General features: G+C 41.7%; 53 protein-coding genes and 1 tRNA gene (2 of these 54 cut by a window edge). 31 read left to right on the top strand and 23 right to left on the bottom strand.

Going from position 1 to position 57,671, the window contains the following annotated elements; genetic code table 11:
• From K1F36_RS07190 to K1F36_RS07155, 8 genes are all read right to left on the bottom strand, one after another.
• Nucleotides 1-809, bottom strand: the 5' portion of a protein-coding gene (locus tag K1F36_RS07190) for a fimbrial protein (RefSeq protein WP_220113211.1). Its footprint begins 133 nt before the window's first position; 809 of the gene's 942 nt are visible here — the first part of the coding sequence; its start codon is at nt 807-809; the stop codon falls past the left edge of the window.
• A gap of 21 nt (nt 810-830) precedes the next feature.
• Nucleotides 831-1,532, bottom strand: coding sequence for a hypothetical protein (locus tag K1F36_RS07185; RefSeq protein ID WP_220113210.1), 702 nt, complete (start codon nt 1,530-1,532; stop codon nt 831-833).
• 34 nt (nt 1,533-1,566) lie between these two features.
• The gene (locus K1F36_RS07180; protein ID WP_220113209.1) at nt 1,567-2,259 is read right to left on the bottom strand and encodes a hypothetical protein; all 693 of its coding nucleotides are present in this window, start codon (nt 2,257-2,259) and stop codon (nt 1,567-1,569) included.
• 195 nt (nt 2,260-2,454) lie between these two features.
• Nucleotides 2,455-4,203: a hypothetical protein gene (locus K1F36_RS07175; RefSeq protein ID WP_220113208.1), complete on the bottom strand. Its 1,749-nt coding sequence runs from the start codon at nt 4,201-4,203 to the stop codon at nt 2,455-2,457.
• A 10-nt stretch (nt 4,204-4,213) separates the two neighbouring features.
• Entirely contained in the window at nt 4,214-5,434 is a 1,221-nt protein-coding gene (locus K1F36_RS07170) for a DUF4249 domain-containing protein (protein ID WP_220113207.1), read from the bottom strand.
• A 26-nt stretch (nt 5,435-5,460) separates the two neighbouring features.
• Nucleotides 5,461-6,651: a DUF4249 domain-containing protein gene (locus K1F36_RS07165; protein ID WP_220113206.1), complete on the bottom strand. Its 1,191-nt coding sequence runs from the start codon at nt 6,649-6,651 to the stop codon at nt 5,461-5,463.
• 10 nt (nt 6,652-6,661) lie between these two features.
• Nucleotides 6,662-9,433, bottom strand: a complete 2,772-nt coding sequence (locus K1F36_RS07160; protein WP_220113205.1) for a carboxypeptidase-like regulatory domain-containing protein — start codon at nt 9,431-9,433, stop codon at nt 6,662-6,664.
• Nucleotides 9,430-10,095, bottom strand: a complete 666-nt coding sequence (locus K1F36_RS07155) for a hypothetical protein (protein ID WP_220113204.1) — start codon at nt 10,093-10,095, stop codon at nt 9,430-9,432. The genes K1F36_RS07160 and K1F36_RS07155 overlap by 4 nt, the downstream gene beginning before the upstream one ends.
• A gap of 665 nt (nt 10,096-10,760) precedes the next feature.
• Between K1F36_RS07155 and K1F36_RS07150 the strand changes: the two genes are divergently transcribed.
• Nucleotides 10,761-11,150, top strand: coding sequence for a response regulator (locus K1F36_RS07150; RefSeq protein WP_220113203.1), 390 nt, complete (start codon nt 10,761-10,763; stop codon nt 11,148-11,150).
• Between the two features lie 82 nt (nt 11,151-11,232).
• The gene (locus tag K1F36_RS07145; RefSeq protein ID WP_220113202.1) at nt 11,233-12,696 is read left to right on the top strand and encodes a sensor histidine kinase; all 1,464 of its coding nucleotides are present in this window, start codon (nt 11,233-11,235) and stop codon (nt 12,694-12,696) included.
• Here K1F36_RS07145 and K1F36_RS07140 read toward each other — a convergent pair.
• The 3 genes from K1F36_RS07140 to K1F36_RS07130 all read right to left on the bottom strand — a co-directional run bounded on the left by K1F36_RS07140 (nt 12,689) and on the right by K1F36_RS07130 (nt 15,352).
• On the bottom strand, nt 12,689-13,627 hold the full coding sequence (locus K1F36_RS07140) for a threonine/serine dehydratase (RefSeq protein WP_220113201.1): 939 nt from the start codon (nt 13,625-13,627) through the stop codon (nt 12,689-12,691). The two genes, K1F36_RS07145 and K1F36_RS07140, sit on opposite strands and share 8 nt — an antisense overlap.
• Nucleotides 13,628-13,675: 48 nt before the next feature.
• The gene (locus K1F36_RS07135; RefSeq protein WP_220113200.1) at nt 13,676-14,581 is read right to left on the bottom strand and encodes a universal stress protein; all 906 of its coding nucleotides are present in this window, start codon (nt 14,579-14,581) and stop codon (nt 13,676-13,678) included.
• A gap of 81 nt (nt 14,582-14,662) precedes the next feature.
• Nucleotides 14,663-15,352 carry a Crp/Fnr family transcriptional regulator gene (locus K1F36_RS07130; RefSeq protein ID WP_220113199.1) on the bottom strand — a complete coding sequence of 230 codons (690 nt, stop codon included), beginning with the start codon at nt 15,350-15,352 and terminating at the stop codon, nt 14,663-14,665.
• A 119-nt stretch (nt 15,353-15,471) separates the two neighbouring features.
• Between K1F36_RS07130 and K1F36_RS07125 the strand changes: the two genes are divergently transcribed.
• The 9 genes from K1F36_RS07125 (at nt 15,472) to K1F36_RS07085 (ending at nt 25,516) form a co-directional block, all read left to right on the top strand.
• Nucleotides 15,472-17,856, top strand: coding sequence for a heavy metal translocating P-type ATPase (locus K1F36_RS07125; protein ID WP_220113198.1), 2,385 nt, complete (start codon nt 15,472-15,474; stop codon nt 17,854-17,856).
• A 59-nt stretch (nt 17,857-17,915) separates the two neighbouring features.
• Nucleotides 17,916-18,125 carry a cbb3-type cytochrome oxidase assembly protein CcoS gene (ccoS, locus tag K1F36_RS07120; protein ID WP_220113197.1) on the top strand — a complete coding sequence of 70 codons (210 nt, stop codon included), beginning with the start codon at nt 17,916-17,918 and terminating at the stop codon, nt 18,123-18,125.
• A 2-nt stretch (nt 18,126-18,127) separates the two neighbouring features.
• Entirely contained in the window at nt 18,128-20,314 is a 2,187-nt protein-coding gene (gene ccoN / locus K1F36_RS07115) for a cytochrome-c oxidase, cbb3-type subunit I (protein WP_220113196.1), read from the top strand.
• A 118-nt stretch (nt 20,315-20,432) separates the two neighbouring features.
• A complete protein-coding gene (locus K1F36_RS07110; protein WP_220113195.1) occupies nt 20,433-20,621 on the top strand; it encodes a CcoQ/FixQ family Cbb3-type cytochrome c oxidase assembly chaperone in 189 nt (62 codons plus the stop codon).
• 4 nt (nt 20,622-20,625) lie between these two features.
• Complete coding sequence (locus K1F36_RS07105) at nt 20,626-21,600, top strand: cbb3-type cytochrome c oxidase N-terminal domain-containing protein (protein ID WP_220113194.1); 975 nt, start codon at nt 20,626-20,628, stop codon at nt 21,598-21,600.
• Between the two features lie 52 nt (nt 21,601-21,652).
• Nucleotides 21,653-23,062 carry a cytochrome c oxidase accessory protein CcoG gene (ccoG, locus tag K1F36_RS07100; RefSeq protein ID WP_220113193.1) on the top strand — a complete coding sequence of 470 codons (1,410 nt, stop codon included), beginning with the start codon at nt 21,653-21,655 and terminating at the stop codon, nt 23,060-23,062.
• Between the two features lie 11 nt (nt 23,063-23,073).
• Entirely contained in the window at nt 23,074-23,520 is a 447-nt protein-coding gene (locus K1F36_RS07095; RefSeq protein WP_220113192.1) for a FixH family protein, read from the top strand.
• Nucleotides 23,521-23,522: 2 nt separating this feature from the next.
• A complete protein-coding gene (locus K1F36_RS07090; RefSeq protein ID WP_220113191.1) occupies nt 23,523-24,233 on the top strand; it encodes a sulfite exporter TauE/SafE family protein in 711 nt (236 codons plus the stop codon).
• Between the two features lie 14 nt (nt 24,234-24,247).
• Nucleotides 24,248-25,516, top strand: coding sequence for an acetyl-CoA hydrolase/transferase family protein (locus K1F36_RS07085; RefSeq protein WP_220113190.1), 1,269 nt, complete (start codon nt 24,248-24,250; stop codon nt 25,514-25,516).
• A gap of 91 nt (nt 25,517-25,607) precedes the next feature.
• Here K1F36_RS07085 and K1F36_RS07080 read toward each other — a convergent pair whose 3' ends face one another.
• The 5 genes from K1F36_RS07080 to K1F36_RS07060 form a co-directional block, all read right to left on the bottom strand.
• Entirely contained in the window at nt 25,608-26,432 is an 825-nt protein-coding gene (locus tag K1F36_RS07080; protein ID WP_220113189.1) for a universal stress protein, read from the bottom strand.
• A gap of 18 nt (nt 26,433-26,450) precedes the next feature.
• Nucleotides 26,451-27,809, bottom strand: a complete 1,359-nt coding sequence (gene hemN, locus K1F36_RS07075; RefSeq protein WP_220113188.1) for an oxygen-independent coproporphyrinogen III oxidase — start codon at nt 27,807-27,809, stop codon at nt 26,451-26,453.
• Nucleotides 27,810-28,018: 209 nt separating this feature from the next.
• Complete coding sequence (locus K1F36_RS07070) at nt 28,019-28,747, bottom strand: energy transducer TonB (protein WP_220113187.1); 729 nt, start codon at nt 28,745-28,747, stop codon at nt 28,019-28,021.
• Nucleotides 28,748-28,856: 109 nt separating this feature from the next.
• The gene (locus K1F36_RS07065; protein ID WP_220113186.1) at nt 28,857-29,573 is read right to left on the bottom strand and encodes a DUF2490 domain-containing protein; all 717 of its coding nucleotides are present in this window, start codon (nt 29,571-29,573) and stop codon (nt 28,857-28,859) included.
• A 102-nt stretch (nt 29,574-29,675) separates the two neighbouring features.
• Nucleotides 29,676-30,644 (bottom strand): ROK family protein, encoded by a 969-nt coding sequence (locus K1F36_RS07060; RefSeq protein ID WP_220113185.1) that lies wholly within the window; start codon nt 30,642-30,644, stop codon nt 29,676-29,678.
• Between the two features lie 197 nt (nt 30,645-30,841).
• On the opposite strand from K1F36_RS07060, the gene K1F36_RS07055 reads away from it, so the two are divergent.
• The 6 genes from K1F36_RS07055 to K1F36_RS07030 all read left to right on the top strand — a co-directional run bounded on the left by K1F36_RS07055 (nt 30,842) and on the right by K1F36_RS07030 (nt 37,507).
• On the top strand, nt 30,842-31,633 hold the full coding sequence (locus K1F36_RS07055; RefSeq protein ID WP_220113184.1) for a universal stress protein: 792 nt from the start codon (nt 30,842-30,844) through the stop codon (nt 31,631-31,633).
• 18 nt (nt 31,634-31,651) lie between these two features.
• Nucleotides 31,652-33,487, top strand: coding sequence for an SLC13 family permease (locus tag K1F36_RS07050; RefSeq protein WP_220113183.1), 1,836 nt, complete (start codon nt 31,652-31,654; stop codon nt 33,485-33,487).
• A 19-nt stretch (nt 33,488-33,506) separates the two neighbouring features.
• Nucleotides 33,507-35,123 carry a phosphoenolpyruvate carboxykinase (ATP) gene (gene pckA / locus K1F36_RS07045; RefSeq protein ID WP_220113182.1) on the top strand — a complete coding sequence of 539 codons (1,617 nt, stop codon included), beginning with the start codon at nt 33,507-33,509 and terminating at the stop codon, nt 35,121-35,123.
• 11 nt (nt 35,124-35,134) lie between these two features.
• On the top strand, nt 35,135-36,454 hold the full coding sequence (locus K1F36_RS07040; protein ID WP_220113181.1) for an ATP-dependent 6-phosphofructokinase: 1,320 nt from the start codon (nt 35,135-35,137) through the stop codon (nt 36,452-36,454).
• Between the two features lie 79 nt (nt 36,455-36,533).
• A complete protein-coding gene (locus K1F36_RS07035; RefSeq protein ID WP_108246369.1) occupies nt 36,534-36,833 on the top strand; it encodes an HPF/RaiA family ribosome-associated protein in 300 nt (99 codons plus the stop codon).
• A 44-nt stretch (nt 36,834-36,877) separates the two neighbouring features.
• The gene (locus K1F36_RS07030; RefSeq protein ID WP_220113180.1) at nt 36,878-37,507 is read left to right on the top strand and encodes a hypothetical protein; all 630 of its coding nucleotides are present in this window, start codon (nt 36,878-36,880) and stop codon (nt 37,505-37,507) included.
• Nucleotides 37,508-37,754: 247 nt separating this feature from the next.
• On the opposite strand, the gene K1F36_RS07025 is transcribed toward K1F36_RS07030, so the two are convergent.
• Nucleotides 37,755-39,146, bottom strand: a complete 1,392-nt coding sequence (locus K1F36_RS07025) for a sugar porter family MFS transporter (protein WP_220113179.1) — start codon at nt 39,144-39,146, stop codon at nt 37,755-37,757.
• Nucleotides 39,147-39,178: 32 nt separating this feature from the next.
• On the bottom strand, nt 39,179-40,414 hold the full coding sequence (locus tag K1F36_RS07020; protein ID WP_258538968.1) for a 3-deoxy-D-manno-octulosonic acid transferase: 1,236 nt from the start codon (nt 40,412-40,414) through the stop codon (nt 39,179-39,181).
• A gap of 88 nt (nt 40,415-40,502) precedes the next feature.
• Here K1F36_RS07020 and K1F36_RS07015 point away from each other — a divergent pair, with 88 nt between their 5' ends.
• Genes K1F36_RS07015 through K1F36_RS07005 form a run of 3 tightly spaced genes read left to right on the top strand, consistent with a single transcriptional unit; the run spans nt 40,503 to nt 43,074 of the window.
• The gene (locus K1F36_RS07015; protein WP_220113178.1) at nt 40,503-41,657 is read left to right on the top strand and encodes a DegT/DnrJ/EryC1/StrS family aminotransferase; all 1,155 of its coding nucleotides are present in this window, start codon (nt 40,503-40,505) and stop codon (nt 41,655-41,657) included.
• 2 nt (nt 41,658-41,659) lie between these two features.
• Complete coding sequence (gene galE / locus K1F36_RS07010) at nt 41,660-42,676, top strand: UDP-glucose 4-epimerase GalE (protein ID WP_220113177.1); 1,017 nt, start codon at nt 41,660-41,662, stop codon at nt 42,674-42,676.
• A gap of 41 nt (nt 42,677-42,717) precedes the next feature.
• Nucleotides 42,718-43,074: a hypothetical protein gene (locus K1F36_RS07005; RefSeq protein WP_220113176.1), complete on the top strand. Its 357-nt coding sequence runs from the start codon at nt 42,718-42,720 to the stop codon at nt 43,072-43,074.
• Nucleotides 43,075-43,081: 7 nt separating this feature from the next.
• Here K1F36_RS07005 and K1F36_RS07000 read toward each other — a convergent pair whose 3' ends face one another.
• A complete protein-coding gene (locus K1F36_RS07000; RefSeq protein ID WP_258538967.1) occupies nt 43,082-44,182 on the bottom strand; it encodes an acyltransferase family protein in 1,101 nt (366 codons plus the stop codon).
• A gap of 209 nt (nt 44,183-44,391) precedes the next feature.
• On the opposite strand from K1F36_RS07000, the gene K1F36_RS06995 reads away from it, so the two are divergent.
• On the top strand, nt 44,392-47,196 hold the full coding sequence (locus tag K1F36_RS06995; RefSeq protein ID WP_220113174.1) for a 2-oxoglutarate dehydrogenase E1 component: 2,805 nt from the start codon (nt 44,392-44,394) through the stop codon (nt 47,194-47,196).
• Nucleotides 47,197-47,218: 22 nt separating this feature from the next.
• Nucleotides 47,219-48,454 (top strand): 2-oxoglutarate dehydrogenase complex dihydrolipoyllysine-residue succinyltransferase, encoded by a 1,236-nt coding sequence (odhB, locus tag K1F36_RS06990; RefSeq protein WP_220113173.1) that lies wholly within the window; start codon nt 47,219-47,221, stop codon nt 48,452-48,454.
• A gap of 70 nt (nt 48,455-48,524) precedes the next feature.
• Here odhB and K1F36_RS06985 read toward each other — a convergent pair whose 3' ends face one another.
• Nucleotides 48,525-48,965: a retropepsin-like aspartic protease family protein gene (locus K1F36_RS06985; RefSeq protein ID WP_220113172.1), complete on the bottom strand. Its 441-nt coding sequence runs from the start codon at nt 48,963-48,965 to the stop codon at nt 48,525-48,527.
• A 75-nt stretch (nt 48,966-49,040) separates the two neighbouring features.
• Here K1F36_RS06985 and K1F36_RS06980 point away from each other — a divergent pair, with 75 nt between their 5' ends.
• The 9 genes from K1F36_RS06980 to K1F36_RS06940 all read left to right on the top strand — a co-directional run bounded on the left by K1F36_RS06980 (nt 49,041) and on the right by K1F36_RS06940 (nt 54,764).
• Complete coding sequence (locus tag K1F36_RS06980; protein WP_220113171.1) at nt 49,041-49,640, top strand: hypothetical protein; 600 nt, start codon at nt 49,041-49,043, stop codon at nt 49,638-49,640.
• A gap of 4 nt (nt 49,641-49,644) precedes the next feature.
• The gene (locus K1F36_RS06975) at nt 49,645-50,412 is read left to right on the top strand and encodes a TatD family hydrolase (RefSeq protein WP_220113170.1); all 768 of its coding nucleotides are present in this window, start codon (nt 49,645-49,647) and stop codon (nt 50,410-50,412) included.
• Nucleotides 50,413-50,415: 3 nt separating this feature from the next.
• Nucleotides 50,416-51,447 carry an asparaginase gene (locus tag K1F36_RS06970; protein WP_220113169.1) on the top strand — a complete coding sequence of 344 codons (1,032 nt, stop codon included), beginning with the start codon at nt 50,416-50,418 and terminating at the stop codon, nt 51,445-51,447.
• Between the two features lie 66 nt (nt 51,448-51,513).
• Nucleotides 51,514-51,601, top strand: a tRNA-Ser gene (locus K1F36_RS06965).
• A 77-nt stretch (nt 51,602-51,678) separates the two neighbouring features.
• Nucleotides 51,679-52,407, top strand: a complete 729-nt coding sequence (locus K1F36_RS06960; RefSeq protein WP_108246355.1) for a MotA/TolQ/ExbB proton channel family protein — start codon at nt 51,679-51,681, stop codon at nt 52,405-52,407.
• Between the two features lie 26 nt (nt 52,408-52,433).
• Nucleotides 52,434-52,871 (top strand): hypothetical protein, encoded by a 438-nt coding sequence (locus tag K1F36_RS06955; RefSeq protein WP_220113168.1) that lies wholly within the window; start codon nt 52,434-52,436, stop codon nt 52,869-52,871.
• 11 nt (nt 52,872-52,882) lie between these two features.
• A complete protein-coding gene (locus K1F36_RS06950) occupies nt 52,883-53,488 on the top strand; it encodes an ExbD/TolR family protein (RefSeq protein WP_220113167.1) in 606 nt (201 codons plus the stop codon).
• A gap of 14 nt (nt 53,489-53,502) precedes the next feature.
• Nucleotides 53,503-53,985 (top strand): ExbD/TolR family protein, encoded by a 483-nt coding sequence (locus K1F36_RS06945; protein WP_108246352.1) that lies wholly within the window; start codon nt 53,503-53,505, stop codon nt 53,983-53,985.
• Between the two features lie 71 nt (nt 53,986-54,056).
• Nucleotides 54,057-54,764, top strand: coding sequence for a porin family protein (locus K1F36_RS06940; RefSeq protein ID WP_220113166.1), 708 nt, complete (start codon nt 54,057-54,059; stop codon nt 54,762-54,764).
• On the opposite strand, the gene K1F36_RS06935 is transcribed toward K1F36_RS06940, so the two are convergent.
• The 3 genes in view from K1F36_RS06935 to asnS are tightly spaced (at most 48 nt apart) and all read right to left on the bottom strand, a layout consistent with a single transcriptional unit that may run on beyond the window.
• The gene (locus K1F36_RS06935; protein WP_207034673.1) at nt 54,759-55,361 is read right to left on the bottom strand and encodes a hypothetical protein; all 603 of its coding nucleotides are present in this window, start codon (nt 55,359-55,361) and stop codon (nt 54,759-54,761) included. The genes K1F36_RS06940 and K1F36_RS06935 overlap by 6 nt on opposite strands.
• Nucleotides 55,361-56,818 (bottom strand): RNA polymerase factor sigma-54, encoded by a 1,458-nt coding sequence (gene rpoN / locus K1F36_RS06930; protein ID WP_220113165.1) that lies wholly within the window; start codon nt 56,816-56,818, stop codon nt 55,361-55,363. The genes K1F36_RS06935 and rpoN overlap by 1 nt, the downstream gene beginning before the upstream one ends.
• Before the next feature lie 48 nt (nt 56,819-56,866).
• Nucleotides 56,867-57,671: the 3' portion of an asparagine--tRNA ligase gene (asnS, locus tag K1F36_RS06925; protein WP_220113164.1), read on the bottom strand. Its footprint extends 629 nt past the window's final position; the window shows 805 of its 1,434 coding nt (coding positions 630-1,434); its start codon lies beyond the right edge, outside the window; it ends in the stop codon at nt 56,867-56,869.

Below are 57,671 nucleotides of genomic sequence, written 5' to 3'. Positions count from 1 at the left end.
ACGCTAGAGTGGTTGTGGCCATTAACAAATCTAATAATTCCCGATGCACCCCATGATCCAACGGCTGTACCATTAATGGCAATCCTAATATTGACGTTGGTATCAAATTCATTGGAGTTTAGGATACTATCGTCTATTCCTATCATTGCAATATTGGCTCGAATATCATATCGCCCAGCTTCTTTTACAATCAAGGTGTTTCCACTTACCTCGTATAAACTGGTGCCATCGTCTACGTAATCAGCCGTTCCAAAAATTGGCACTTGCGTGTCGTTTACGTTTAGGTTGGTTGAGGTGTTGGTATTGGTCCATCTTCCTCCATAATTCACCTTGGAAGAGTGCAACACTCCATTGAAATCAGCTTTTAAGAGAAGATCATTGTTAGCTGCCTGATCTAAAGTGCGGACCCTCAAGCGTCCGTTTACATCTATGGATTCTGTAGGCGATGCTGTTCCAACACCCAGCCTATTATTGGTTTCGTCCCAGAAAAATTGGTCGTTTTCCTGTTCCGGAGTGCCATCGGAGGCTGCAAAGAAGATTGACCCTGGTGTGCCTGTGAAGGTTATTTCCTGCCAACTTGAACCGTTCCAAATGTTTACTGTTTGATGCTCGCTCTCTGAGGTATTGAACCAAATATCGTTCAATATCGTAGACGTTGGCGCCACTGTTCCTGAAGTAACGGAAGTGTTCCGAACAATTGTAGTGGTCCCCTTGTTGTCCACCACTCGTATTTCTTGTGATGAGATGAAATGCCCCAATCCCATGAGGAGTATCGATAAAATAATGGATTTTAAGCGGTACGGAAGCATTCGCGGTGTTTAGAAGTTAATCTACCTCACATACTGAACTTCAATTACATCACCGGCATATACGGCCCAGTCATTTGGAGCTATGGCACTCGGTACCAAGGTTACTGTTGATGATGCAATGGTATAATCTACATTGGCAATTAGCTTGACTCCGTTTCTATATACCCAAACTTGGCTATAGGCGGGTAATTCTGGGCTTCCAGTGAGCGGATAAGCTGTTTGACCTGCTGTTGCGGTAAAACTTTCCTGTCCACTTTGAATTAAGCTAAGGTCGGATGTCAAGAGTTTTTTTACGGCACCTGTTGCTTCATCCCGTACAAGAATGGTGTATCCGGTGCCAGTTCCATGATCGGACGCTGTGGTGGCATCGGTGGAGGCTGTTTCCGTTGAGATTAATTCAATGCCATCCAAGCCGAACACGTTTCCGTCTACATCAATAAAAGTATCGTTGGTCAAGGTTCCTCCCAGTTGAAGGGTTGTGGTTGTCACATCGTCTGTAGTATTGGATAACATAGTAATACCATTCTGTGTTTGGATGTACTTAATGGTACCTCTGTTGTCGATTACCCGGATGGCCCCGCCCGTAGTTGTAGTTCCAGGAACAATATCAGATGCTTTGGTGACATCGCCAGTAGTTTGTTGGGCCCTCATTGTCCCAAAGGATAGCATTCCTATTACAAGGAAAGCAAAGTTCATAGTTTTAAAAAGGATTGAAGTTTTCATGTAAAAAGTGTTTAGTTAATGCGATTTATGTTGATCATTGAATTTGTACGATTCGGATTTCATCGTTGTCAAAGCAGATAATATCCGATTGAAGCTCTATCAAGTTAGGTCCGACAGCAGAAAAACTGATTTTTACACCGTTTCGGTATACGTCAATATTATTGATGTTGGTTATGGTTTGAGGAGTCGTAAATTGGTTTTGGCCGTTTGTGGCAGTGATAATTGTTTCTTCTTTTTGAACCATGTCTGCTATTGGAGCGTGGGTAAGTACTCCTTGATTGTCCAAGAGTATCATCATTGCATCTGAGATATCATTGTTAAGTTCAAGTCCTGCAATCGAAAGGGTGTTGGTCGCATCGGTTTGTATAATGGTGGGTTGTACAAGTGGGCCGCCCAATTGAATGGTATTCCCATTTAGCAAGGAAAGTCCGTTGTCGGCTAGTGGGTTTCCATTATTGGAGTCGCAAAGGCTCCTCCATGTTTGTCCTGTATAAGTAAAAACACAATCAACATCCATATTGTAGACCAAAGCACCATTTAGGGGGGTTATGGCGTTCATTTGGTTTTGTGTAACCCGGGTAAGTACTAGTGTACGTGTGCTGCTTTCCAATTCTAAAAGGGAAGAAGGGTCTATCAATTGCAGGTTATTCCCGACTTTTACTTGGGAGTTTCCAAAATATATGCCCACAAAAAGCATAATCAAGATATGTCGGGATAAGACTTTCATTTTGCAAAAAAGTAAGTAAAAGATTACTTTTTATGAAAGTATAAAAAGTCAGACTATTTGACTTTTTTTTGTTGTGTATTAAGTTAAATGGAGTGTAAAACCTTAAAATTTAAGGATTTATGATTTTTTTAAGTGCCTTTTAAGGCTTTAAAAGATTCAAAAGAAAAATCTAGATGTTGTGAGGTAGAATAGCTTTTATTGTACTATAAAGCGTTCTTTTAGAGAAATCGGAACACCATTTTTTGTAAATCCCTCCAAGGATACCTCGAAAGTTCCTTTAATGTCGGAGCTGTAAAAGGATACGTTTTCCTCTATACCCTTGAATTCGAATTTTGGCAACCAAAGTAGTTGATATCTAAAATCAGGGAGTCGTTGATATTTTTCTTTTAGGTCGCCTTCGTATGATTGTTGGTAATATTGTTTACCTCCGTTGGGTTTAAAAAGCTTATGTGTTTTTATGTATGGAGAATAATAGTAAGTGTAATAGTCTGATTTAAAGGTGGACACATCCACCACACCTTGGAAGGTTTTGTTGCCATAAAAATGTTGGTTCCGGGAAATGGAGATGGATTCCACCCTTGCTGCTGGTAGGTCCAACAGTCTTTGAGCATCCTGCACTAATATTCCATCAATAAAAATCAAAGGCAGTTCTCCAGAATCCAAGTTTGGGGGCAAAGGTCTCACATGGAACTCTTGCTCATCATTCGAATTTTTTTGTATCCAGACATGTTCCACTACTTCCACGAAAGTTTCTTTAATGGTGGAAAACCTAGTATAGTCATCCAAAGGATAAGTCATCGTGGCCGGACCATAAAAGCTGGCATTTCTATTTTCAATGAGGATGGTGTCCGGTTTACTGCTGTAATAAGCATTTTCGATTTGATTGTAGATACTTCGTTCTTTTATGATAGCTTCCATCTCCTTGTCCAGTTCAAAACTTTTGAATTGTAATGGGTTCAAATCAATGTTTTCCTCGTTCTCTATGACAATGCCATAATCTGCATTATTTTTCGAAATGACCTGAAGAAATAAATCATCCGAACTATAATCTTCATCCACATTGATGTAGAAAACACCATTGTTATCTGGAGTTGCAGTTTTAAAAAGGTAGTTTTCTCCCGGAAAAGAAGCTCCTATAATCGTTGGGCCGTTGCCCAAATCAACGCTATCGGGTACCGAGAGTTTTCCTTTTAACAATTCACCCCTAAGTTCTGGCAATATCTGCTGTTTAAGGGATTGCTTTTTTGGATAGGATTTACGAAAATCCAAAGCAGTTTTATTCACCTTTTCCTCCAACTCATCTACTTTTTTAACGGAGATGGAATAGTTTCCTGAACTTTCTTGTCCAGGATAAGGCGTAATGTTCAAAGAAACCTGCTCGCGAGTTCCAAATTGGTGACGGTTTAAGGATATGGACAAAGATGGTCGGACGGAAGGTTCATTGAGATCTTGTCGCACTATTTCGGGGACCGTGTCTGTTGTCTGTGAGCGAAAAACAGCTTGATCACTGGTATAAGGATTAAGTATGGTTATATCTTTGGAGTAAAAGTAGTTTCTTCCGTTGTTCAACATCCATTGCGTGTATGCCAACAATTTATAGTTCCCCGAAGGTATGCTCGAAGGAATAAAAAAATTACTGTCGCCTATGCCGTTTTCCAGTTTGATTTTAAAGTTGAGGACCACTTCTTTATCCTGGTTGATCAATTTTACATAGGCTACTTTGCTAACATTGCTCAATTGCCCCGTGTTTTCTTTTAAACAATACAGCGTGTAGTACATATATTCTCCCACAAACACCATGGTCGCATTTGTATGCAGATATACTTGTTCCTGATGCGGAACTAGTATATTATTAATTGTTAAGTCTTCAGCGCTGTTCTGTGCGTTCATTGTAAAAATCCATACATGAATGAAGATGAAGAGGTATGGTGCTATAGTTTTCATGCCGTATTTTTTAGTCTTCTACCCAAAAATCTGGTACTTTGTTATCTCCCAGTGCTGTACAATCGCCACATACCCTGTATACCATATAGTAAGGACCGTGTGGATCTGTTTGAATAAGTCCATTGTCGGGTGGGGAATAATCTTCGTAATAGGTTATAAGGTCTTGTTCCACTGCATCCAATAAAGGTGAAACCCCTCCTTCAAGCAAAACTGGGGGCGATAATAATGGACAGTCGCTTACAAAGTCCGGTAATCTTTCGCCAGGGAAAAAATCGTCATAATTAAAGAAAATCCTTTCTTCTGATACCGTACTTACTTGAAAAAAGCCGATGACCTTTTCGTCTCTGTTGGTTTCGGCATAGATATTCCCTTCCACAAATCCGGTCTGTAATTGTGAAAACAGACTTTCCGAGCCTGATAATTTTTCCAATGTTTCATAATAGGCAAACGCTGCCCTGTTCTGCACGTACTGTTTGACCAAAATACTGTACCGGTGGGTTAGAATATAATTGTCCCTGTTTATAAATCGAACCGGAAATTTACTAATGCGGTCTTCGCTAAAGTTGGTGGTGTTTTCTTGAATAATGGTGTTGGATTTGATTGTATTGTAACAAATTTGTTCCTCTTGGCTCCGTGGCACAATGGAAAATTGGGGATTGGGATATCCCGATACAATGTTCACGTCACCTGCATTCCAGAAGGGAGCAATGATCTTGTAGGTTTCTTCATATTCAAAACGATAGTACTTGGATTCTCCGGAGGGGTCGTAGCTATCCACATAGATGAACATACCTTCCTCTACATCGTCCTTAAAATCCCTTTCGGCATATATATTTTCTATGGAGGATGTTGAGGGAACAGGGGTTTCCTCTGAAATATAGGTTCTTCCATCCGAGGTTTCTACGCGTAGGGTGTAGAACAACCCGGCTTCTGCTGCAAATGGTGAAGTTGAGGTGTATTCGCCCACGTTTGCCTCGGTAAAGGAATACACGGAACCGTTGCTGTCCGATACGGATACCTGGGCGTTGCTGAGACCCGACATTAAAACCGTATCCAACGGAAAGGTTTGCGAAATCAATATTTTCTGGGTTTCATTTTGATCGGTAATGGTGCCTTCGATCACTACGGACCTTTCAAATTCATCCGTTTGTATTTCGAATGGGTCCACGCAGTTGAACAGACATAGCGTAGCCAGTAGGATAATTACCGATCTGCCCATTACTTTTTCCATTTGTATCTCAATTTAATCTTTAAAATTTATTCTACCCAAAACTCTGGAACTACATTGCTGCCTAATTCCCTACAATCTCCACAAGCAGGAGGAACCCATAAAGGGGTTCCTTGGCTTACTATATCAAGTTGGCCTTCATTAGGCCCAAAATATTTGGCTAGCCCATAAAATACTTGCTCATTTGGCTTAGTAACTATAAAATAATAACACCGTGTCGAGTAAGGTGGTAAAGGTTCTCCAGCAAAAAAGTCGGTATAATTGAAAAATAGTCTTTTTGAAGCTGTCGAACTAACTTCAAAAAAACCCAATACCTTTTCCAAACGATTCTCCACAGCAGCTATATTACCCCCAAAAAAACCAGTTTGGATCTGGGAAAAGGGATTTTCTGTACTGGAAAATTTTTCCAACATTTGGTAGTAGGTATAGGCATTGTAAGATTGTACATATTGCCTTACCAATATGGTGTAACGATGTGATAAAATATAATTGTCACGGTCTATAAACCTGACAGGGAATTTAGATATAAGCTCTTCATCCAAATTGTTAGAGGCCACTTGAATCACTGTTCTGGATGTATCCGATGCATAACAGACACGGTCCTCATAGTCTTTTGCTAGAATTTCAGAATCCCACAGATTAACGTCAAGATTCCCATTGTCATAAATGACCCATTCCTCGTTGTTCCATAATGGTGCAATGATCTTGTAAGTCTCCTCATATTCATAGCGATAATATTTGTTTTCCCCAGAAGCATCAAAAGCATCCACATAAATGAACATACCCTCGTTGGCATCACCGTCCTTAAAATCCCTTTCTGCATATAGGCTGTCTATCTGAGTGGGTGCCGGGGCCATTTCTTCTTCTGAGATATATTCCTTGCCATCCGTAGTGATAATTTTTAACTGATACCCAATACCGTTCCTTGCCGCAAAAGAGGCATTGGAAACGTACCTGCCATCACCTTGATGTGTAAAATCGAAAGTGGTACCTTCCGAATCCGTGATCTGTACAACGGCTCCGCTTTCCGCATAGATACCTGTGGTGTCCAAAGGGAAGGTGCGGGAAAGTAGAACTTCCTGTAGTTTGTTCTCGTCCGTTATGGTTGCTTCTACCACCAATGCGCTTTCAAAATTTATTATTTCAGGTTCAAAAGGTTCCACGCAACTGCCGATAGACAGCGGCAATAAAATCAACCATATGTGTTGTTGAACTTGCATGGGCTTAAGATCAGAATTTAAAATTATACGTTATGGTTGGCACGGGTATCGAAAAAATTGAACTTTGGTAAGCTTTCAACTCTCCATTTTCGGTCGCAAAGAATACAGAGTAAGGATTGTTTCTTCCTAATACGTTGTAGATGGAGATGTTCCAAAAGCTATGGGCGAATTTTTTCAATTTGTGATTGCCTTCTATATTGAAGCCTATGTCCAACCGATAATAATCCGGAATCCTGAACTCATTTCGGTTACTGTAGACGACATATTCGGAGTTGTTGAAATTGTAACGGGCCACCGGATAGGTCACGGGCCTTCCTGTTTGATAGGCCAAGTTTGCAGATAAACTGAATCTTTTGGTCAATTTATAGTTTAGGACTACGCTAAAATCGTGCGGCTTGTCGTAATTGGTGGGGAAAAACTCGCCATTGTTCACGCGTTCCTCGGCAAATTCACTGTCCAGTTTTAAAAAAGACCGTGCATAGGTATAGCCCAGCCATCCATTGAGCTTTCCATAGTTTTTTCGTATCAAAAACTCGAGACCATAGGCTTGCCCATCGCCTTGTAACGTTTCGGTTTCAATGGTTTCGTTGAGCAAAAGGTCGGAACCCACTTTAAAATCCAATAGATTATCGGATTCTTTATAATATCCTTCCAAGCTAAGCTCGTAAAGGTTGCCCTCTAAATTCTTATAAAATCCAAGTCCTACCTGTCTTCCCATTTGGGGCTTTATATTGTTGTCCGACAGTTTCCAAGTATCAATAGGACTAATTGTGGTGGTGTTGGACAATCTATGAATGTATTGATAGGTGCTGTTAAAACTCGCTTTTACCGAAAAGTCAGGCCCAAGAAAGTACCTTGCTGACAAGCGAATTTCGGGCCCGCCATAGGTTTCCACAATTTCGTTGTTATCGTAGGAAACGGTCTCTACCAAGGTTTCCTCGTTCTTTGGCATATTTTCCTCGTAAATTCTGGCTTCGGTACTGCCCAAGGCGGCAAATACGGAGTATCTAATACCGGCATCGATCAAAAGTTTGTCGTTTACCGTAAAATTATCGGATAGATAAACCGCGCCCTCGAGTGCCTTTTCCTTTGGTATATTTATGGGGGTAACTATAGAGTTGCTCCCTTTGGGCTCAAAATTTCCGGGCTGGACGTTGTACAATTTTGCGGATAGCCCATAATCAAATTTGTGTGCTTTGCTATAAAGGTAGGTGAACTTGAATTTGGCTTCGGTTTCATCCACCACAAAGCCCAGGTCAAAATTATTGTCCGAATTGCCTTCGTACGCGATGTTGAATTTATAATTGCTGTTCGCAAGTACAAGGCTACCGGTATTTTTTTCATTGAATTGATGGTCCCATTGCAACGAAAACAGCCTGTTGTTGTATCCATAAATAGAATCTGAGGTAATGCTAAAGGCGTCGTTGCTGTAATAGCCCATAGCCTTTACGGTATTTTTTTCGTTGAACTTGTGGGTGTATTTGGCTATGGCATCGTAAAAGGAAGCTTCACTGTTCTGCAATGATTCTTCCTCCAACGACCGGAGAATCCAACCGGAATAGGTGCCCCTGCCGCCAATTAGCAGTCCTGACTCGCCTTTTACCACCGGAATTTCCAAGGCAACATTACTGGTTACAGGGCCAATGGAAGCTTCACCCGCAATTTTTTCCGTATTGGCATCCTTGGAGGTTATATCGAACACGGAAGATAGTCGACCTCCATATTCAGCAGGAATACCGCCTTTAAGAATCTTTACATCTTTCGTGGTAAAAGGGTTCAATGCCTGAAAAATGCCAAAAAAGTGGGAGGGATTATAAATTACGGCATTGTCCAACAACATAAGGTTTTGGTCCGTACTGCCGCCCCGTACATTAAAACCTGCCGCTCCTTCACCAGCGGTGGATATTCCGGGTAGCGTAGCGGCAACTTTCAGGACATCTCTTTCACCGAGTACCAGAGGAATGTTTTTGGTCTCTTCCACTACAAGCTCTGTACTTCCAGATATAGCTTCCTCGACATTTTTGGATGCATCTGCCTCTACAATGACTTCATCCAGAAATTCTACACTTTCATTAAGTTGAAAGTTGAGTTCGCCATCGTTGAATACGATTACTCTAGTGGTGCTGGGCTCTATGCCCAATGAGCTGGTTTTGATAATGCTGGTGCCTGCCGGCACTTCCAGTTCATAATAGCCTTCGGTATTTGTTGCGGTACCTGTACTCTTGCCATTGAGTACAATGGAAAGGTCGGGAATTGGCTGGTTTTGCTCTACCGTGGTCGCATAACCGCTAATTTTGAAGGTGGTTCTATTGTCCGATACGTTTTCCTTGCCTATTCTTACAGTTCGTGTTACTGTATTTGCCTTTGTTGCCTCGATATTTGAAAAAACAGGATTGCTGTACACTTTAATATCGGTTCTTTCTTCTATCGAATCCGTTTGTTCTTTTCCGAAAAAACCTTCGGGCAAACTATCATATACAATACTGTTTTGGGTCAAAATGATTTTATCATCGCTTAACCTAAAAAAGTTGATGCTGGTTTCTTCCAAAATAGAGGTGAGGATATCCGACAAAGGTTTGTTGACAAATGAGCCCGAAATGGTTGCTCCTGAAAGCCAATTCTCATCATAATAGAAAAGAACATTGGCATCGGATTCAATGGTGTTCAGAGCTTCGGTCAAACTTACATTATCAAAATCAAAACTAAATTTTGGATTTTTTTCTTGGGCGATTAGAATGGTTCCGAAGAGCAGAACCAATAAGATTAGAGGTTTTTTGATCATTCTTTCCCGATGTTTTGTGTATTAAAAGAATCGGATAACTTAGAAAAGAAGCTTGTCCAAAAATCATCCTCATTGATTTTCCTTAACGCCGGGTTATAATTCTCATTAATAAAGTCCCTTTTGTTGGGCCATATTCTAATGACATCCTTTTTTTTGGCGATGTTGTAATAGGAATCACCGTAGTCGATTACATAATTGTTTTCCGGTAAAAATTCGTAGTAAATAGTACTTCCCTTAATCCTCTTGAACCTCTTTTTACTATTCTTCTTAAGAAGTCTTATAGAATCATTGGCTACCAAGACTTGATAAAAACCTTCCATATCGGTTTCATCTGATTTGGTTTCAATATGAACAAAATGGCTCTCTCCAATTCTAAAACCTTCTACCTTGGTTTTGAGAAGAATCAATGTTGGAAATTTATAATTGTATCCAATGTTAAGAAGTAATTGGTCGGTGTCCAGATCATATTTTAGGGGAGTTTGGTCGTAAAATTGGCCATTGTATATGACTGATCCCAACTGAAATTCACTTTTCTCAAAAAACTTATGCTTTTCGTTAATGGTCCTATATTGTTCTGTGTATTGGATGCCATTAAAAAGTCCTGTATTGTAGCGTTGTACTTTACTGTCGAACCAATTGTAATAGGAAGGTTCGTTGGGCATGTTTTGACTAATTAAAGAGCCAGAACAAATAATAGTTGCCCATAAGGAAAGAACTATTGTTTTGGTTTTCATGAGGTTGGTATTCCCACTAAAAATAGAAAAAAGAGTTGAAAATGAAATTATTTATACCATAAGAAGCAAAATTTTGTGGATTGAATAGAATTTTATGGGTAGAATTATGCATCAAGTTAATTCTAAACTACAATGTTGACATTTTATAAGTAGGATGGGTGCTTGCAAATAAAAATGTATGGACATTAAAGGCACTTATTCTATTCACTGCTATTTTGAAATAGCATAAAACTACTTTGTAATTCATCTATTAAGTGAGCCATGTCGGTCTTCAAAATTGGTTGATACCTTCTAAGCAACATAAGGGGGAAGAATATAAAGGCTTGGATAAATCAAGGGATTTAAAATTCTAGGTGAGTTTTTGTTAAAATACGAGAATAATTGTAAATTTAAGACAATCAGGTGTTTGGAATAGTATTGCATCCAATGGGATTAATAAGAATCTTTTAATTTCTTGATTCAATGCACGAGGGGGATATTTTTATTTGTAATAAAACATTATTATTGGAGTTCTATTAGATGGAAATTATTGATATTTGTCAATTTTTTTCAAAATAAAACCAAACAGAAACCAACTAAATAGGCCAAAAGCTATGTACAAGGAAATATACTTGGTCGATGACGAAGACCTGGTGAATACTGTAAATGCTATTCACTTTAGAAGAATGGGAATGGAAGATAGGGTGAAGAGTTTCACTAATCCCGAATTGGCCCTAGACGATTTGAGGTATAGAGATAATCCCGGGGTAAAAACACTTATTTTATTGGATATAAATATGCCGGAAATGAGCGGGTTTGAATTTTTGGAATTCATGATGCTCGAAGACTTTCCAGAAACCAATGAAGTGCTTCTGGTAACCTCTTCTGAGGCTGAGGCAGATAAAGCCGAGGCCGAGAAGTACGGTAAATTTGTAAAGAAGTTTATCACTAAACCATTGCGTATAGAGCATTTGGAAGATTATTTGCAAGGAGCTAATAAATAATAGTTCATATATTTAGAAGTAAAACCATTGATCGTTCCCCCCTATAGGTGACATTGTTTTATTCTTAAATTAAATTTTAACCGTGAAGCATAAACATATCTTAATTGATAACAAGGTTGAAATCGTTGAGGATAGGGATGACGCCGTATGGGCTATGGATGTAAATTATAAGTTGACTGCTTTTAATGCATCTTTTGGGGACCAACTAAGCAAAGCAGGTTGGGGAAAGCCCGAACGAGGTATGGATTTACAGCCCGTTTATCAGTCTGCATACTTCTTTAATCCCTGTAGTAAGGGTTGTGCGCAGGCACTTGATCGTTATCCAACAACATCCAAACATACCTTTGAGAAAAATGGGGAATTGACGGTGCACGAGTTCTCTTTTCAACCTTTCATGGACAACTCCGGTGAAGTGATAGGATGCTGTGTTTGGCAAAAAGACATTTCCCAAGTTGTAAAAAATACACATAGGCTACAAGAAAGTGAACGAAGGTATAGAGAAGCCCAAGAAATAACTGTCTTTGGGCATTGGAACTGGGATATACGTGAGGATAAAATTAGTTGGTCCAACCAATTGTTCAGAATTTTTGAGCAAGAGCCCGGAAAATTTGAGGCAACCTTTGATGCCTTGATGGAGATTATTCACCCTGAAGATAGGGATGGATTCGTTGAGGACGTTCAAGATAGCATCAAAAAAAACAGGATGCACGATGTGATACATAGGATTGTTTTGGAAAACGGAAAGACACGATATGTGCATCAAAAAGGGAGGCCGTTCTATGACGAGAACGGAAAGCCGTACCGAATGGCCGGTACCACCCAAGATGTTACCAAAGATGTGCTGGCCAATCAACAAATCGTAGAACAGAACCATGAACTTCAGAACTTTGTTCGGATCATATCACATAATCTACGCGGACCTATTTCCAATGTTTTAATGTTGTCCAAAATATATGAATGGGGAAAGGATCCCATGAACGACGATATTTTAAAGAAAATAGAGCACACAACCGAGGCCTTAGATCAAACAATAAAGGATCTTCACCTTTCCTTATCACTAAAATCCGCGGACAGGGAGAAATTCAGAGAAGTTTACCTAAAGGATGTCATGAAGGATGTAGATGGCCTTTTATCTGAAGAGATTACAAAACATAAGGCTACGATTCATACAGATTTCACAAAGGTGGATTTGGTTTTTGGAGCCAAGAGCTATGTGGTTAACATCTTTTATAATCTTATTTTGAATGCAATCAATTATGCCAAAGAGGGTATACCCGCCATCATTTCCATAAACACCGAGGAACTGGTCGATTCAATTTTGATAAGGTTCACAGATAACGGAATTGGTATGGAGCTGACACCCGAAAAAGAACGTAAGATTTTTGATATGTACGGCAGGTTGAGTGGTGCCACGGAAGGCAAGGGATTTGGACTCTATTTGGTAAAAACTCAAGTTGAGGCCATGGACGGAAAAATAGAAGTACAAAGTGAAAAGGATGTAGGAACCACCTTTACTCTGATTTTTCCCAAAAATCATATTACTTAAAGGGTAGGTTATTAATATCAACGTTTCCCCCAGAAACTATAACCCCTATTTTTTTTCCGTTCAAATCGTTCTTTTTCTTAAATACAGCTGCCAAAGCTACAGCACTGGATGGTTCGCACACAATTTTAAGACGCTCCCAAATTAGGCGCATGGCCACAACTATATCTGCTTCGGTCACCCTCACAATTTCTTCTACATGTTTTTGAATAATAGGAAAGTTCCTGTCACCCAATTGGGTTTTTAGTCCATCGGCAATGGTGTTTGTAGTAGTGTTGGTCTCTATTTTCCCACTCTTCAGGGACCTATAAGCGTCATCAGTTTCAAAAGGTTCCCCTCCAACGGTTTTACAATTAGATCCAAAATAATGGGTAGAGAGAGCTGTGCCGGCAATTAAACCACCGCCACCAACTGGAGTAAAGACGTATTCAAGGTTTGGTTGTTCCTCCAACAGCTCCTTGCAGGCGGTGCCCTGTCCTAAAATCACATGGTCATCATTTGATGGATGTATAAAAGTGGCGCCATATTTTTTCACAATTTCTTGGGATGCAAATTCTCTGGCGGCTAGATCGGGTTCACATTCTACCAAAATCCCTCCATATCCCTTAACGGCATCCTTTTTTACCTGAGGGGCCGAACTAGGCATCACAATAAATGCCTTTACACCCAAACTTTTGGCAGAAAGAGACAGTGCTTGAGCAAAATTTCCGGAAGAATGCGTAACCACGCCATTCTGTTTTTGCTCATCGGTAAGTTGCATAATGGCATTGGCAGCCCCACGCATTTTAAAGGCGCCCATTCGCTGAAAGTTTTCACATTTAAAATACAACTGAGAACCTACCACCTTGTCTATAAGGCGGGAAGTAAGAACGGGGGTGTTGTGGATAAACGGTTTTATCCGATTGTGACAATCGATAAGGCTTTGCTTGTCCATGAATCTTTGTACCAATTTTATATATAGTATAAAGATAATACGGGATTATCAACCTTCAGCTTCTACCTTTTGTTCTTCTTTAGATTTTATGGAAACACCCTCCATGCCCAATTCTGGAATCACCAATAAAGGTATTTGCGTGTGAAACGCGGTTCGCTTTATTATCGGTTCGCGGGTCATTTTTTCCATATAGCTGTGCTGATAGTTCAGCATGGCCAATAAGTGGATGCCTAGTTCTTTGGAGAAAGTTTCCAGGGTGTGGGAAACTGAATTGAGTTCCGAAACCGTATGCACATAATGCTCCACATCGTTCAGATAGCGGCGTAGCATGTTCAGGTTGAACTGCTGAAGCTCTGTGAGGGCTTTAATGCCATATTGTACGTGTACAATACGAATGGTCGCTTTGAACATTTTGGCCAGATCCAAGAGAGGTTCCAATTCAGAAGTGGTATAAAAACGGTTGAAATCGGTGGCAAAGGCAATTTCAGTTGGTGTAACGTATTCAAAATGGTAAGGAATGGCCAAAATAGGGCATTTTCTCACACTTTTGATTATGCGTACGGTATTGCTTCCCATAAATACTTCATCCACACCAGAAGCCCCTTTAGTACCGGTTACCACCAGGTTAATGCCGAAAGTTTCAACAATATCTTTTACTTCCTCTACCAAAAGATTAAAGGAAGAAATGGTCTCAAAGCTGTGATTGGGATTGCCGTATTTGGTCTGGATACGCCTGACGGTCGTGTTCAGCCCCTGTTCAGAATTCTCTCTAACCGCATCTACAATGCGTACTCCATCAATCATTTTGGCCATAAATCGGCTGCTCGGTATAACCGGGGTATAGGTGTTGAGCAAGTAAAATGTGCAACGCCTGTTGCGGAACAATTGCATGGCATAATCAATGGCATTCCATGCGTTTTCCGAAAAATCCGTAGGTATTAATATCTTTTGCATCGGACTAAGATTTACGATGCGATAAAATTAGAACCAAGGGGTAGGGGATACTATGACAATTGTCAGGTTTTGGAAAATAGACTAAAAGCCTTCCACCATTTCAAGGAGTTTGCGCTCGTCCTTAATGCCGATTTTCTTGCCCGAAGTTTGGATCAACCCCTTCTTTTTAAATTCGGAAATAATTCGAATAGCGGATTCCGTAGCGGTTCCCACCACATTGGAAATATCTTCTCTGGATAGGGTAAGTGCCAAGTAACCTTCAGCATCCTCTCCGAAATTGTTTTGAAGATATAAGAAGGCTTCGGCCATTCTTTGCTTTACGGTCTTTTGGGAAATATTTACGATTACATCATCGGCCTCCTTTAGATCATGGGCCATATGGCGCAGGACTTCCAAAGTAAAGTTTGGGTTTTTTTGAAGCGTATTGTTGATGCTTTCCTTGGGAATAAAGCACACCTCCATATCGTTCACCGCTATGGCGGAAAGGTTGGTGCTTTCTTGGGATATTACAGAACGTTGTCCTAAAACTTCGCCCTTGCTGGCCAATTTTACGATTTGGTCTTTGCCATTGGCACTAAGCTTGGAAAGCTTGGATACTCCGTTTCGTACACAGTAGACGCCGTTGAGTTTATCCCCTTCTTCAAAAATGGGCTCACCTTTTTTAATGGTGCGTGTGGTTTTGGAGTCGGAAACCTGTTTTAATTCCTCCTTGCTCATCGCGCGAAGAGAGTTAAACTGCCTGATGATACAATTTTCACACCTGCTTTCCATAATGATTAGTTTACCTGAGAGAACAAATTTAAGGGACAAGGAATTATTGGTAACTGATAAATATCATGTTTTTAGCAAGAAGAGTATTACAAATTTGCACTAGGTAAAGCAAATGTGAAATGGCAGATTCAACCTGTTATCATTGTGGAGACGAATGCGGTAACCGCAGCGTTCAATTTGATGATAAGGATTTTTGTTGCAACGGTTGTAAGACCGTGTACGAGATTTTTACATCGAACGGCCTGTCCACTTATTATGAGATAGAAGGCAAGGCCGGGACCACGCCGAACGAAATTCGTCAGAAATACGATTTTTTGGAGAACCAGGAAATCGCGCAACAACTCTTGGAATTTAATGAAGATGGTGTACAAGTGGTCAGTTTGAGCATTCCTACCATTCATTGCAGTTCCTGTATCTGGGTTTTGGAAAACTTGAACAAACTGCATTCGGCCATTAAAGTTTCTCAGGTCGATTTTCCCAAAAAGACCATCAGGGTCACTTATAAAACAGAGGATTTTTCCCTAAAAGCCTTGGTGCTCTTATTGGGAAGTATCGGGTACGAGCCCTATATCTCTTTGGAGGAATACAACAAAAAAGGGAAAAAGGTCGACCGTTCCTTAATATACAAATTGGGCGTAGCAGGATTTGCCTTTGGTAATGTGATGCTGTTTTCGTTCCCGGAGTATTTTGAGGTTGAAGAATTTTGGTTGGATCAGTACAAGCACGTTTTTCGGTGGTTGATGTTCGCCTTTTCCCTGCCCGTTGTGTTTTATGCATCGCAAGATTATTTTATTTCTGCTTACAAAGGCATTCGCTCCAAATTATTGAATATTGATGTGCCCATCGCCTTGGGAATTTTGGTGCTCTTTTTAAGAAGTAGTGTCGATATCATATTTAATCTGGGCTCTGGATTTTTTGACAGCCTCACCGGATTGGTGTTCTTTTTGTTGTTGGGGAAATTTTTTCAACAGAAAACATACGCCTATCTATCCTTTGAACGTGATTACAAGTCATATTTTCCCATAGCCGTAACCCGTCTGAAGAAAAACGGGGAAGAGGAAAACATCCAAATTTATAACATTGAAGTAGGGGACAGGGTCCTGATCCGTAGCCACGAAATCATTCCTGTGGACTGTATCCTTATCAAAGGAACTGCTGAAATCGATTACAGTTTTGTGACTGGCGAGTCCGATGCCGTGTTCAAGGAATCGGGAGAAAAACTGTTTGCAGGTGGAAAGCAACTTTCAGGAGTCTTGGAAGTTGAGGTGCTAAAGTCCGTTTCCCAAAGTTACTTGACCCAACTCTGGGGCAATTCCATATTTTCCAAAGACAAGGCGAGCCAATTCCAAACCCTTACCGATAGCATAGGCAAACGATTTACCATCGCGGTCTTGAGCATCGCTACTCTGGCCACTATTTTTTGGCTGATTTTTGACCGTAGCTTGGCCCTTAATGTGTTCACTTCTGTACTCATTATAGCCTGTCCCTGTGCCATTGCTTTGGCAGCTCCGTTTACCTTGGGCAATATGCTCCGCATTTTCGGGAAGTATAAATTTTATCTCAAAAACACCAACGTAATCGAACGTTTGGCAAAAATCGATACAGCCATTTTTGATAAAACGGGAACGCTCACCACCAATCAAAAGGATACCATCCACTATGAGGGCATGGAACTTTCGGAAGAAGAAACAGCACTCTTAAAAACGACCTTGAGGGCTTCCAACCACCCCTTGAGCCGCTCACTTTACGATATTTTACAATCCAATTCCATAATGACCTTGGAAGAGTTCAAGGAACATACAGGAAAGGGTATCGAAGGAAAATATAACCATCACTCCATAAAAGTGGGGTCGGCATCCTACGTAGGGGAAAGCAAATCCAATTCAATTGCAAACACGGCGGTTTATGTAAGTGCCGATGAAGATGTGAAAGGACGGTTCGTGTTCAAGAACACCTATAGGGACGGGATGAACCAAATTTTTGATGAACTCTCGAATGATTTGGAACTCGGCATTCTTTCGGGCGATAACGATGGGGAAAAAGCCCAATTGCAAAAAGTCCTTCCGGAAAAGACAAAGATGCTATTCGACCAAAAGCCCGAGGATAAGTTGGAATACATCAAAAGGTTACAGGAAAAACACAAGGTTTTGATGGTGGGCGACGGATTGAACGATGCGGGCGCTCTGGCCCAAAGCGATGTGGGATTGGCAGTTTCGGAGAACATCAATGTGTTTTCGCCCGCTTGTGATGGAATTTTGGATGCCAGCAAGATGAAAATGCTGCCAAAGTTCATAAAACTGTCCAAACGGTCCATGCGCATCATAAAAATGAGCTTTTTGTTGTCGCTCTGCTACAATGTTGCGGGACTGTATTTTGCCGTAACAGGCCAGTTGCAGCCCGTGATTGCGGCTATTTTGATGCCTCTGAGTTCCATCAGTATAGTAGTGTTTACCACCTTGGCAACAAATTATTTGGGAAAAGAATTAAAAACTTTAGAAAGCTGATATATGTCATTTTTTGAGGAAAACCATCAGAGTAGTTTTACACCTAAATTCAGGCAGGTATGAGTGTTATTTATGTGTTGTTGGCCATAAGCATAACGGTGGCCATAGTCTTTTTTATAGCCTTTGTTTTTTCGGTAAAAAGCGGACAATACGATGATACCTATACCCCATCGGTAAGAATGTTGTTTGAAGATGAGGTGGTCAAGGACAAGGATACATTAAACTCAAATAAAAGGAAAATCGAACAAACTAAAAGTACAAACCAATAAATATGGAAATACAACAGTTCCGTTACGATAACAAAATCGTACAAAAGTTCTTATACGCGACCATCTTATGGGGCGTAGTGGGTATGGCAGTAGGTCTCTTGTTGGCCTTTATGTTTTTATTCCCCAATCTTACAGAAGGTATCTCTTGGTTGAGTTTTGGACGCTTGCGCCCATTGCACACCAATGCGGTGATCTTCGCATTTGTGGGGAACGCCATTTTTGCAGGGGTGTATTACTCACTGCAACGTTTGCTCAAGGCCAGGATGTTCAGTGATGTCCTTAGCAACATCAACTTCTGGGGCTGGCAATTGATCATTGTGGCCGCAGCTTTGACCTTGCCTTTGGGATACACAACATCCAAAGAATACGCCGAATTGGAGTGGCCGATAGATTTGGCCATTGCAGCGGTATGGGTGGTTTTTGGTTGGAATATGATCGGTACCATCTTAAAAAGAAGGCAAAGGCACCTGTACGTGGCCATTTGGTTCTACCTCGCCACATTTGTAACCGTAGCCGTGCTGCACATTTTCAATAGCTTGGAATTGCCGGTAAGTGCATTAAAAAGCTATTCGGTTTATGCCGGTGTGCAGGATGCCTTGGTACAATGGTGGTATGGTCACAATGCGGTGGCATTTTTCTTGACCACGCCTTTCTTGGGGTTGATGTACTACTTTGTTCCCAAAGCGGCCAACCGTCCCATTTATTCCTATAGATTGTCCATCGTCCACTTCTGGTCGTTGATATTCATTTATATCTGGGCTGGTCCTCACCACTTGTTATATTCTGCTTTGCCAGATTGGGCACAGAACCTCGGGGTTGTATTCTCAGTGATGTTGATAGCTCCATCTTGGGGTGGTATGATCAACGGATTGTTGACACTCCGTGGGGTGTGGGACAAAGTGCGTACCGATGCAACATTAAAGTTTATGGTGGTTGCCATCACCGGTTATGGTATGGCAACATTCGAAGGTCCAATGCTCTCCTTGAAAAACGTAAATGCCATTGCGCACTTTAGTGACTGGATTATTGCGCACGTACACGTGGGAGCTTTGGCTTGGAACGGGTTCTTGACCTTTGGTATGATCTATTGGTTGGTACCACGAATGTTCAAAACAAATTTGCACTCCAAAGGATTGGCGAACTTCCATTTCTGGATTGGAACGTTGGGTATCATATTGTACGCACTGCCCATGTATGTAGCCGGATTTACCCAAGCGTTGATGTGGAAAGAATTCAACCCAGATGGTACTTTGGTATACGGTAACTTCTTGGAAACCGTGACCCAAATTATCCCGATGTACTGGATGAGGGCCATTGGAGGTTCTTTGTACATTCTCGGTATGTTCGTATTGCTCTATAATGTGGTAATGACCATTAGGTCGGGCAGCAAAGTAGAGGACGAAGCTGCTGAAGCACCAGCATTGGAGCGCGTAGCCAAAAGAAGAGTGGCCGGGGAAACCTTTCACAATTGGTTGGAAAGAAAACCCGTCCAGTTGACCATCTTGGCCACTATCGCCATCTTGATCGGTGGTATCATTCAGATTGTACCGACCATCTTGGTAAAGTCCAACATTCCTACCATCACCAGTGTTAAACCATATACACCTTTGGAATTGGAAGGGCGGGACCTATATATCAGAGAAGGTTGTGTAAGCTGTCACTCGCAAATGATCCGGCCATTCCGTAGTGAGGTGGAACGTTACGGCGAATATGCCAAGGCAGGGGAATTTGTTTACGACCACCCATTCCTATGGGGTAGTAAACGTACAGGTCCCGATTTGCTCCGTATAGGGGGTAAATATTCGGATAGCTGGCACTTAAACCATATGTACGATCCACAAAGTACTTCGGCAGGTTCCATTATGCCATCATATGAATGGTTGGTTACCGATGAGCATGACCGCAGTGATGTTCAGGCAAAAATGGAGACCATGGTGAAACTTGGTGTTCCCTATACCGAAGAGGATATTGCCACTGCTCCGCAATCCATGGCCGAGCAAGCGGAAAAAATCGAAAAGAGTTTGTACGCAGACCCGGAATTCGTAAAAACGTATGAGGCGGATAAAAAATACGCCGAGGAAAACGGTTTGGATTTTGTGGAAATGCGAGATCGTGAAATTGTATCCTTGATTGCTTATTTGCAGCGATTGGGTACCGATATTAAGATTACCGATACAGCTGAAAAATAGAAAAAGAAATCATGAATCAAGAGTCAAGAACCAGGACCCAACTAAAACAGACCTCAAAGTCTAGCCTGCCTGCCGCAGGCAGGTGTCTTGATTCTTGTATCTAAAATCTAACATAACCATGTTGAAATTTGTAAAAGAACATATGGAAACCATCGACGGGATAGCCAACTATCCCATGGTTTCATTGCTCATCTTCTTTGTGTTTTTTGTGCTACTGTTCTGGTGGGTGTTTACCGCTACCAAAGAGCACATAAAGGAGATGTCCGAACTGCCACTGGATAACGATGATCAACAAATCAAACTATAATATTATGAGTACAAAAACACCTTGGTGGATACGAGTCCCGGTTTTATTCTTTTTGATCTTCGGATTGATGGAGTTCTTTATAGACTCCGGGGACAAGCCCGCAATAATCGAATACCCTATCACACAGTTTTTCCTATTGTTGGTGCTGATGATCCTTATTGCCATAGAATTGATTTTGGCCTCCATAGAGAACATCATGTTCCAAACCCTTTCAGAAGAAGGAAAGGAACGCTACTTGGAGGCAAAAAGCAAGAAGTTTGAATGGACATGGGCCAAAAACCTAATGAAACGACTTACCAAGAGCCGCTCTATTGAGCGCGAAGGTGAAATTATCTTGGACCATAATTATGACGGTATCCGCGAACTGGACAACGTATTGCCTCCTTGGTGGGTATATCTGTTCTATGGAACCATTGTTTTTGCCGTTGTTTATTTGGTGCGGTTCCATGTTATTGGGGATTATGACCAAGAACTGGAGTACGAACAAGAAGTTGCCGCTGCCCAAATGGCCATAGAAGAATACAAAAGAACTGCCAAAGATTTGGTGGATGCAAGTACCGTGGAGTTTCTTTCAGATGAATCCGATTTGGCAGCCGGGGAGAAAATTTTCCAGACCAATTGCGTTGCTTGTCACACACAAGATGGAGGTGGATCCATTGGGCCTAACCTAACCGATAAGTATTGGATATTGGGTGGAGGCATCAAAAATGTCTTCACCACAATTTCCGAAGGTGGACGTGACGGTAAAGGGATGATTGCATGGAAGCAAAGCTTAAAACCTGCGGAGATAGCACAGGTGGCCAGTTATGTCATCACTTTGGGAGGAACCACACCTGCAAATCCAAAGGAACCGGAAGGAGAGATTTGGGTAGATCCCAATGCCCCTGAAGACGCCAATGGAACAGAATCTGAAACGGAAGAAACCGCACCGGAAGAAATGGAGCAGACCGTGGATTCAACAGAAGTTGCCATGAATTAGTCCCGATAGGGCATTTGGCAGCAATATATTTACCTATAAACCACACAATGCGATGGAAGAGAACTTTAGGGATTCCATAGGCACAATCACAGAAGAAGGGAAACGGAATTTTATTTTTCCAAAGAAACCCAGCGGACGGTATTACGACTACCGGAAGTATGTAAGTTATTTTCTGCTGATTTTCTTGATAGCGGCTCCCTTTGTCAAAATCAATGGGCACCAGTTTCTGTTGTTCAATGTACTGGACCGTAGGTTCAATATTTTTGGACTTCCGTTTTGGCCCCAAGATTTTCATTTGGTCGTGATTTCCATGATCATTGGAGTGATTTTCATCGCGCTCTTTACGGTGGCTTACGGCCGTATTTTTTGCGGTTGGATGTGCCCCCAGACCATATTTTTGGAAATGGTCTTCCGCCGTATCGAATATTGGATAGATGGCGACAGGGGTGCACAAATGAGATTGGCCAAAGCACCTTGGACGGGTAAAAAGATCAGGAAAAGAGTATTGAAGTGGACCATATTCTTCATTATTTCTTTTTTTATCGCCAATGTATTTTTGGCTTACTTGATCGGTAGCGATCAGCTCCTATCAGATATTGCCGATGGTCCCATGGAGCACTTGAGCACTATGATTCCATTGTTGATTTTCACAGGGGTGTTCTATTTCATCTTTGCGTGGTTCAGGGAGCAGGTATGCATCATTGCATGCCCTTATGGTAGATTGCAAGGGGTGCTATTGGATGATAAATCCATTGTGGTGGCCTATGACCACAAGCGCGGAGAAGGTGAGAATGGACGTAAAAAGTTCAGAAAAAATGAAGATAGGGAGGCGCTTGGACATGGTGACTGTATTGATTGCCTCCAATGCGTGAATGTTTGCCCCACAGGTATAGATATACGAAACGGAACTCAATTGGAATGTGTGAACTGCACCGCTTGTATTGATGAATGTGATCACATTATGGAGAGCATCGATAAGCCCAAAGGGTTGATTAGATACGCCAGTGAGGACGAGATTACCCATAAGAACAAGTTCAAGTTTACACCTCGGATGAAGGGGTACACCGCGGTACTTGTTGTTTTGATAGGGGTTTTGATCGGAATGTTGTTTATGCGGAACGAGGTCGAAGCAAATATTTTGCGTTTGCCAGGGCAACTGTACGAGCGAAAAGAGAACAATATCATCAGTAACGTTTACACCTATAAATTGATGAACAAGACCACCAAGGATATCGAAAATGTATCTTTTGAACTGATGTCGCACAATGGAGAAATCAAAATGGTTTCACAAGATAAGTTTACCGTTCCTGCAGAGGAGCTTACAGAAGGAACGTTGTTCATCGAAATAAATGCTTCAGCATTGAACGGTGATAAAGATAAATTAAAGATAGGGGTTTACAGCGGAGATAAACTTATAGAAACCACGGTGACGCAGTTTTTGGCACCAAGGAGTTATAATTAAAAAAGACAGCAATGAAAATTAATTGGGGAACAGGAATCGTATTGGCATTTATAGGCTTTATCAGCTTTATCCTATATTTTGTGGTAAGGATGAGTACCGATGATAGCGCCAACCACGATTTGGTGACAGAGGAGTATTATAAAAAAGAACTGTCCTATCAACAAGAGATAGATGCATCAAAAACCGCTACGGAAATGAATGCCAACCTTAAGGTTGAAAAAACGGCAGAGGGTTTGGTGATTGCGTTTCCGGAACGTTTCGACCCCAAAAAAATAAGTGGAATAGTGTCCCTATATAGACCGTCTAACAAGCATTTGGATACAAACTTTCCTATAAGTTTATCCAAAACACATTTGCTCATACCTGACAATCGCTTGGTGGACGGTCGCTGGGACATTTCCATTAACTGGGAATACGAAGGTAATTCCTTTTTACACAAACAAAAATTAGTATACTGATCATGTTGACCTCTGCTTTGGTTCTGGGATTGTTGGGAAGTTTGCACTGCTTGGGCATGTGCGGGCCAATCGCCTTTATGTTGCCATTGGAGCAGAACAACAATGTAAAGAAGACGGTACAACTTTCCATTTACCACTTCGGGAGATTATTGGCCTACGGAATCATTGGAGTGCTTTTTGGACTTTTGGGCAAGGGATTGTCCCTGTTCGGTATCCAACAGAAGCTTTCCATCGGTATTGGTACCTTAATGATTATTTTGGTTCTTATTCCCGGAAAATATTTTAACGGGCATAAACTTTTATCACCCGTTTACTCAATTATTGGCAAGGTAAAATCCAAACTTGGGGCCGAACTCAAAAAAAAGACGCCGGATACCTTTTTGACCATAGGATTTTTGAACGGCTTTTTACCCTGTGGTCTGGTATATATGGCCCTTTTGGGGGCCATTGCCATGGGAAACCCTTTGGAAGGTGGGCTCTACATGATGATTTTTGGTTTGGGCACCGTACCTTTAATGTCCTTGGTGGTCTATTCCAAAGGAATGTTCAGTACCTCCATAAAATCTAGAATACAGAAATTGATACCGGTATTTGTGGTCATCATTGGTGTTTTGTTTATTGTGCGCGGGCTTGGATTGGGAATACCCTATGTTTCCCCAAGGGCAGCCCCGGCCGACACCGTATCGGCGACCATAGAATGCCATCAACCCTAAAAATCGAATCGAAAATGAAAATAACATCAGCGGAAGAAGCGGTAGGAATTGTAAAATCAGGTGACCGAGTCTTTTTCCAAGGAGCGGCAATGACCCCCAACGAATTGATAGATGCACTCTGTGAGCGTCACAATGAGCTGAAGGATGTTGAGATAATTTCTATCCACACCGAAGGAGATGCAAAGTATACCAGGGCTCCTTATTGCGAAGCGTTTACCTTAAACGCCTGTTTTGTGGGCGGTAATGTTAGGACTTTTGTAAATACCTATATGGGGGACTATATCCCTGTTTTTTTAAGTGAGATACCTTGGTTGTTTGCCGACGAATATTTGCCTTTGGATGTGGCCTTTGTGCAGGTTTCACCTCCGGACAAACATGGTTATTGTTCTTTGGGAGTTTCAGTCGATGTGGCTTTGCCCGCGGTAAGGACTGCAAAAAAGATAGTGGCACAGATAAATCCCAAAGTGCCACGTACCCATGGTACGGGGATTGTCCATATTGACGAAATAGAGTTTGCTATAGAGATTGATCGTCCCATTCACCAGCATGACCCAACTCAGCCATCAGAAGAGGAACAAGAGATTGGTAGGCATGTAGCATCTTTGATTGATGACGGGGCTACTTTGCAAATGGGAATCGGGAACATACCCAATGCGGTGTTGTCCAATCTGGGAAGCCATAAAAATTTGGGAATCCATACCGAAATGTTTTCTGATGGGGTTTTGCCCCTATTGGAAAGCGGCGTGATCAATGGGAAAGAAAAGACCGTAAAACAAGGCAAAATTGTGAGTTGCTTTGCCGTGGGTTCGCAAAAACTTTATGATTTTATAGACGACAACCCTATATGTGATTTTAGAGATTCAGGGTATACCAACGATACGGCCAGAATCCGAAGAAATCCCAAAGCGACGGCCATAAACAGTGCGATAGAAATTGACTTAACGGGCCAAGTTTGCGCGGATACCATTGGTGGATATCAGTTTTCCGGCGTAGGTGGGCAAATGGACTTTATGCGCGGGGCATCCCTTTCAAAAGGAGGTAAGCCTATTATTGCTATGTCCGCCACTACCAAAAAAGGAGTTTCCAAGATAACACCATTTTTAAAGCAAGGTGCAGGGGTTACCACAACTCGCGCCCATATGCATTATGTGGCTACTGAGTTCGGTGTCGTAAACTTATTTGGAAAGAATCTACAACAACGTGCCAAAGCACTTATTTCCATTGCACACCCCGATCATAGGGAAGGTTTGGAAAAGGCGGCATACGATAGGTTCCATGGTTAGTCCGAGCAACATACAAACATAAAAAAGGGGGCAACCTCAAGATTGCCCCCTTTTATTTGAATTACATGAAACCAATCAAAAATGTAATCCGTTAGATTTTAAAGGTGATTACCGGAGCTTCTGAATGGTTGGCGATATCCTCACCTATACTTCCCATAAAGAAGTGGGATAGCCCCCTTCTACCATGGGTTGGAATGCCTATAAGGTCGGCTCCAATCTTTTTGCTAAAGTTTATCACTCCTTTTTCCACCGTGTAGTCGTTAAAGATTTCAACCTCCATGCCTACATTGGCCTCGTTCAAAAATTTGGAAATTTTGGAATAAGCATCGTTGGTGCTCATAAACTCGTCTCCTGGCGTATTAATGTACACCAAATGCAGTTTTGACCCCAAAAGCTCGGCCATTTCTTTTGCCTTTTTAAGGGCGGGCACACTTTCTTCCTCAAAATCACTGGCGAAGACGAAGTTTTTTGGGTTAAAATTGTCCACTTCGTTCCCTTTAATGACCAATACAGGTACATCTGAGGTTCTTACTACTCTTTCTGTGTTGGAACCGATGAAGATTTCCTGTAGGCCATCTGCTCCATTGGAACCCATTACAATAAGGTCTGCTTTGTGTTTTTCGGCGACTTCGGCGACTTCACTGAACACTTTATAGTGTTTGATAACCGGGGTAACCGTGATATCTTTTAGATAAGGCTTGTCCAAAAAATCGGAAAAACGTTTCTCACCAAGCTTGATTAGGTGTACCACCTGTTCTTGGGAAATATATCCAGATTCACCCATAATGGCTGGCGAAAGCTCCAACATATGGAGGACAAATAGCTCTGCATTTTGTTCCTTGGCCAATGAGGCGGCCACTTTTAGGGCCTTTTCTGATTGATTTGAAAAATCAACGGGTACGATTATACTTTTCATTTTTTTTGCTTTTTTAGGTTAAACGGTCATGGAAAATATTCGGGTATTCGGTTTTTTACGGTGCATTTTAAGGTCAAAGGCCATACTGATGTTTCTGACAAAAGGCCTGCCTTTGTCCGTCACCTTTATGGTTTTGTCCTCTATTTTAACAAGGCCATCTGCTTCCAGTTCGGATAGGTTGGCCAGAATGTTTTCAAAATCAACGACTTCTTTTTCTTCAGGTTTCCAATTTGTCTCAAATCGACACATAATATTGAGGATATGTCTTCTCAAAATTTGGTCTTCCTCATTTAAAATGTGTCCTCTAAAAATAGGGATAACCCCATGTGAAACCAAATTCTGGTATTCTTCCACATTCTTTACATTTTGGGCAAATCCATACCAGCTATCACTGATGCTGGAGGCTCCCAAACCAATCATCAGTTTAGTTTTGGAGGGGGTGTAGCCCATAAAATTTCGGTGTAGGGTTCCATTTTCCAAGGCTTGGTACAGACTGTCCGTGGGAAGGGCAAAATGGTCCATGCCAACATCTTTATAGCCAAACTCGGCAAGCATTCTTTTGCCCATTTCGTACTGTGCTTTTTTCTCTATGGAAGAGGGAAGGTCCTCTTCTTTATACCCGCGCTGACCATTTCCTTTTAGCCAAGGCACGTGGGCATAGCTGTAAAATGCTATTCTGTCCGGTTTTATGGCATTTGTCTTTACAATAGTGGTCTCCACATCGGAACAATCCTGGAACGGTAGGCCGTAGATTATATCGTGTCCCACTGAGGTATATCCTACTTCCCTGGCCCATTCCGTAACGTTTTTTACATTTTCAAAGGGCTGAATCCTGTTTATGGCCCGTTGTACGGTAAGGTTGTAATCTTGTACGCCAAAACATACTCTCCTAAATCCTACATCGTAAAGGGCCTGTAAATGTTCTTTGGTGGTGGTGTTGGGGTGCCCTTCAAAACTAAATTCAATGGTATCCGTCTTTTTACTGAGTCTTGTAATACCGTTGATCAATATTTTTAAGTTCTCAGGCGAAAAGAAGGTCGGTGTTCCACCGCCAAGATGAAGTTCTTTGATTACAGGTCTAGACCCCATCAATTCCACATAAAGTTCCCATTCCTTTAAAACAGCTGTGATATAAGGAGATTCCACTTCGTGCCTTTTAGTGATGCGCTTATGGCAACCACAAAAGGTGCACATGCTCTCGCAAAAGGGTAGATGTATATAAATGCTGATTCCTTCCTCGGGGTTTTCCTCGAAAGCTTGGATCACGCTTGACTTCCATTTTTTTCCTGAAAAAGTTTCCATGTCCCAATAGGGAACAGTAGGATAACTCGTGTATCGAGGACCTGGAACATTATATTTTTGAATTAATTCGCACATAAGCTGCATACCATTACATTATAGGTCAAAAGTACTTTTGATGGTTTGCAAAAAACATGATAAATGTCAGTATTGCCATATTGAAGGTCCTGAGGAACAATGAATAGCACTATGTAATGGTCTAGAACCATGGCAAAACCTCATGTTTACTGCATAAAAAAGGCCCAAGCAAATTCACTTGGACCTCTTTTTGGGCTATGTTCGGTGATTTAATTTTGCATGATAAAGTTTATTGGTATACTGTATTTAACGCTTACGGGCTTACCTCTTTGTTCACCGGGTTTTACCTTGGGCAAAGCAGCAATGATTCTAGCGGCCTCTTGTTCCAATAGTTTGTCCGGTCCTCTTTTTTCTATACCTACGACCCTTCCGTTGGTATCAATTACAAATTGTACGTAAACCCGACCTGTAATCCCCATTTCTAGAGCGGATTTCGGATAGCTGAAATTTGCTTTTATGTGCTCCTGAACCTTTTCATTAAAACAGGCTTTGCGTTCCGCTTGGGTCTGTAGGCCCTCACACCCAGGAAAAACAGGTACGTGTTCAATAACGGCGAAAGGTACTATGATATCTTCTTCGACTTCTTCCACATCAACATCCTCAATTCGAACTACTGCATCCTCAATATAAGTTTCTTGGCTACTCTCGGTACTTTCTATTATGGTCTCTTTTACATCTTCCACATCATCCACTATCTCAATAACATTGGGAGCAGAAGGTGGGGGTGGAGGTGGAGCGGTACGTATTATTTCGGTAATAGGTACATCTTCCTTAAGTTCGTCGGTTAGCTGTACAACTTCAGAAACTTTGGATTCCTCTTCATAGAACTTTACTTCAAAGGATTGCCATGTCATGAACAATACCGAAGTAAGTCCTATCATAAAATATAGACTGCTGTTGCGTCCAATTTCTGCGCTTGGGTTCTTTTTTGGTTTCATGACTTCTACGATTTAACTATGTTAAAGGTAGATTTATCCCAAATCAGAAAATATGATAATAATCAGGTTTCAAAATGGAGAGGAAACGATTGTTTTTTAGTGTGTTGGGTTATTTGTTTGGTTGTAGTGCCCAGTCATCTTTGGTAAGGTCAATATTGAAGTTCAGACTCAGCCTTACCATATCCTCACGGTAATTTTTAAACCTCCTGTTAAAGTATCCGATATCCGCTTTTAGATTTGGGGCAAGTTGTTTCCCGATACCAATGAAAACTCTATTTTCACCGTATGCATTTCCCTTCAGATTAAGAAATAGCTCATCAAAAGCCTTAAAATAAACATCCTTATAAATAGGTCGAACATATTGAAGACGGTACCTGATTCTATTGTTCGCCTTGGGCGCTTCTGTATTGATAAGCCTTCGGTTTTCCAAACGGATACGATGAGCCAAGGAATTATCGTTGAACTCTGTCTGTAAGTTATACTCCCCATACAACCAAAACTGGTTTGTGTTCACTACATCATTGGGTTCCAAATAGGAATTGGAATTGAGTAGTGCAACCCCTCCGGTAAAAGTAGAGGCCTTACTTATTTTGTAGGATGCCCCTGTTCTAAAAAAGAAAAAGCCATATTTGTCAAGCATTTGATGATGGCGAATAATCCCAACCGCCGGTATGCTCCAATCTTCGTGAACTTTGGCGGTTCCACAAAGAACCAACCAAGACCCATATTCATTTTCCTCAGAATTTTGAGTATAACCTAGCTGTATTGAAAAACAAGCGAATACTATGGAACAAAGCCAATATGAAAGAAACTTTGAGAGCTCCATAATCAGCGGTTTTTGATTGTTGGAGTGCAAAGTTTTCCATTAAATTCCATGACAAGTTATGATACTTGTCATAGATTAATTTTCTATATACCTAGGATATTTTTAAAGTTGTTTTTTCTTTTCGTTTTCCCAGATAAGGGCAGCTGCGCCACAAATGGCCGCCGTTTTTCCCTCCATTGAGGAATGCAGAAGCTTTACTTTCCCTTTATAAACATCCAACAAGAACCCATTAAAGTATTTTTCCAAAGGTGTCATGATCCATTTTCCGCTATTGGTAAGCCCGCCCATTAAAATAAATGCTTCGGGTTGGGTAAAGGCCGTAAAATTTGCCAAGGCCTGTGCCATAATTCGGGCCGTATAATCAAATGCCTTCAGTGCAATCTCATCGCCCTCTTCAGCGGCTTGGGTAATATCCTCCCCGTGAAGGTCGTTATAGGCAATATCCCTGAACCTGCTATCCACCAGATATTTGCTCTGCATGTACATTACGGTACGTTTCAGGCCTGTGGCGGAGACATAAGCTTCCAATCCTCCTTTTACACCGAGTCCGGTAAGCCTTCCATCGCCAATGGTCATGTCCACATGGCCCAACTCGCCGGCAAAGCCGTCAAAACCGTCAATAAGTTGACCGTTGGCAACAATTCCGGCTCCAAAACCGGTGCCCAAGGTAATCACAATAAAATCAGTCATATTCTTGGCACCTCCGAACAGCATTTCTCCCAAAGCAGCGGCACTTGCATCGTTCATGATTCGGATGGGCATATCCAATCGCTGTTTGAGCAGTTTTACCAAGGGAACACTTCCTTTCCAGGCCAGATTACTGGCTCTTTCAATGGTGCCGTTTTTACTGGATGCATTTGGTGCCCCGATACCACAGCCGATTATGTTGGCATCTTTCCCGAAATTTTCTAAAAGCTCATCAACGGTAGATTTTATTTTATCCAAGTAATTATCAAGGTTGGGATATTCTTTGGTCCTAAAAAATGTTTTTTCGTAGCATTCGCCATGTTCGTCTACCAAACCTATCTTGGTTTTGGTTCCCCCTATATCAATTCCTATTACTAAATCCATTTTAATATTACGTTGTTGTTCGGTCCCTAAATATAACCAATATGGAAGCAATAAAATAACCCGTTAGGTTTTTATAGTAACTCGTTTTTTTGGAAAAATCGGGGATAAAAATCGAAGTTACTGATATCTGTCATGTTTTAGGTCACAGGTCGATTCTACTTTTGAATCGAGAATAGAAATCAATAAATATATTAGGTATGAGCAGTTTAAATAAAATATTAATTCCTTTTGATTTTTCCGAAGCATCAGTCAATGCTTTGGAATATGTGGTCAATTTTGTGGGCACGGAGAAATCCATTGGCATTGTTGGTCTGTATGTTGGTGCCATGCCCATAAGCGCATCTGACAATGAAAAACTGGGAAAAGATTTCTTCAAAGTGTTGGAGTCTTTCGAGGTGCGATTAAAAGTTGCTCCTGAATTTATTACAGATACGGGAGAAGTAATCAATACTATCCTGTCCGTACAAGAAAAGAGTGATGCCGATTTAATTATGATGGGCACCATGGGAGATAAGATTACGGATGAGGCCATAACAAATACCTCAAAATTGGTGCTGGAAGCCAATTGTCCTGTAATCTCCATTCCCTATGGAACCGAAATCAAGGATCCCAAAAACATTGCTTTGGTAATGGGCGGGGAACGAATTGATGATAAAGAGGTTTTGGGCACCCTTTTGGATGTGGCCCGAACTTTTGATGCCAGGGTTCATGTGCTTACCATTTACAAAGATTCCATATATGATGAAGAGGCCGTAATAGAATCCAATGAAAATTTATTGGAATACTACTTGGAGCATTTTTATGCTGATCATACATTCACTAAAAATGAGGACATAGAGCAAGGTATCCTTGACTATATCAAAGAAAAAAATATTGATCTGTTAACTATATTGCCACGAAATCATACCGAAAAGAGTACTCCTTCGGAGGGTAGGTTGACCAAACTGTTGACCCTCCATTCCGAGATACCGGTTTTGGCCTTGGACTAACCTTTTTACCTTTTTAGCATGCTGCCACTGCTGATTATTTTAGGTATTACCATTGTTTTGTTCGTTTGGGGAAAGTTCCCTCCCGATGTGGTCGCCCTCATGGCGATGTTGTCGCTCTTTCTTACGGGTATTTTAGATTTGGGAGAGACTTTGGCCGGGTTCAGTAATCCGACCGTGATCATGATCGCGGCCCTGTTTATAATAGGGGAAGGGCTTTCCCGAACGGGATGGACCGCAATGGCGGGGCAATTTTTTGTGAAATGGGCAAGAAAGAATGTATCGCGACTATTGGTCATCGTTACTTTGGGCTCCAGCTTGTTGTCGGGTTTTGTGAGCAACACGGGAACGGTCGCCGCATTGCTTCCCGTAACTGTGACCGCAGCTTGGAACGCTGGCACACTTCCATCAAAATTATTGATTCCCGTAGCCTTTGGCTCCAATACCGGAGGATTGCTGACATTAACGGGTACACCTCCAAACATTATTGTGAGCAATGCATTGGCACAGAATGGGTTTACGGGTTTTTCGTTCTTTGAATTCGGATTGATAGGGCTGCCGCTCCTGATTATTTCCGTGCTCTATTTTAGGTATGTGGGCCATAAATTGCTTCCAGACCATAGAACCAATAACAAGCCCATGGCCATAGATCAGGAAATGCACAAATGGATAGAGAACTATAGTATAGGAGATAACCTGTACAGATTGCGCATACGTTCCATGTCGCAATTGATAAATACCAAGATCAAGGATTGGAATTTTGAGAGTGAGCACAAGGTATCTGTAATGCGCCTTAAGCGAAGGCATCCGAACAAACTGCACAGAATTCCACAATTTGTGGAAATGCCAGGCCTGGATACAGAAATGCGATATCACGATATCATAACCGTAAAAGGTGAACCAGAGGATGTGGATAAGTTGGTGATTAAGTTCCATTTAGGGGTAATCCCCCTTAAACCTGAATCCGATATGCTTAAAAAAGAGTTGATCAATCAGGAAGTGGGCATGGCGGAAATGATTATAACGCCAAAATCAGTTTTTGTAGGAAAGACCATTAATTTAGGACATTATCTTCGTCAAGCAGGGGTACAACTTCTGGCTGTTTCTAGAGATAATGCACCATTGAAAGGAAAAATTGAGATCAAGGCAGGGGATGCGTTTGTGATTCGCGGTCAGTGGGAAAATATCATCGCACTGAAATCCATGTATGAAAACCTAGTGATATCCGGCAGTCCAGAAGCCTTGTCCAAAAATGTGGATCAACTCACCACTAGGAGCTACATTGCTCTTGGAACTTTGGTACTGATGATTCTCCTTTTGGTATTTAACATATTGCCGGGAGCTATTGCCGCATTGGTTTGCGCAGGAATAATGATGTTGACCGGCTGTGTGCCCATAAGCAAAGCTTACAAGGGAATCAGTTGGACGAGCGTGGTAATGATAGCGGCCATGATTCCCATGGGCTTGGCATTGCAAAAAACAGGAGTCGCACAATTGGCGGCCAATAGTTTGGTGGATAGCTTGGGAAGTATACACCCCGTGGCTCTTTTGGCAGGTATTTTCTTGTTGACAGCGGCTTTTAGTCAAACAATCAATAACTCGGCTACAGCAGTATTGATGGCACCCATAGCGATTATGGCCTCAATGACCTTGGGAGTTTCCCCAAAACCTTTTATGATTGCCGTCGCCATAAGCGCATCCACTGCATTCTTGACACCAGTAGGAACGACCACAAACGCAATGGTCATGGCAGCGGGAGGATATAAGTTTATAGATTATATGAAAGTAGGCGGACCACTACTGCTACTTTTCTTTATAGCAACATTAGTACTGGTTCCATGGATTTGGAGCTTCTAACCATTAAAAAACATCAGAAATGAGCACAACCAAAGACCTAAGCAAGTATGGATTGAAAAATGTCTGCGCACAATGGAATCTTGATGCCGAGACACTACAAAAACTAACCGTTGAAAATGACATGGGCGTGGAAACGGATAACGGCACCCTGTGTGTAAATACAGGAAAGTTTACCGGTAGATCTCCAAAAGACCGTTTTTTGGTGAAGGACGAATACACCAAGGAAAAAGTTTGGTGGGGCAGAATCAATAAACCAGTATCTCCCGAAAATTTTGATAAGTTATATGATGAGGTCACCAGCTACCTCGATGGCAAGGAAGTTTTTGTAAGGGATGCCTATGTATGTGCAGACCCAAAATATAGAATGAATGTTAGGACCATAACCGAATATCCATGGTCCAATTACTTCATCAAAAATATGTTCTTGCGTTTGGATGAGAGCGAGCTTGATAATTTTGAAGAAGAGTGGTTGGTGTTGTGTGCTCCAGGCTACGAGGCACAGAACCCATCAGAATATGGTATTTTGAGCGGTAATTTCTCCATCCTTAACTTTACCAAAAAGATTGCTTTGGTAGCTGGCTCCGCTTATACGGGTGAGATGAAAAAAGGAATTTTTTCTGCATTGAACCTTATACTGCCCACCGAAAAAGAGGTGTTGCCCATGCACTGCTCTGCCAATGTTGGCGAAGCAGGGGATACAGCAATTTTCTTTGGATTGTCAGGTACGGGTAAAACTACCTTGTCCGCCGATCCCGATCGTAAACTTATCGGGGACGATGAGCACGGCTGGACCAAGGAAGATACCATCTTCAATTTTGAAGGAGGGTGTTACGCCAAGGTAATCGACCTTACCGAGGAGAAAGAACCGGACATCTTCAGGGCGATTAGACCAGGAGCCTTATTGGAAAACGTAATATTTAAGGAAGGGACCAAAGAAGTAGATTATTCTGATAGTTCCATTACCCAGAACACAAGGGTAAGCTATCCGATTTTCCATATCGATAACATTCAGGAACCTTCTTACGCATCCAACCCCAAGAATATCTTTTTCTTAACTTGTGATGCCTTTGGGGTGTTGCCACCGGTATCCAAACTGACCCCTGGTCAAGCGGCGTATCATTTTATTTCTGGTTATACGGCCAAAGTGGCTGGGACAGAGGCTGGTATTACGGAGCCCGTTCCATCGTTCTCCGCATGTTTTGGGGAACCTTTTATGCCATTGCACCCAGCGGTGTACGCGGAAATGTTGAGTGAAAAAATGAAGGCCTCCGGGGTAAACGTCTGGTTGGTAAATACCGGATGGAGTGGAGGACCTTACGGAGTGGGGTCAAGAATCAAGCTTAAATATACTAGGGCAATGATTTCTGCTGTTCTTGAAGGTAAATTGGATGATGTGGACTTTGATACCCATCCGATTTTTGGTTTATACATGCCAAAATATTGTCCAGGAGTACCAACAGAAATTTTGGACCCAATGAACACGTGGTTGCAAAAAGGAGCGTATGTGAGCAAGGCCATTCAATTGGCGCACTCGTTCCATATCAATTTTGATAAATTTGCTAGTCAAGCCTCAGATGAGATTATGAACGGAGGACCGCTCATTGATTCGCATCACAGCTTGACAGAACATTTTTAAGAATCAGTACAGTGAGTGAAAAGAACATTTTTAATATTGAAAACTTAGGGGCGCCTAAATATAGGTCGCCCCTTCAACTTAGTACCGTAAAGGGAGACCGTATCTTTAATTTTGTGAGCGAGTCCGATAGACTGGTGTTCGACCTTTCCATGGACTATTATAATCACTGTTTAAACGATGGAGAGTCTCCTGTCTGCATGGAGCAAGCGGGGCCAAGGCAGGATATATTTTTTGATGCCAAGAATGCCACTGCGGCCATTGTTACTTGCGGTGGACTGTGCCCTGGAATAAACAATGTGATCAGGGGCTTGGTGATGGCTCTTCATTATTTCTACGGGGTTAAAAAAATTGTTGGTATTCCCTACGGATATGAAGGTCTAAATCCTGAAAAGGACCATGAGCTAGTAGAATTGACCCCGGATAAGGTCAAGGATATTCATCAATTTGGAGGTACTTTTTTGGGTTCTTCCAGAGGTGGACAGGATGTCTCGGTAATGGTGGATACCCTTGAAAGCAATAAGATAGACATGCTTTTTGCCATCGGAGGGGATGGGACCTTAAAAGGTGTGAATGCCATTGGTGAGGAAATTTCCAAAAGAGATGCCAAAATCAGCGTTGTAGGGATTCCAAAGACCATTGACAATGATATTGACCTAATCGATGAATCCTTCGGTTTCCAAACTGCTTTTGATGTGGCCAGTCCCATTTTAAGGGATGCCCACAACGAAGCTACAGGGGCCTATAACGGTATTTCCATCATTAAATTGATGGGGAGGGACAGCGGTTTTATCGCTGCCTCGGCCGCTTTGGCCATGCCAGTGGTCAACTTTGTGTTGGTCCCGGAGATGAACTTTTCATTAGAGGGCGAAAATGGATTTTTTGCTGCTCTGGAACAAAGGTTGCTTCAGAAAAAACATGCGGTCATTGTAGTGGCCGAGGGTGCTGGTCAACAACTTTTCAAGGAAAGGCAAATCGTTACCGATGCATCGGGAAATGTTCAGCACGAGGATATAGGTGTCTTCCTAAAAGAAAAAATATCGGAATACTTCAAAGGAAGGAGTCCTGTGACCATTAAATATATCGACCCCAGTTACATAGTTCGTTGCGCACCTGCCAACTCAAGCGATAGTGTATATTGTAGCCGATTAGCCTACCATGCGGTTCACGGGGCCATGGCCGGAAAGACCAAATTTGTCGCCAGCAGGGTCAACAATAGGTATGTGTACATTCCTATTGCCGAAGTGACCAAAAAGCGCAAGAAAATTGATTTGGAGGGCGAATTTTGGTTCTCCGTATTACAGAGTACAGGGCAGCCTTTTTTCTTGGGATAGAAATTGAACTTGAACTGACAATTGTCATTAAATAGTATCTTTACTAGGCTTAGATTTGAATATAATCAAAACAATAATCATGGAAGTACATGTTCAATATCAAAAGATGATGACCAGCGAATCATTAACCCAATTATTAATGAAAAAACTGGAAGGTTTGGAAACAAAATATAACTGGTTGATCAAGGCCAATGTGTTATTCAAAACAGAGAACGATAAAACGGGAGAAGGCAAGATCTGTGAAATAGAACTGAGTGCCCCCGGACCAAGAATCTTTGCAAAGTCCAATACCGATGATTTTGAAAAATCCATGTCCAAAACTGTTGAGGATTTAAGAAGACAACTTGAAAAGCGGCAGGCAACTTTTGCCTCGCATTAATAAATTAGGCATTTGCTGCGCATGAATCTTCTAAAACAATCGTGATGAAACTCAAATTAATTGGCATAATTCTATTGCTACTTACAAGCTGTTCGTCTACCAAGTTGGTGAGTACTTGGAAGAACCCGGACAATGTGGTTTTTGATGCCTATCAAGTGCTGGTCGTGGGTATGGTAAAAGACGATGCGGCCAGAATGGAATTTGAGGATAGATTTGTCCATGCCTTGAAAGAGCAAGGGGTAGAGGCCATGCGCAGCATTGATCTGTTCGATGTGGAATTTACTTCAGCTGAAAGGTCGGAGCAAGAATTGAAAGAGGTAGAGGAACAATTACTGAACAAGGGCTTTGATGCCATTCTGTTTACCAAGGTGGTGGGTGCGGAAAATAGGAGGACATTTCGGGAACGCATCAACAATATTGATAAAATGATGCTCAGGTTTAGCAGTGATTATATAGAGCATCAGGATATCTACTACAATTCCGAGTATTACGACAGTTTTAATATTTACCACGCTGAAACATCTCTCTACTGTATCTGTGTAGGAAAGGAGATAGAGCTCATCTGGAGGGGCGATGTGGATGTTACCGAGCCCGAAAACATGAACAAGACCATTGACTCCTATATCAAATTGATCACAAAATCAATGGGCGAGCAGGATGTTATCTTCAATTAGAAAGACCCATAGCCTCTAAAACTCCTAAAAAGTCAAGTGCAATCAACACAGGGATTGCTATCAAGATTACGATCAATATAAAAACCATGATTCGTAAAAACCCGACCATGAGTTTGTTGCCTATGCTAATTTCATCTTCCATAATAGTGTAGTTTCTAACAATTTAAGAAAATATTTGGTTATTTCCTTATATGGGTCGACCACTATTCGATTAACGGATGTTTTTAGGCTACGTAATGTGAATGGATCAATCTTTGTCATATTTCTTTTTGCTCAGCAGTTTTGCAAGTTCTTCCAAGGTAATGCCTTTGGTTTCCGGCATCATAAAAATCACCCATAACAATTGAAGTACCATCATGACAGAAAAAAAGATAAAAATAGGCCATGGATTCTCCTTGAAGATGCCTATCTCCGCATCCAAAAAGGTAGGGGTGAGCAAGGTAATCAATGCGGCAAAGACCCAATGTGTCCCTGTTCCCCAGGATTGTCCGTAGGAGCGAACCTTGTTCGGGAATATTTCAGAAATAAACACCCATATAACCGCACCTTGCCCTACTGCATGTGAAGCAATAAAAATTAAGATGAAAGTTAGCAGCAATATCGAGTTGGCCCCTGAATAGAAACACCATCCCACCATGGCCAAACTCACAATGTATCCGATGGAGCCAATGTACATGAGCTGTTTTCGGCCAAGTTTATCGATAAGGGATATGCCGACAAAGGTGAAAATCAAATTAATCACCCCAATGGATATGGAGCTAAAGAGCGATTCACCTGAAGCGAGACCTGCCCGTTCCAAAATTTCAGGTGCGTAGTAGAGGACAAAATTAATCCCAGATAGTTGATTGAAAAAGGCAATTAAAAAAGCCAATACCAAAGGTTTATTGTACTTTCCGGAAAACAAGCCTTCACTTGTCTTTTCTTTGGTCTCCACTATGGCAATTTTGATTTGTTCCAGATGAAGTGATGCCTTGTCCTTCGCAATTCCCAAAAGCGTTATGGACTCGATGACCAGGGCATCTGCCTTATCCTTCATTAAAAGCCATCTTGGGCTGTTGGGAATTTTGAACACCATAAGGGTATAGATCAGAGCGGGAAGGCCCTCAATGCCCAACATCCAGCGCCAAGCTATGCTTTCATCAAAAATGATTCCGATGAGATAGTTGGAGATAAAAGCCAATAGAATCCCAAAAACAATATTGAACTGGTACATGGCCGTGAGCCTTCCACGGGTCTGGGCCGTAGAAATCTCGGAAATGTAAACGGGAGCGGCCACAGATGAGGCCCCTACCCCGACACCACCGATAAACCTAAAAAACGAAAAACTGTAAGCTTCCGGGGCAAATGCAGAGCCAAGTGCCGATGCGAAATACAGAATGCCTATCCAGAACAAGGTTTTCTTTCTTCCCAAACGGTCCGTGGGAATTCCGCCAAAAAGCGAACCCAAAACGGTTCCCCACAGTGCCATGGACATGATAAAGATACCGTGGAAGGTAAAAATGGAATCGCCCAAAAACCAGTTGGTGTCCCAAATCTCTTTTATGGGCTGGTTGGCCCCGGAGATTACTACGGTGTCGAACCCAAACAAAAAGCCCGCTAGGGCCGCCGTCAATGAAATTCTAAAAATACGCTTGTCCATGGAGGATGAATTTTGCTAAAGCTAACCAAAATTTATAAAATCTTGGAAATGTATTTCATGATCAATTCCGAAGCACCTTTATTGGCGTTGATGTAATTGGCGTTGATAGCTCCAATATTTTTGATGGAAATGGGGTGGTTCAAAAGATCGTTCATCAAATTGTCAAAACTATCCTGACTGGAAATCGGAATAATTCCTCCTTCGTTGACCAAGTCTTCAGCTTCTTTGAAGCCTCCAAATTGTGGTCCGATGATAATTGGGATGCCGAAAATAGCAGGCTCCATAGTATTGTGCAATCCTGTGGCAAAACCACCTCCCACGTAGGCAATATTGGCGTAGCTATAAATTTTCGTCAATAAACCAATAGTGTCAATAATGAGGACATCGATTTCCTTAAGGTTTTGGTTGTCCAGTTCGGAATAGCGTACCGCGGTTTTTTCGAGTGCAGAAGCAATTTTATCGATATGTGCCGACTTGATTTCGTGCGGTGCGATGACAAACTTTATTTTTTCGGGAGTGGAGTTGATGTAATTGACCAAGATTTTTTCATCTTCCGGCCAAGTGCTTCCGGCCACCAAGCAAAGTTGATTGTTCTTGAAGCGATCCATAAAGTCCAATTGGTTGTTTCGTTTCAGGATTTCCGAAACTCGGTCCAATCGAGTATCGCCACCAATACTGGAATTTTTTATTCCGATGGATTCCAACAGCTTTTTCGATTTTTCGTCTTGAACAAAATAATGGTCAAATTCCCTTAGGCTCTTTCGCATAAACCCACCGTAGGATTTGAAATAAATCTGTCTTTCGGAGAAAATAGCCGACACCAAAATAGTGGGAATATTTCTTTTTTTGAGTTGATATAGATAATTGGGCCAGACCTCATATTTAACAAAAATGGCCAGTTGGGGATTTACCATATTTAAAAATCGCTTCACTTTATGATGGCTGTCCAAGGGTAGGTACACCACCACATCTGCAATGGAGGTATTCTTTTTGACCTCATAGCCGGAAGGCGAAAAAAAACTGAGAACCAATTTATGTTCGGGATACTTGGAGTGTAACCGTTCCAAAATAGGAAGTCCTTGTTCAAATTCGCCCAATGAGGCCACATGCATCCAAATGGTTTTGTCTCCCTTGTTCAATTTTTCTTTCAACAAAGGAAAAGTTCTCTTCCTGCCTTGAACGAACAATTTGATCTTGGCATTGAAAAGGGCAATCACGCTAAGAACGAGCCAAGCAATATTGATAAGTATGTTGTACAGAAAACGCAAGAATATCTTTTTCGCTAAAATACATTCTTTCGGTCAGAGACCATTATGGCATCTTAATTTCTTAATTTTGACGTATTAATTTATTCGGATGAAAAAAATTCAAATGGTTGACCTAAAAGGTCAATATGAAGGTATAAAGACCGAGGTCAACGAAGCTATTGCGGAAATCTTGGATTCTTCTGCATTTATCAACGGCCCCCATGTACAGGCCTTTCAAAATGAGTTGCAGGACTATTTGGGCGTTAAACATGTGATTCCATGTGCCAATGGGACCGATGCACTCCAAATATGTATGATGGGCCTTGGTTTGCAACCGGGCGATGAGGTGATTACCGCTGATTTTACCTTTGCGGCTACCGTGGAAGTAATCGGTCTGCTGCAATTGACACCTGTTTTGGTAGATGTAGAGCCCGACACCTTTAATATAGATGTGAAAGCCATAGAAAAGGCGATTACTCCAAAAACAAAGGCGATCGTTCCCGTTCACCTATTTGGGCAATGCGCCAATATGGACGAAATTATGGAATTGGCCAAAAAACATGATTTATATGTCATTGAAGATAATGCGCAGGCCATAGGAGGCTCTTATTTTTCCAAAGATGGCTCCAAACAAAAGGCTGGCACAATCGGAAATGTAGGGGCAACATCGTTCTTCCCATCAAAAAATTTGGGCTGTTATGGAGATGGTGGCGCTATTTTTACCAACGATGGTGATTTGGCACATATTATCCGTGGCATTGTAAACCATGGAATGTACAAAAGATATTATCACGATGTGGTAGGTGTCAACTCACGTTTGGATTCTATTCAAGCAGCAGTTCTAAGGGCAAAGCTGCCAAAGTTAGACTATTACAACCAAAAGCGTTGGGAGGCTGCATCAAAATATTCCCAAGCATTCAAAGGGCAGGAACATATAGTGGTGCCAAAAATATCATGCAGTTGTGATAGCGAGAAAAGTGTATGTGATTGCCATGTATTTCATCAATATACTTTAAAGATTACCAACGGAAAACGAGATGCACTAGTACAACATTTAAATGATAACGACGTTCCTTGTGGTGTATATTATCCGGTTCCGTTGCATAAACAGAAAGCTTATGTGGACGACCGATACAACGAAGATGATTTTCCTGTGACCAATCAATTGGTGAACGAAGTGATTTCTCTTCCGATGCATACCGAGCTGGATGATGAACAAATTGAATATATAACCAGTTTGGTAATCGACTTCGTAAACAAATAAAAATGAAAATACTCGTAACAGGTGGTTTGGGCTTTATTGGTTCCCACACCGTTGTTGAACTACAGAATGAAGGTTTTGAAGTAGTCATTGTGGATAACCTTTCCAACTCATCCATCAAGGTGTTGGATGGTATTGAGGCCATTACAGGAAAGAAACCTCTTTTTGAAGAATTTGACCTTCGTGATAAGCCCAAGGTCCAAGATTTCTTCCAAAAACACGGTGATGTTGCCGGAGTGATTCATTTTGCGGCATCCAAAGCGGTGGGAGAAAGTGTGGAAGAACCACTTCTGTACTACGAGAACAACCTTGGTGTACTGGTCTATATTCTTCAGGAGTTGAAGAAAAAGGGAGGTGCAAGCTTCATTTTTAGTAGTTCCTGTACGGTTTACGGTCAAGCGGATGAAATGCCGATAACTGAGTCAGCCCCGGTTAAACCTGCTGAATCCCCATACGGGAATACCAAGCAAGTGGGAGAGGAAATTATTAGGGATACCTGCAAGGTAAACTCAGACCTTAAAGCCATTGCATTGCGATATTTCAATCCGATCGGAGCGCATCCATCAGGAAAAATTGGAGAATTGCCCATCGGTGTTCCTCAAAACTTGGTTCCTTTTATCACCCAAACAGGCATTGGACTTCGCGAGCAGCTTTCTGTTTTTGGCGATGATTACCCCACGGAAGATGGTACCTGTATCAGGGATTACATCCATGTTGTTGATTTGGCCAAAGCCCACGTAGCGGCATTGCAACGTCTTTTGAAGGATAAAAATGAAACTAACTACGAAGTCTTCAATCTCGGAACAGGAAAGGGAAGTTCTGTATTGGAGGTGATACAAAGCTTTGAACGTGTTTCTGGGGAAAAACTCAATTACAAAATTGTGGATAGAAGGTCGGGAGATATAATCCAAGCCTATGCCAATACCGAAAAAGCAAATGATGTCTTGGGATGGAAAGCAAAATCCAGCCTCGATGATGCCATGAAATCAGCTTGGGAATGGGAGAAAATAGTAAGAAGTTAGGGTGCTGTAATCCCAAATCTTGATTTGTACGTAGATAGAGTATGCTTCCCAACTACAATAACAGTTTGGAGTTGCTGGAAAGTGTCCAGCAAGAGCAGCTCTATCAAAAACTTTTGATGCAGCTCAAAAAGGATTTTGAATTGGCCAATGTGCCTATTAACCTTCCTTTGGATATAGCTCCCGAGGAACTGAAAAGTATTATTCACGAAAAAATCTACTTTTTGATTGTGGAAAAGTTTCCAGAATATCTCAACCTATTATATGTGGTGGATATTTCGGAAAATGAAATTAAAAGGATAGCTCCATCCGATGTTGTTGACATTTCGGCGGAGGTATCCTTTTTATTGTTGAAAAGGGAATGGCAAAAAGTGTGGTACAAGGCCAAATATAGCGGCTGACCTTTGGTCATACCTTTACATAAATGCCTTTTTTGTCCATAAAGTAGCCCACGGCCCAACAAGTGAGCATCACCCAGAGTGCAAATAGCAAAGAGCCCATATGTCCGCCGGACCACGATATAAATATGTTGTCGGCAATCCATCTGTATAAAGATTCTCCATTGATATCGATAGCGAAAAGGGTTATGATGAACAATTCCGATAGCAAGTAAATGAACAGGGTGTTTTTACCGAAAACTTCAAAAAAGTAACTCCAGCTTTTGGCTTTTTTCATGTCCAGGATATAAATAAGGATGGCGATTGCAAAAAGGTCGATGCCACAGGTGAGCAATACAAACGAGCTTGTCCAAAGTTTTTTGTTGATGGGCAAAATAAGGTCCCAAGCCAATCCTGCGAATACAAGGGCAAACCCGAACATCATCAATTTGGCTACTGTTTCATAATTCTGTCCGTTGTTCTGGATGAATCTACCCGCCAAATAACCAATGATCACATTTACAATAGATGGGAGTGTGCTCAGCAATCCTTCGGGATCAAAAGCAATGCCTTCGCCGTGGTACATGTGGTTTGGTCCAATTAACCATTCATCCAATTTAAGAACCGCATTTCCTGTCAATGTAAGGTCTCCAAAACCAATTAGGATTAGGTGGTAGCCAACCAAAAATGCCAAGCTCAGCCAAATGGCCGTTTTGGTCTTTACAAAATATAGGATGATGGAGGCGAACATATAGCATAGCGCAATGCGTTGCAGAACCCCAAAGACCCGCGTCTCCGAAAATGGTTTTAATTGTCCATCGTCAAAAAAGGGATACCAATACATTAAAAAGCCCAGTAAAAAAATAATGGCCGTCCGTTTCAAAACTTTTTTGAAAAACGCAGGTGTACCCATACTTTCATACTTTTTCATGCTAAAGCTCATGGCATTTCCCACCACGAACAAAAAAGTTGGAAAAACAAGGTCGGTCAATGTAAAACCGTTCCATTCGGCATGTAATAAAGGAGAAAAGGTGGTAGAGCCATTTCCTGGGGAGTTGACTATGATCATTAAGGCAACGTCAAGTCCTCTGAAAACATCGAGGGAAAGGTATCTGTTTTTAAGTTTGGACATATTAGGTTGGTTTAGCTGGTCGGTCAAGTTAAATTATTTTTAGTTTCCACTGTTAATTTCAGTTAAAAATTTCATTTTTATTGCTTTACTGTTTATTCTGTGATATAGTTGTAAATTTGAGTAAGAAATTCACGGGAATACAAGTATATAAATGCTAAAACCCGTATTTTTGACAAAATTTTCCATAAAGTTTTGGAGAAACAGAAAGAATGGACAAATATTCATTTTTAAATGCTGCGCACACTTCATTTTTTGCGGAGCAATACGAAAAATATCTAACGAATCCCGATACTATTGAGCCCAGTTGGAGGGCTTTTTTTCAAGGATTTGATTTTGGTTTGGAAGGTTCCCTCGAAGATTTGGGAATCGAATCGGATAAGGGTGATGGCGGCATGGTCGTGCTTTCCAATGGACGGAAAGTGGAAATGCCGGAAACCTTGCAAAAGGAGTTTCAGGTCATCCGCCTTATTGATGGTTACCGTTCCCGTGGGCACCTCTTTACTAAAACCAACCCGGTAAGGGAAAGGCGCAAGTATGAGCCTACCTTGGACATAGACAACTTTGGTCTTAACCAAGAGGATCTCGACACCGTTTTTGATGCAGGAAAAATACTGGGTATTGGCCCTGCATCCCTAAAGGAAATTATTCGCCATCTGGAGAGTATTTATTGTGATGCGATAGGGGTCGAGTACATGTACATCCGAACCCCGGAGCGTATCCAGTGGATTCAGGATTGGCTCAATAAGAACGACAACCATCCCGATTATAGCCCGGAGGAGAAGAAGAACATCCTTAGAAAATTGAACGAAGCTGTATCTTTTGAGAGCTTTTTGCATACCAAATATGTGGGACAAAAACGATTTTCGCTCGAAGGAGGTGAATCTCTGATTCCAGCTTTGGACGTAATCATTGAAAAAGCGGCCGACAAGGGCGTAAAGCAATTTGTAGTGGGTATGGCCCACCGAGGACGTTTGAACGTGCTTACGAATATTTTTGGGAAGTCGCCAAAGGACATCTTTAGCGAGTTTGATGGTAAGGATTACGAAGAGACCATTTTTGACGGGGACGTAAAGTACCACTTGGGATGGACATCAAAACGTGAGACAGATTCAGGGAAAATGGTCAACATGAACATTGCCCCGAACCCATCTCACTTAGAGACTGTAAACTCCATCGTCGAAGGGATTTCTAGAGCCAAACAGGATCGTGACCATAGCGAGAATATCTCCGAAGTACTCCCGATTTTGATTCATGGCGATGCCGCTTTTGCTGCCCAAGGAGTCGTTTACGAAACAATTCAAATGGCCCGTTTGGACGGGTATACCACAGGAGGTACCATACATATTGTAGTGAACAACCAAATTGGGTTCACAACTAACTATTTGGATGCAAGGTCGTCGACCTATTGTACGGATGTTGGAAAAGTAACCCTTTCGCCAGTACTTCACGTAAATGCAGATGATGCTGAGGCCGTGGTGCATGCCACCACCTTTGCCTTGGAATATAGGATGCGATACAAACGTGATATTTTCTTGGATTTATTGGGGTACAGGAAGTATGGTCATAACGAGGGCGATGAGCCTAAGTTTACCCAGCCATTGTTGTACAAATCAATTTCCAAGCACGATAACCCAAGGGATATTTATGCGGCCAAATTGATAGCCGAGGGAATAATCGATGAGAACTACGTAAAAGAGCTTGAGGAAAAATATAAGAACGATCTCGAAGAGAATCTTTTGGATTCCCGTAAAATCGAGAAGACCAGAATAACCCCTTTCATGCAAGATGAATGGGAAGGTTTTGAGCAAGTGACCGAAGAGGTGATGCTTAAACCTATGGATACCACGTACGACCTCAAGAAATTGGATGAGATTGCCAAGAGCATTACCAAATTGCCAGAGGACAAAAAGTTCTTGAGAAAATTGGTCAAGTTGGTAGATGGTCGCCATACCATGTATTTTGAGGATAACAAACTCGATTGGGCGATGGGCGAATTGTTGGCCTATGGTTCGTTGATAGAGGAAGGTTACGATGTTAGGATGACAGGTCAAGATGTGGAAAGGGGAACCTTCTCGCACAGGCACGCGGTCATCAAAACGGAAATGCACGAGGAAGAAGTAGTGCTGTTGAACGAAATGGGCGATAACCAAAACGGTAAGTTTCATATCTATAACTCATTACTCTCAGAATATGCCGTTATGGGATTTGATTATGGCTATGCCATGGCAAGCCCGAAAACATTGACCATTTGGGAGGCACAGTTTGGGGATTTCAGTAACGGAGCCCAGATTATTATAGATCAATATTTATCATCGGCAGAGGATAAATGGAAGCTGCAGAACGGATTGGTGCTGTTGTTGCCACACGGTTATGAAGGTCAGGGAGCGGAGCACTCATCGGCACGTATGGAGCGATACTTACAGCTTTGTGCCAAGGACAATATGTTCGTGGCGGATGTGACCACGCCGGCCAACTTGTTCCATCTCTTCCGTAGACAAATGAAGGCCAACTTCCGTAAGCCTTTGGTGGTGTTTACGCCCAAAAGTTTGTTGAGGCACCCTAAAGTAGTGTCCACTAAAGAAGAAATGGCCAACGGTAGTTTCCAAATGGTGATTGATGACGCTGATGCAAAAGCGGCCAAGGTAAAAACATTGGTGTTCTGTACTGGTAAATTCTATTATGATCTTCTGGACAAACGTGAAGAGTTGGAAAGAGATGATGTAGCTTTGGTACGTGTGGAGCAATTGTTCCCATTGCCGGCTGAAGAAATGCGAAGCATTATCAAAAAATACAAGAACGCCGACGATATTGTTTGGGCACAGGAAGAACCAAGGAATATGGGGGGCTGGAGCCACATGTTGATGCATTTGGACGAGGCCAAGCAGTTTAGAGTGGCTTCCCGTAGGTTCTACGGAGCCCCTGCGGCAGGTAGTGCCGTTCGCTCAAAAAGACGTCATGCCCAAGTGTTGGACTACGTTTTTGACAAGAGTAAGGATAACATGCAAATAAGATAATTCAAGTATAAACTATAATAGAATGGTTTTAGAAATGAAAGTTCCCTCACCGGGGGAATCCATTACAGAGGTAGAAATCGCCGAATGGTTGGTAGAAGATGGAGACTATGTGGAGAAGGACCAGGCCATAGCCGAAGTAGATTCGGACAAGGCAACATTGGAGCTTCCTGCGGAGGAGAGCGGAATTATTACCCTTAAGGCCGAAGTGGGGGACGCCGTAGCTGTTGGTGAGGTGGTTTGCCTTATCGATACAAGCGCCGAAAAACCCGGAGGCTCATCGGATAAATCAGATAAAAAGGAAGAATCCAAGAAAGAGGAGTCCAAAAAGGAGGAACCTAAAAAAGAAGCCCCGAAGAAAGAGGAACCTAAAAAGGAAACTTATGCTTCCGGTACCCCATCACCAGCGGCCAAGAAAATATTGGACGAAAAGGGAATCGATTCTTCTTCCGTATCAGGTAGTGGAAAAGATGGGCGTATCACCAAGGACGATGCTGTAAAAGCTGTTCCGTCCATGGGAACTCCAACAGGGGGTAACCGAGGTGAAAGCCGTTCCAAATTGTCCATGTTGAGAAGAAAAGTGGCCGAAAGGTTGGTCTCTGCCAAGAACGAGACCGCGATGTTGACCACCTTCAACGAAGTGGACATGTCCGCTATTTTCGAGTTGAGAAATCAATACAAGGAAGAGTTCAAAAATAAGCATGGAGTAAGTCTAGGATTTATGTCCTTCTTTACCAAAGCGGTAATCCGAGCATTGGAAATGTATCCGGCGGTTAATTCCATGATTGATGGCAAGGAAATGATCACCTACGAATTCTGTGATATCAGTATTGCAGTGTCAGGACCTAAAGGTTTGATGGTTCCCGTAATCAGAAATGCAGAAAATCTTACGTTCAGAGGAATCGAATCCGAAGTAAAACGTTTGGCCATCCGTGCTAGGGAGGGTGAAATCACGGTTGATGAAATGACCGGCGGTACCTTTACCATTACCAACGGAGGTGTATTTGGTTCTATGTTGTCTACCCCGATTATCAATCCACCACAAAGTGGAATCTTGGGAATGCACAACATTGTGGAACGTGCCATTGTTAGGGATGGTGCCATTGCCATAGCACCTGTAATGTACGTTGCGCTTTCTTATGATCACCGAATTATTGATGGTAAAGAATCCGTTGGGTTCTTGGTCGCTGTAAAAGAAGCCTTGGAAAGTCCAGAAGAATTGTTGATGGACGGAAACGTGAAAAAAGCGTTGGAATTATAATCTAAATATTAAATAGAAAGGTCGCTGAGCGAAGTCGAAGCGATATCGTGAAATCTATAAACAAATGCCTTTACTTTTTTAAGTAGAGGCATTTTTTATTGTAATCGATTACGGCCTTACCTTTTTTCAGTAGATCCGCACCGATGATTCCATCAACGGGCAGGGCATTGTGGGAAACTAAAGCTTGATTCACGTGGGTAAGATCAAAAAGAACGACCTTCTGTTTTTTCTTTTTCCAGTCCCCGATCTGTATTTTGTTCTTGATGGAGATCAAAGTTTCCATTTCCGAAGCACCAGCTCCAGCGGCTTTAATGTCTGTGGCTTCCGACGCCATTTCAAAAAACGCAATTTTGTCCATCCCCACGCAGGTATTGGATGCTCCGGTGTCCAAAATAAACTTGCCCGTAACACCATTGATACTGGCAACGAGTTCAAAATGGTTGGTTTCGGTCAATACCAAAGGTATATTTATGTAGTCTTTGGATTTAAGGAAATTTTTGAGTGATGCCATAGGCAAATATACGCTTGAGGAATCTTTAATCCGAACAAAGTTTTGGGACGTCTAAGATAAGCCTATTTTTGTGTTATGATTGAATTCAGTTTTAAGAAGATTGCCGTCATCGCTGTGTGCGCGGTAATCACCATGTCCTGTAATCAGAAGCATAAGGAAATGGATACGGTGAAAATTGCCGAAAATTACGTCAGCGCCCTGAACACATCCGATTATAAGGAACTGGTCGAGTTGTTTTTGGACAGCATACGGTTTAATGAAATGGACCATGTAAGGGCTTTTAGTAAAGAGGGCTATCGTTCTTTGTTTCAGTGGGATTCCGTGTTCCGTCCAAAATATAAGATCCTGGACATTAACAAAAGTGGGGACAGCCTTGAATTAAAAGTCTCAAAGGCATGTGATAGGATTCTTTTTCTGCAAGAAGAACCCTTCGTTAGCCGTGAAATCATGAAAATCAAAAATGGCAAAATTTATAGTATTGATATCGTCGAATATGTCGATTTCAAGGATTCTTTGTGGACTGCCAAACGGGAAAATTTGGTGTCTTGGATAGCAGAACATCATCCTGAATTGGATGGATTCATTTATGACCAAACCAAGGAAGGTGCGGTAAAATTTCAAAAGGCCATAGCTTTTTACAGGACCAGAAAGAATTCAATACGTGTTCAAGAATAATAGAATGATCATAACCGATACCCATACCCATTTATATAGTGAAGCCTTTGACGAGGATAGAGATGAAATGATGCAGCGGGCCCTAGATGCCGGGGTGGAGCGCTTTTTTATCCCTGCCATCGATTCAACCTACACCCAATCCATGTTGGATTTGGAAAGAAATTATCCGGACAATGTGTTTTTGATGATGGGCCTGCACCCAACCCACGTTAAGGAAAATTATAAGGAGGAGTTGGCTCATGTAGAAGAGTGGTTGTCCAAGAAAAAGTTTTACGCCGTGGGCGAAATAGGGGTAGACCTGTATTGGGACAAGACCTTTTTAAAAGAGCAGCAGGAGGCCTTTGCCCATCAGATTCGGTTGGCGAAAAAGCATCAGTTGCCCATAGTGATCCATTGCCGTGATGCCTTTGATGAGGTGTTCGAAGTATTGGAACAAGAAAAGGACGAGGAGCTCTTCGGGATTTTTCACTGTTTTACGGGGACTTTGGAACAGGCGCATCAAGCTTTATCATATAATATGAAGTTAGGAATTGGAGGCGTGGCGACGTTCAAAAATGGTAAAATAGACCAGTTTTTGAACCAAATCGACCTGAAACATATTGTTCTGGAAACCGATGCACCATATTTGGCACCGGCGCCTTATCGGGGAAAGCGGAACGAAAGCTCGTACATTATCAAGGTATTGGAAAAACTCTCTTCCATATATAGTATGCCCGAAGAAGAAATCGCTACAATCACTACGGAAAACTCCAAGCAAATATTTGGAATCTGATCTATGAAAAAGAAGACCAACATATTACTGATCTATACAGGAGGAACCATTGGTATGGTAAAGGATTATAAAACCGGTGCGCTCAAGGCGTTCAATTTTGACGAATTGGTGAAAAATATACCGGAGCTGAAGCAATTGGATTGTAATCTAAGGGGTGTTTCTTTTGATGAACCCATCGATTCATCTAACATGAACCCTGGTTATTGGGCTCAAATTGCCTCCATAATTGAAGGGCATTACGAGGAAAATGACGGTTTTGTGGTGCTTCATGGTAGCGATACCATGAGCTATTCGGCATCTGCCCTTAGTTTTATGTTGGAGAATCTGGAGAAGCCCGTAATTTTTACAGGATCGCAGTTGCCCATTGGAGATTTGCGAACAGATGCCAAGGAAAACCTGATTACTTCCATAGAAATTGCCGCCCTTCGGAAAAAAGGGAAGCCCGTTTTACGCGAGGTCGGTCTATATTTCGAATATAAGCTCTATCGTGGCAATAGAACTACCAAGATAAATGCGGAACATTTTGAAGCTTTCAATTCCTTAAACTACCCCCCTTTAGTGGAGTCCGGTGTCCATTTAAATGTCCATGATAACTATTTGATAAAAAAAGTCACCAAAAACAAGTCGCTCCAAGTACATAAAAAGATGGATGATAGGGTTGCGATTTTGAAGCTTTTCCCGGGAATCAATCAAAATGTGCTGCAATCGGTGCTGAATATTCCCGATTTAAAGGCATTGATACTGGAAACCTATGGTGCTGGAAACGCTCCAATGGACGAATGGTTTTTAAATGCAATAAAAAAAGCCGTGGAAAATGGATTGCACATAATTAACGTTACCCAATGCTCTGGGGGCAGTGTTTCTATGGGGCATTACGAAACCAGTGAAAAACTGAAGGAGATGCAACTGGTTAACGGCAAGGATATTACAACGGAGGCTGCCATAACAAAAGCGATGTACCTATTAGGGACGGGGGTTCCCGACAAATTGTTCAAGACAATTTTTGAGACGCCCCTTCGTGGTGAGATGGTGTAAAATTAACGCATCAAATTTCTATAACTAATAATTTTTTCGTTTATTGGTCGGCCTAAATGGAACAATAGAGAGGTGGCCGAGTGGTCGAAGGCGCACGCCTGGAAAGTGTGTATACACCAAAAGTGTATCGAGGGTTCGAATCCCTTCCTCTCTGCTAGGTATTTTAATTTTTCAATTGTAAAATTTTTATATCTTTATATTATTAACTAACTAAATTTAAGTTTAAGTAAAATGAAAAAAATATCCTTTACTCTGGCTGCTGCTGGAATGTTTGTGATGGGAACAACAACTGCATCTGCAGCAATGTTACAAGAAGAAGCTGAAGCCAGCGCTAGCTTCACCCAAGTATTGAAAGAGCAATTTATCCAAGGGGGTCCTGCCTTCATGGGAATTGTACTTCTTTGTTTGATCTTGGGATTGGCTGTTGCCATCGAAAGAATTATTTATTTGAATTTGGCAACTACCAACTCTACCAAATTGAAGCAACAAGTTGAGGACGCTTTGGCTTCTGGTGGTGTTGAGGCAGCCAAAGAGGTTTGTAGAAACACAAAAGGACCAGTTGCTTCTATCTACTACCAAGGTTTGGATAGAGTGGATGAAGGACTAGAATCTGCAGAGAAAGCTGTTGTGGCTTACGGTGGTGTGCAAATGGGACAATTGGAGAAAAACGTTTCTTGGTTGTCTTTGTTTATCGCTATTGCTCCGATGCTTGGGTTCATGGGTACGGTAATCGGTATGATCGCGGCCTTCCAGAAAATTGCAGCAGTAGGTAACTTGAGTGCATCTTTGATTGCGGGAGATATCCAGGTGGCGTTATTGACAACCGTATTCGGTTTGATCACAGCGATTATCCTTCAGATTTTCTACAACTATATTATTGCAAAAATCGATAGTATCGTAAACGATATGGAAGACAGCTCAATCGCTTTGATTGATATGTTGGCTGCCCACAAGAAATAATTACGAATTAAAATCTATCGAGAATCATGAATAAAATAGTAAAAATATTGCTCATCGTCATCGGATTGGTAGCAGCCGTACTTTGGTTCTCTCTTCCGTCTGCCGATGATCCAAATGCCATTAATAGTGGTGCAATGAACTTCATGTTCATTATAATGTACATCCTTTTGGCTATTGCCGTGATCACTTCTTTGGTGTTTGGTCTGGCAAAATTGTTTACCACAAAAGGAAGTGTTAAGAAAGCCCTTTTTGCCATTGGCGGATTAGCTATTATTGTAGCTATATCTTACGGGATTTCTTCAGATAATATGGCTGTGGTCGAAACAATGTCCGAAAGAGGTATTGAGACCACGGAAGGAACTGTGAAAAACATTGGAATGGGATTGAACGTATTTTTCATCCTTACGCTTATAGCGGTAATTCTAATGATAGTACCAGGTTTGAAAAGAATGTTTGTAAAGTAAAAAGTTGAATTATGCCTAGAAGAAAAGGTGCGCCGGAAGTAAATGCCGGTTCCATGGCGGATATTGCATTCCTTCTGCTTATCTTTTTCTTGGTGACCACCACCATTGAAACAGATGCAGGTTTGGACCGTATGCTACCGCCAATAGAGCCGCCAGAGCAAGATGTTGTGATCAAGCAGAAAAACATTTTTACTGTGAACATCAACAGAAATGGACAACTTTTGGTTGAGGATAATTTGATGGAAATTAAGGATTTGAGAGACGCGGCCACCGCCTTTTTGGAAAACGGCGCCGATGGATCTTGCACTTATTGTAAAGGTAAGAAGGATCCTTCTTCATCAGATAACCCAACAAAAGCGATCATTTCGTTGAAGAACGATAGGGAAACCAAGTATAGTACATACATAACCGTGCAAAACGAGTTGGTGGGTGCTTACAATGACTTGCGTAACCGTGAAGCTCAGCGTTTGTATGGTTCCGATTTTACAACGATGGAATCCAAATATTTGGATCCAGAGACACCATCAAACGTAAGAGATGAACTGAAAGATAAAGTAAAGCGTATCCAAGATATGTTTCCACAAAAGCTTTCAGAAGCAGAAACAACAACCGATTAAAAACTATATTTAATATGGCTAAGTTTACCAAAAAGAAGGAAGGAGATTTACCAGCGGTGTCAACGGCTTCGTTGCCAGATATCGTTTTCATGCTACTTTTCTTCTTTATGACAGTGACCACGATGAAGGATAGTTCTTTAATGGTTGCCAACACCCTTCCAAACGCTTCGGAAATTAAGAAGTTGGAAAAGAAGGATCGCGTTATTTACATTTATGTAGGGACACCTACTCAAGAATATCAAAAGGTTTTTGGAACAGAACCAAAAATCCAATTGAATGATAAATTTGCCAATGTGGACGAAGTAGGTTCATTTATTTTGGCAGAACGTGCAAAGAAACCGCAAGAACTTCAAAATGTATTGACTACTGCTTTGAAGGTTGATAAAGAGGCCAATATGGGCCTAATTACCGACATTAAGCAACAATTGAGAGAAGTAAATGCCCTTAAAGTGAATTATACCACTTATGAGGGAGATGCTTTTAACAATCTACAGTAGGCAATAGCTTAGATTTAGTGGGAAACGCTCCAAATTTTTAATTTGGGGCGTTTTTTGTTTTAAATTGTCACATGATTCAGTTGTTTTACAAGATTTCGATTATTTCACTTTGCATGCTGTGCTCTTGTTTTGTTTTGGGCCAATCAGCTACAGATAGCACACAGGTACAACCCGTGGATAACAGTTATCTGGAAGACCAGTTTTATATAGGTGTTGGATATAACGTGCTGTTGAATAGTCCTGATGCACTCGACCAGCGTAACCTTTCCTATAATCTGCAACTTGGTTTTATTAAAGATATTCCGCTCAACAGAAGGAGGAATTTTGGATTTGGTATTGGTTTGGGCTACGCCGCTAATTCATATTATTCCAATATGGGGGTAGCAGAGGACGGTGGTGTAAGGACTTATCAGATTGTAGATGATGAGAACTTCAACCGCAGTAAATTGGAAACACATGCCATAGAATTTCCTCTAGAGGTTAGGTGGCGTACATCTACAGCGACAGAATATAAGTTTTGGAGAATATATGCAGGAGCCAAATTGGGGTACGTGTTTTCTGGGAGATCCAAATTGGTTGCTGATGAGGGAAATGTTTCCTTCTCAAATGATGACATTGACACTCTACAGTACGGTCTTATGCTGAATTTTGGATATAATACATGGAACATCCATGCTTATTATAGTTTAAATCCTTTGTTGAAAGAAGGGGTTTCAATTGCAGGTGAATCCATCGATTTAAGAGTTCTACGGGTCGGACTCACCTTTTATATTCTATAGCCAGTATTTGAGAATAATTAGTTGGGAACAGCATCCTAGCATAAAACCAATCAATAGCTCATTTTTTGTATGGGCATTTAGGTATAATCTGGATGTAGCTACCATTCCGGTAAATAAGGTAAACAAACTAATGGCGATGGTAATATTGATTTCAAAATGAATGCTCAGCGCTACCATAAAGGTCAGAATGCTTCCCATCCCCAAAAGGTGCATACTGGTCTTGAACCGAAAAAACAACAGGACAATGGTAGCCGTAGTAGCCGTTAAGAGACCAGTAAAGTAATAAAAGAGCTCGTGTACGTAATTATTGGGTATTACCTTGTACAATATCATCAAAAAGATAATACAGCTAATATAGAGCGGATATTTGCGTTCTTGGATGGTCGGTAAAAATATAGAATTGATTACACCGAGATTTTTCAGGATCAGGAAAAAAATAATCGGAATAATCACCGTTAGTATAAAAATGGGGAGTATGTTCCCACTTTGGGTCTCTAAAGTGCTGTAAGGAGCCACCAAAAAATACACTATAGTCCCTCCAATCGGAATGAACAACGGATGGAATAGGTAAGATATAATGTTGTATACGTGGCGCATTATATTTCTTTTCGTAGCCTTGCCACTGGAATATCCAACTGCTCCCGGTATTTGGCTACGGTTCGCCGGGCAATAGGATACCCTTTTTCTTTTAGAATCTTGGCCAATTTTGCATCCGTAAGAGGTTTTTTCTTTTCCTCATCGCGAATAACGGTCTCTAGAATCTTTTTGATTTCCCTTGTAGATACATCCTCTCCCTGCTCATTTTTCATGGCCTCTGAAAAGAAATCCTTTATCAGTTTGGTGCCATAAGGAGTGTCCACATATTTACTGTTGGCCACCCTTGATACGGTGGATACGTCCATGTCTATTTTATCAGCAATATCCTTTAGGATCATGGGACGCAACTTGCGCTCGTCCCCGGTCATAAAGTACTCTTTTTGATATTCCATGATGGTACTCATGGTAATGTACAGTGTCTGTTGGCGCTGCCTGATGGCGTCTATGAACCATTTGGCGGCATCCAATTTCTGTTTGATGAACATGACGGTATCCTTCTGGGATTTGGACTTTTCCTTGGCGTTTTTGTAGCCTTCCAGCATATTACTGTACTCTTTGGACACATGTAGCTCTGGGGCGTTTCTCCCATTAAGGCTGAGTTCCAGTTCACCGTCCACGATTTTAATGGAAAAATCGGGAACAATATGTTCTATCATCCGGGTATTTCCTGAATACGACCCTCCCGGCTTTGGATTCAATTTTTCTATTTCTGAAATTGCCTCCTTAAGCTCTTCTTCTGAAACATGATGTTTTTGGATGAGCTTGGAATAATGCTTTTTTGTAAAATGTTCAAAAGAACGCTCAAGTATGCTAATGGCCAGTTCCACAGAAGGTTTAGGCTCCTTGCGTTTTAATTGTATAATCAAGCATTCGTCCAACGAACGGGAAGCAACCCCCGGAGGGTCTAGATCTTGAACGATCTTCAGAACTTGTTTTATTTTATCTTCCTCAACGTAAATGTTCTGTGTAAAGGCAAGGTCGTCCATTATATCTGGAAGAGGTCGGCGTATGTAGCCACTTTCGTCCACACTGCCCACCAAAAATTCGGCAATGGCCCATTCTTGGTCATCCAGATAGACTGTGTTGAGCTGGGTGAGTAAATATTGCGTAAAGGACGTGCCTGCAGCATAGGGAACCCTTTTGTCCTCGTCATCTGCGCTATAATTGTTGGCCTGGGTTCTGTAATCCGGTATTTCGTCATCGCTCAAGTAGTCATCAATATTGATTTCCTCCGTGTCGATGCTTTCATTGTCATCCGAATCATCATAGGTATCCTCGTACATGTCATCCAGAACATCGCTCTCCTCTTTTCCGCTCTCCAATGCAGGATTTTCTTCCAGCTCCTGCTTTAACTTTTGTTCAAAAGCCAGTGTTGGCAATTGAATAAGTTTCATGAGCTGAATCTGCTGTGGAGACAGTTTTTGGGAAAGTTTAAACTGTAGATGTTGTTTCAGCATACGGATTGATAATTTACAATCTTACCTTCTTAAAATAATAAAATCAAATTAAAACTCGGCGTTCTGCGGTGTTCTAGGGTAGGGGATTACATCTCTAATGTTGCCCATTCCTGTGGCAAATTGAACCATACGCTCAAATCCTAGTCCAAATCCACTGTGTACGGCAGTACCAAATTTTCTAAGGTCAAGGTACCACCAAAGTTCTTTGGCGTCTATGTCGAGTTCCTTTATTTTTTGTTCCAGCACATCCAAACGTTCTTCTCTTTGTGACCCACCTACGATTTCACCGATACCAGGGAAAAGTACGTCCATAGCTCTCACTGTTTTGCCGTCCTCGTTCAATCGCATGTAAAAAGCCTTGATGTTCGCAGGGTAATCAAAAAGGATTACCGGACATTTAAAGTGCTTTTCCACCAAGAAACGTTCGTGCTCACTTTGTAGGTCTGCACCCCATTCATCAATAGGGAATTGGAACTTTTTCTTTTTGTTGGGCTTACTGTTCTTCAATATATCAATGGCTTCGGTGTAAGATACCCTTTTAAAGTTGTTCTCTACAACGAATTTCAACTTCTCGATAAGGGCCATCTCCGAGCGTTCGTTCTGTGGTTTGGCCTTTTCTTCGTCCAATAAGCGTTTTTCCAAGAATTCAAGATCATCCTGGCAATGGTCCAGTACGTATTGAATAATGTATTTTATAAAATCTTCTGCAAGATCCATATTGGCATCAAGATCATAGAAAGCCATTTCAGGTTCTATCATCCAGAATTCCGCCAAGTGGCGGGATGTATTGGAGTTCTCTGCCCTAAATGTAGGTCCAAAAGTATAGACCTTGCCAAGTCCCATGGCATAGGTC

This window comes from Flagellimonas abyssi (assembly GCF_019457905.1).
Lineage (GTDB): Bacteria > Bacteroidota > Bacteroidia > Flavobacteriales > Flavobacteriaceae > Flagellimonas > Flagellimonas abyssi.
The sequence above is the reverse complement of the archived record's forward strand: the minus strand, read 5'-3'. Positions and strand labels throughout refer to the sequence as shown.

Excerpts from the sequence above, each read along its gene's own strand:
- K1F36_RS06995 (WP_220113174.1), top strand. The coding sequence starts at position 44,392 with ATGGACAAATATTCATTTTTAAATGCTGCGCACACTTCATTTTTTGCG.
- K1F36_RS07175 (WP_220113208.1), bottom strand. The coding sequence starts at position 4,203 with ATGAAAACTATAGCACCATACCTCTTCATCTTCATTCATGTATGGATT.
- K1F36_RS07185 (WP_220113210.1), bottom strand. The coding sequence starts at position 1,532 with ATGAAAACTTCAATCCTTTTTAAAACTATGAACTTTGCTTTCCTTGTA.
- K1F36_RS07055 (WP_220113184.1), top strand. The coding sequence starts at position 30,842 with ATGAGCAGTTTAAATAAAATATTAATTCCTTTTGATTTTTCCGAAGCA.
- K1F36_RS07070 (WP_220113187.1), bottom strand. The coding sequence starts at position 28,747 with ATGAAACCAAAAAAGAACCCAAGCGCAGAAATTGGACGCAACAGCAGT.
- K1F36_RS06950 (WP_220113167.1), top strand. The coding sequence starts at position 52,883 with ATGCCTAGAAGAAAAGGTGCGCCGGAAGTAAATGCCGGTTCCATGGCG.
- K1F36_RS06980 (WP_220113171.1), top strand. The coding sequence starts at position 49,041 with ATGATTGAATTCAGTTTTAAGAAGATTGCCGTCATCGCTGTGTGCGCG.
- K1F36_RS07165 (WP_220113206.1), bottom strand. The coding sequence starts at position 6,651 with ATGCAAGTTCAACAACACATATGGTTGATTTTATTGCCGCTGTCTATC.
- K1F36_RS07150 (WP_220113203.1), top strand. The coding sequence starts at position 10,761 with ATGTACAAGGAAATATACTTGGTCGATGACGAAGACCTGGTGAATACT.
- K1F36_RS07025 (WP_220113179.1), bottom strand. The coding sequence starts at position 39,146 with ATGGACAAGCGTATTTTTAGAATTTCATTGACGGCGGCCCTAGCGGGC.
- galE (WP_220113177.1), top strand. The coding sequence starts at position 41,660 with ATGAAAATACTCGTAACAGGTGGTTTGGGCTTTATTGGTTCCCACACC.
- ccoG (WP_220113193.1), top strand. The coding sequence starts at position 21,653 with ATGGAAGAGAACTTTAGGGATTCCATAGGCACAATCACAGAAGAAGGG.
- K1F36_RS07005 (WP_220113176.1), top strand. The coding sequence starts at position 42,718 with ATGCTTCCCAACTACAATAACAGTTTGGAGTTGCTGGAAAGTGTCCAG.
- K1F36_RS06945 (WP_108246352.1), top strand. The coding sequence starts at position 53,503 with ATGGCTAAGTTTACCAAAAAGAAGGAAGGAGATTTACCAGCGGTGTCA.
- K1F36_RS06955 (WP_220113168.1), top strand. The coding sequence starts at position 52,434 with ATGAATAAAATAGTAAAAATATTGCTCATCGTCATCGGATTGGTAGCA.
- K1F36_RS07155 (WP_220113204.1), bottom strand. The coding sequence starts at position 10,095 with ATGCCCAACGAACCTTCCTATTACAATTGGTTCGACAGTAAAGTACAA.
- K1F36_RS07060 (WP_220113185.1), bottom strand. The coding sequence starts at position 30,644 with ATGGATTTAGTAATAGGAATTGATATAGGGGGAACCAAAACCAAGATA.
- K1F36_RS07080 (WP_220113189.1), bottom strand. The coding sequence starts at position 26,432 with ATGAAAAGTATAATCGTACCCGTTGATTTTTCAAATCAATCAGAAAAG.
- K1F36_RS07110 (WP_220113195.1), top strand. The coding sequence starts at position 20,433 with ATGTTGAAATTTGTAAAAGAACATATGGAAACCATCGACGGGATAGCC.
- K1F36_RS06935 (WP_207034673.1), bottom strand. The coding sequence starts at position 55,361 with ATGCGCCACGTATACAACATTATATCTTACCTATTCCATCCGTTGTTC.
- K1F36_RS07125 (WP_220113198.1), top strand. The coding sequence starts at position 15,472 with ATGGCAGATTCAACCTGTTATCATTGTGGAGACGAATGCGGTAACCGC.
- K1F36_RS06940 (WP_220113166.1), top strand. The coding sequence starts at position 54,057 with ATGATTCAGTTGTTTTACAAGATTTCGATTATTTCACTTTGCATGCTG.
- K1F36_RS07170 (WP_220113207.1), bottom strand. The coding sequence starts at position 5,434 with ATGGAAAAAGTAATGGGCAGATCGGTAATTATCCTACTGGCTACGCTA.
- K1F36_RS06970 (WP_220113169.1), top strand. The coding sequence starts at position 50,416 with ATGAAAAAGAAGACCAACATATTACTGATCTATACAGGAGGAACCATT.
- odhB (WP_220113173.1), top strand. The coding sequence starts at position 47,219 with ATGGTTTTAGAAATGAAAGTTCCCTCACCGGGGGAATCCATTACAGAG.
- K1F36_RS07030 (WP_220113180.1), top strand. The coding sequence starts at position 36,878 with ATGAAACTCAAATTAATTGGCATAATTCTATTGCTACTTACAAGCTGT.
- K1F36_RS06975 (WP_220113170.1), top strand. The coding sequence starts at position 49,645 with ATGATCATAACCGATACCCATACCCATTTATATAGTGAAGCCTTTGAC.
- K1F36_RS07160 (WP_220113205.1), bottom strand. The coding sequence starts at position 9,433 with ATGATCAAAAAACCTCTAATCTTATTGGTTCTGCTCTTCGGAACCATT.
- rpoN (WP_220113165.1), bottom strand. The coding sequence starts at position 56,818 with ATGCTGAAACAACATCTACAGTTTAAACTTTCCCAAAAACTGTCTCCA.
- K1F36_RS07135 (WP_220113200.1), bottom strand. The coding sequence starts at position 14,581 with ATGCAAAAGATATTAATACCTACGGATTTTTCGGAAAACGCATGGAAT.
- K1F36_RS07095 (WP_220113192.1), top strand. The coding sequence starts at position 23,074 with ATGAAAATTAATTGGGGAACAGGAATCGTATTGGCATTTATAGGCTTT.
- hemN (WP_220113188.1), bottom strand. The coding sequence starts at position 27,809 with ATGTGCGAATTAATTCAAAAATATAATGTTCCAGGTCCTCGATACACG.
- K1F36_RS07130 (WP_220113199.1), bottom strand. The coding sequence starts at position 15,352 with ATGGAAAGCAGGTGTGAAAATTGTATCATCAGGCAGTTTAACTCTCTT.
- ccoS (WP_220113197.1), top strand. The coding sequence starts at position 17,916 with ATGAGTGTTATTTATGTGTTGTTGGCCATAAGCATAACGGTGGCCATA.
- K1F36_RS07035 (WP_108246369.1), top strand. The coding sequence starts at position 36,534 with ATGGAAGTACATGTTCAATATCAAAAGATGATGACCAGCGAATCATTA.
- K1F36_RS07085 (WP_220113190.1), top strand. The coding sequence starts at position 24,248 with ATGAAAATAACATCAGCGGAAGAAGCGGTAGGAATTGTAAAATCAGGT.
- K1F36_RS07140 (WP_220113201.1), bottom strand. The coding sequence starts at position 13,627 with ATGGACAAGCAAAGCCTTATCGATTGTCACAATCGGATAAAACCGTTT.
- K1F36_RS07050 (WP_220113183.1), top strand. The coding sequence starts at position 31,652 with ATGCTGCCACTGCTGATTATTTTAGGTATTACCATTGTTTTGTTCGTT.
- K1F36_RS06960 (WP_108246355.1), top strand. The coding sequence starts at position 51,679 with ATGAAAAAAATATCCTTTACTCTGGCTGCTGCTGGAATGTTTGTGATG.
- ccoN (WP_220113196.1), top strand. The coding sequence starts at position 18,128 with ATGGAAATACAACAGTTCCGTTACGATAACAAAATCGTACAAAAGTTC.
- K1F36_RS07180 (WP_220113209.1), bottom strand. The coding sequence starts at position 2,259 with ATGAAAGTCTTATCCCGACATATCTTGATTATGCTTTTTGTGGGCATA.
- K1F36_RS07090 (WP_220113191.1), top strand. The coding sequence starts at position 23,523 with ATGTTGACCTCTGCTTTGGTTCTGGGATTGTTGGGAAGTTTGCACTGC.
- K1F36_RS07015 (WP_220113178.1), top strand. The coding sequence starts at position 40,503 with ATGAAAAAAATTCAAATGGTTGACCTAAAAGGTCAATATGAAGGTATA.
- K1F36_RS07000 (WP_258538967.1), bottom strand. The coding sequence starts at position 44,182 with ATGTCCAAACTTAAAAACAGATACCTTTCCCTCGATGTTTTCAGAGGA.
- K1F36_RS06985 (WP_220113172.1), bottom strand. The coding sequence starts at position 48,965 with ATGGCATCACTCAAAAATTTCCTTAAATCCAAAGACTACATAAATATA.
- pckA (WP_220113182.1), top strand. The coding sequence starts at position 33,507 with ATGAGCACAACCAAAGACCTAAGCAAGTATGGATTGAAAAATGTCTGC.
- K1F36_RS07065 (WP_220113186.1), bottom strand. The coding sequence starts at position 29,573 with ATGGAGCTCTCAAAGTTTCTTTCATATTGGCTTTGTTCCATAGTATTC.
- K1F36_RS07105 (WP_220113194.1), top strand. The coding sequence starts at position 20,626 with ATGAGTACAAAAACACCTTGGTGGATACGAGTCCCGGTTTTATTCTTT.